59 protein-coding genes (1 of these 59 running past the window's edge) are annotated in these 57,671 nt (G+C 40.5%); 12 read left to right on the forward strand and 47 right to left on the reverse strand.

The annotated features are described in order from the left end of the window. The 10 genes from IR173_RS15440 to IR173_RS15485 form a co-directional block, all read right to left on the reverse strand. A partial coding sequence (locus IR173_RS15440) for an Rpn family recombination-promoting nuclease/putative transposase (RefSeq protein ID WP_237040472.1) occupies positions 1–148 on the reverse strand: 148 nt, incomplete at its 3' end. 171 nt (positions 149–319) lie between these two features. Next, on the reverse strand, positions 320–1,327 hold the full coding sequence (locus IR173_RS15445; protein WP_237040413.1) for an ATP-grasp domain-containing protein: 1,008 nt from the start codon (positions 1,325–1,327) through the stop codon (positions 320–322). A 5-nt stretch (positions 1,328–1,332) separates the two neighbouring features. After that, the gene (locus tag IR173_RS15450; protein WP_237040414.1) at positions 1,333–2,523 is read right to left on the reverse strand and encodes a type III PLP-dependent enzyme domain-containing protein; all 1,191 of its coding nucleotides are present in this window, start codon (positions 2,521–2,523) and stop codon (positions 1,333–1,335) included. Between the two features lie 7 nt (positions 2,524–2,530). Beyond that, positions 2,531–3,196: a sugar-transfer associated ATP-grasp domain-containing protein gene (locus IR173_RS15455; RefSeq protein WP_237040415.1), complete on the reverse strand. Its 666-nt coding sequence runs from the start codon at positions 3,194–3,196 to the stop codon at positions 2,531–2,533. Beyond that, a complete protein-coding gene (locus IR173_RS15460) occupies positions 3,171–3,653 on the reverse strand; it encodes a hypothetical protein (protein WP_237040416.1) in 483 nt (160 codons plus the stop codon). Before IR173_RS15460 ends, IR173_RS15455 begins: the two co-directional genes overlap by 26 nt. Further along, positions 3,644–4,615: a sugar-transfer associated ATP-grasp domain-containing protein gene (locus IR173_RS15465; protein WP_237040417.1), complete on the reverse strand. Its 972-nt coding sequence runs from the start codon at positions 4,613–4,615 to the stop codon at positions 3,644–3,646. The genes IR173_RS15460 and IR173_RS15465 overlap by 10 nt, the downstream gene beginning before the upstream one ends. A 12-nt stretch (positions 4,616–4,627) precedes the next feature. Continuing rightward, complete coding sequence (locus IR173_RS15470; protein WP_237040418.1) at positions 4,628–5,245, reverse strand: sugar transferase; 618 nt, start codon at positions 5,243–5,245, stop codon at positions 4,628–4,630. 5 nt (positions 5,246–5,250) lie between these two features. Then, positions 5,251–6,267 (reverse strand): NAD-dependent epimerase/dehydratase family protein, encoded by a 1,017-nt coding sequence (locus IR173_RS15475; RefSeq protein ID WP_005940557.1) that lies wholly within the window; start codon positions 6,265–6,267, stop codon positions 5,251–5,253. 114 nt (positions 6,268–6,381) lie between these two features. Beyond that, positions 6,382–6,546 carry a hypothetical protein gene (locus IR173_RS15480; RefSeq protein WP_237040419.1) on the reverse strand — a complete coding sequence of 55 codons (165 nt, stop codon included), beginning with the start codon at positions 6,544–6,546 and terminating at the stop codon, positions 6,382–6,384. Continuing rightward, positions 6,543–6,695 carry a hypothetical protein gene (locus IR173_RS15485; protein ID WP_237040420.1) on the reverse strand — a complete coding sequence of 51 codons (153 nt, stop codon included), beginning with the start codon at positions 6,693–6,695 and terminating at the stop codon, positions 6,543–6,545. The genes IR173_RS15480 and IR173_RS15485 overlap by 4 nt, the downstream gene beginning before the upstream one ends. A gap of 123 nt (positions 6,696–6,818) precedes the next feature. Between IR173_RS15485 and IR173_RS15490 the strand changes: the two genes are divergently transcribed. Continuing rightward, the gene (locus IR173_RS15490) at positions 6,819–7,886 is read left to right on the forward strand and encodes a hypothetical protein (RefSeq protein WP_237040421.1); all 1,068 of its coding nucleotides are present in this window, start codon (positions 6,819–6,821) and stop codon (positions 7,884–7,886) included. A 57-nt stretch (positions 7,887–7,943) separates the two neighbouring features. Then, the gene (locus IR173_RS15495) at positions 7,944–9,866 is read left to right on the forward strand and encodes a bifunctional DNA primase/helicase (RefSeq protein WP_237040422.1); all 1,923 of its coding nucleotides are present in this window, start codon (positions 7,944–7,946) and stop codon (positions 9,864–9,866) included. A 240-nt stretch (positions 9,867–10,106) separates the two neighbouring features. On the opposite strand, the gene IR173_RS15500 is transcribed toward IR173_RS15495, so the two are convergent. Further along, positions 10,107–10,346 (reverse strand): DUF4248 domain-containing protein, encoded by a 240-nt coding sequence (locus IR173_RS15500; protein WP_177794600.1) that lies wholly within the window; start codon positions 10,344–10,346, stop codon positions 10,107–10,109. Positions 10,347–10,556: 210 nt separating this feature from the next. On the opposite strand from IR173_RS15500, the gene IR173_RS15505 reads away from it, so the two are divergent. The 3 genes from IR173_RS15505 (at position 10,557) to IR173_RS15515 (ending at position 11,681) form a co-directional block, all read left to right on the forward strand. Next, entirely contained in the window at positions 10,557–11,030 is a 474-nt protein-coding gene (locus IR173_RS15505) for an HU family DNA-binding protein (protein ID WP_237040423.1), read from the forward strand. Between the two features lie 71 nt (positions 11,031–11,101). Then, positions 11,102–11,206, forward strand: a complete 105-nt coding sequence (locus tag IR173_RS15510) for a smalltalk protein (protein WP_177794604.1) — start codon at positions 11,102–11,104, stop codon at positions 11,204–11,206. Between the two features lie 19 nt (positions 11,207–11,225). Beyond that, positions 11,226–11,681 carry an N-acetylmuramoyl-L-alanine amidase gene (locus IR173_RS15515; protein WP_237040424.1) on the forward strand — a complete coding sequence of 152 codons (456 nt, stop codon included), beginning with the start codon at positions 11,226–11,228 and terminating at the stop codon, positions 11,679–11,681. An 85-nt stretch (positions 11,682–11,766) separates the two neighbouring features. Here IR173_RS15515 and IR173_RS15520 read toward each other — a convergent pair whose 3' ends face one another. From IR173_RS15520 to IR173_RS15635, 24 genes are all read right to left on the reverse strand, one after another. After that, a complete protein-coding gene (locus IR173_RS15520; RefSeq protein WP_237040425.1) occupies positions 11,767–12,066 on the reverse strand; it encodes a Txe/YoeB family addiction module toxin in 300 nt (99 codons plus the stop codon). After that, positions 12,035–12,289: a prevent-host-death protein gene (locus tag IR173_RS15525; RefSeq protein WP_237040426.1), complete on the reverse strand. Its 255-nt coding sequence runs from the start codon at positions 12,287–12,289 to the stop codon at positions 12,035–12,037. Before IR173_RS15525 ends, IR173_RS15520 begins: the two co-directional genes overlap by 32 nt. A 396-nt stretch (positions 12,290–12,685) precedes the next feature. Then, positions 12,686–12,961 (reverse strand): HEPN domain-containing protein, encoded by a 276-nt coding sequence (locus tag IR173_RS15530; RefSeq protein WP_317207947.1) that lies wholly within the window; start codon positions 12,959–12,961, stop codon positions 12,686–12,688. 107 nt (positions 12,962–13,068) lie between these two features. Then, complete coding sequence (locus IR173_RS15535) at positions 13,069–13,389, reverse strand: nucleotidyltransferase domain-containing protein (protein WP_237040428.1); 321 nt, start codon at positions 13,387–13,389, stop codon at positions 13,069–13,071. Positions 13,390–13,597: 208 nt separating this feature from the next. Beyond that, positions 13,598–13,855: a HepT-like ribonuclease domain-containing protein gene (locus IR173_RS15540; RefSeq protein ID WP_237040429.1), complete on the reverse strand. Its 258-nt coding sequence runs from the start codon at positions 13,853–13,855 to the stop codon at positions 13,598–13,600. 113 nt (positions 13,856–13,968) lie between these two features. Then, positions 13,969–14,262 (reverse strand): nucleotidyltransferase family protein, encoded by a 294-nt coding sequence (locus IR173_RS15545; protein WP_237040430.1) that lies wholly within the window; start codon positions 14,260–14,262, stop codon positions 13,969–13,971. A 117-nt stretch (positions 14,263–14,379) separates the two neighbouring features. Then, the gene (locus IR173_RS15550) at positions 14,380–15,510 is read right to left on the reverse strand and encodes a glycosyltransferase family 4 protein (protein WP_237040431.1); all 1,131 of its coding nucleotides are present in this window, start codon (positions 15,508–15,510) and stop codon (positions 14,380–14,382) included. Next, positions 15,492–16,097: a hypothetical protein gene (locus IR173_RS15555; protein WP_237040432.1), complete on the reverse strand. Its 606-nt coding sequence runs from the start codon at positions 16,095–16,097 to the stop codon at positions 15,492–15,494. Before IR173_RS15555 ends, IR173_RS15550 begins: the two co-directional genes overlap by 19 nt. A gap of 221 nt (positions 16,098–16,318) precedes the next feature. Further along, positions 16,319–17,245 (reverse strand): glycosyltransferase family 2 protein, encoded by a 927-nt coding sequence (locus IR173_RS15560; protein WP_237040433.1) that lies wholly within the window; start codon positions 17,243–17,245, stop codon positions 16,319–16,321. Next, positions 17,233–18,150, reverse strand: a complete 918-nt coding sequence (locus IR173_RS15565; RefSeq protein WP_237040434.1) for a hypothetical protein — start codon at positions 18,148–18,150, stop codon at positions 17,233–17,235. The genes IR173_RS15560 and IR173_RS15565 overlap by 13 nt, the downstream gene beginning before the upstream one ends. After that, on the reverse strand, positions 18,147–19,316 hold the full coding sequence (locus IR173_RS15570; RefSeq protein ID WP_237040435.1) for an O-antigen ligase family protein: 1,170 nt from the start codon (positions 19,314–19,316) through the stop codon (positions 18,147–18,149). Before IR173_RS15570 ends, IR173_RS15565 begins: the two co-directional genes overlap by 4 nt. Beyond that, the gene (locus tag IR173_RS15575) at positions 19,313–19,852 is read right to left on the reverse strand and encodes an acyltransferase (protein WP_237040436.1); all 540 of its coding nucleotides are present in this window, start codon (positions 19,850–19,852) and stop codon (positions 19,313–19,315) included. The genes IR173_RS15570 and IR173_RS15575 overlap by 4 nt, the downstream gene beginning before the upstream one ends. After that, positions 19,839–20,951, reverse strand: coding sequence for a polysaccharide pyruvyl transferase family protein (locus IR173_RS15580; protein ID WP_237040437.1), 1,113 nt, complete (start codon positions 20,949–20,951; stop codon positions 19,839–19,841). The genes IR173_RS15575 and IR173_RS15580 overlap by 14 nt, the downstream gene beginning before the upstream one ends. An 8-nt stretch (positions 20,952–20,959) precedes the next feature. Next, on the reverse strand, positions 20,960–22,135 hold the full coding sequence (locus IR173_RS15585) for a Coenzyme F420 hydrogenase/dehydrogenase, beta subunit C-terminal domain (protein ID WP_237040438.1): 1,176 nt from the start codon (positions 22,133–22,135) through the stop codon (positions 20,960–20,962). A 199-nt stretch (positions 22,136–22,334) separates the two neighbouring features. Beyond that, complete coding sequence (locus tag IR173_RS15590; protein WP_237040439.1) at positions 22,335–23,873, reverse strand: oligosaccharide flippase family protein; 1,539 nt, start codon at positions 23,871–23,873, stop codon at positions 22,335–22,337. 24 nt (positions 23,874–23,897) lie between these two features. Continuing rightward, positions 23,898–25,160, reverse strand: coding sequence for a nucleotide sugar dehydrogenase (locus tag IR173_RS15595; RefSeq protein WP_237040440.1), 1,263 nt, complete (start codon positions 25,158–25,160; stop codon positions 23,898–23,900). A 294-nt stretch (positions 25,161–25,454) separates the two neighbouring features. Continuing rightward, positions 25,455–26,096, reverse strand: a complete 642-nt coding sequence (locus IR173_RS15600; RefSeq protein WP_237040473.1) for a tyrosine-protein phosphatase — start codon at positions 26,094–26,096, stop codon at positions 25,455–25,457. A 63-nt stretch (positions 26,097–26,159) separates the two neighbouring features. Further along, positions 26,160–28,535 (reverse strand): GumC family protein, encoded by a 2,376-nt coding sequence (locus IR173_RS15605; protein WP_237040441.1) that lies wholly within the window; start codon positions 28,533–28,535, stop codon positions 26,160–26,162. A gap of 20 nt (positions 28,536–28,555) precedes the next feature. After that, positions 28,556–29,350: a polysaccharide biosynthesis/export family protein gene (locus IR173_RS15610; RefSeq protein ID WP_237040442.1), complete on the reverse strand. Its 795-nt coding sequence runs from the start codon at positions 29,348–29,350 to the stop codon at positions 28,556–28,558. Between the two features lie 95 nt (positions 29,351–29,445). Next, entirely contained in the window at positions 29,446–29,976 is a 531-nt protein-coding gene (locus IR173_RS15615) for a UpxY family transcription antiterminator (protein WP_237040443.1), read from the reverse strand. A gap of 369 nt (positions 29,977–30,345) precedes the next feature. Next, positions 30,346–31,254 (reverse strand): tyrosine-type recombinase/integrase, encoded by a 909-nt coding sequence (locus IR173_RS15620; RefSeq protein ID WP_262914313.1) that lies wholly within the window; start codon positions 31,252–31,254, stop codon positions 30,346–30,348. A 156-nt stretch (positions 31,255–31,410) separates the two neighbouring features. Next, positions 31,411–32,109 (reverse strand): response regulator transcription factor RprY, encoded by a 699-nt coding sequence (rprY, locus tag IR173_RS15625; protein WP_005940641.1) that lies wholly within the window; start codon positions 32,107–32,109, stop codon positions 31,411–31,413. Between the two features lies 1 nt (position 32,110). Next, positions 32,111–33,676: a sensor histidine kinase gene (locus tag IR173_RS15630; RefSeq protein WP_237040445.1), complete on the reverse strand. Its 1,566-nt coding sequence runs from the start codon at positions 33,674–33,676 to the stop codon at positions 32,111–32,113. A gap of 264 nt (positions 33,677–33,940) precedes the next feature. Then, positions 33,941–36,100 (reverse strand): elongation factor G, encoded by a 2,160-nt coding sequence (locus tag IR173_RS15635; RefSeq protein WP_237040446.1) that lies wholly within the window; start codon positions 36,098–36,100, stop codon positions 33,941–33,943. Between the two features lie 279 nt (positions 36,101–36,379). Here IR173_RS15635 and hemW point away from each other — a divergent pair, with 279 nt between their 5' ends. The 6 genes from hemW to IR173_RS15665 all read left to right on the forward strand — a co-directional run bounded on the left by hemW (position 36,380) and on the right by IR173_RS15665 (position 43,235). Beyond that, the gene (gene hemW / locus IR173_RS15640) at positions 36,380–37,516 is read left to right on the forward strand and encodes a radical SAM family heme chaperone HemW (RefSeq protein WP_237040447.1); all 1,137 of its coding nucleotides are present in this window, start codon (positions 36,380–36,382) and stop codon (positions 37,514–37,516) included. A 47-nt stretch (positions 37,517–37,563) separates the two neighbouring features. Then, a complete protein-coding gene (locus IR173_RS15645; RefSeq protein WP_237040448.1) occupies positions 37,564–38,115 on the forward strand; it encodes an RNA polymerase sigma-70 factor in 552 nt (183 codons plus the stop codon). 70 nt (positions 38,116–38,185) lie between these two features. Further along, entirely contained in the window at positions 38,186–38,590 is a 405-nt protein-coding gene (locus IR173_RS15650) for a hypothetical protein (RefSeq protein ID WP_237040449.1), read from the forward strand. A 26-nt stretch (positions 38,591–38,616) separates the two neighbouring features. Beyond that, positions 38,617–39,513, forward strand: coding sequence for a FecR family protein (locus IR173_RS15655; RefSeq protein WP_237040450.1), 897 nt, complete (start codon positions 38,617–38,619; stop codon positions 39,511–39,513). Further along, the gene (locus IR173_RS15660) at positions 39,510–42,197 is read left to right on the forward strand and encodes a TonB-dependent receptor (RefSeq protein ID WP_237040451.1); all 2,688 of its coding nucleotides are present in this window, start codon (positions 39,510–39,512) and stop codon (positions 42,195–42,197) included. Before IR173_RS15655 ends, IR173_RS15660 begins: the two co-directional genes overlap by 4 nt. 6 nt (positions 42,198–42,203) lie before the next feature. Further along, positions 42,204–43,235, forward strand: a complete 1,032-nt coding sequence (locus tag IR173_RS15665; protein ID WP_237040452.1) for a DUF4249 domain-containing protein — start codon at positions 42,204–42,206, stop codon at positions 43,233–43,235. Between the two features lie 86 nt (positions 43,236–43,321). Here IR173_RS15665 and glmM read toward each other — a convergent pair whose 3' ends face one another. The 7 genes from glmM to IR173_RS15700 form a co-directional block, all read right to left on the reverse strand. Then, on the reverse strand, positions 43,322–44,710 hold the full coding sequence (gene glmM / locus IR173_RS15670) for a phosphoglucosamine mutase (protein ID WP_237040453.1): 1,389 nt from the start codon (positions 44,708–44,710) through the stop codon (positions 43,322–43,324). Continuing rightward, positions 44,707–45,339, reverse strand: coding sequence for a DUF4827 domain-containing protein (locus IR173_RS15675; protein WP_237040454.1), 633 nt, complete (start codon positions 45,337–45,339; stop codon positions 44,707–44,709). Before IR173_RS15675 ends, glmM begins: the two co-directional genes overlap by 4 nt. Positions 45,340–45,422: 83 nt before the next feature. After that, the gene (locus IR173_RS15680) at positions 45,423–46,463 is read right to left on the reverse strand and encodes a DHH family phosphoesterase (protein WP_237040455.1); all 1,041 of its coding nucleotides are present in this window, start codon (positions 46,461–46,463) and stop codon (positions 45,423–45,425) included. Between the two features lie 49 nt (positions 46,464–46,512). Next, positions 46,513–48,447, reverse strand: coding sequence for a ComEC/Rec2 family competence protein (locus IR173_RS15685; RefSeq protein WP_237040456.1), 1,935 nt, complete (start codon positions 48,445–48,447; stop codon positions 46,513–46,515). Positions 48,448–48,583: 136 nt separating this feature from the next. Next, the gene (rpe, locus tag IR173_RS15690; protein ID WP_237040457.1) at positions 48,584–49,237 is read right to left on the reverse strand and encodes a ribulose-phosphate 3-epimerase; all 654 of its coding nucleotides are present in this window, start codon (positions 49,235–49,237) and stop codon (positions 48,584–48,586) included. A gap of 312 nt (positions 49,238–49,549) precedes the next feature. Further along, positions 49,550–50,818 carry an outer membrane beta-barrel protein gene (locus IR173_RS15695; protein ID WP_237040458.1) on the reverse strand — a complete coding sequence of 423 codons (1,269 nt, stop codon included), beginning with the start codon at positions 50,816–50,818 and terminating at the stop codon, positions 49,550–49,552. Positions 50,819–50,820: 2 nt separating this feature from the next. Then, entirely contained in the window at positions 50,821–51,363 is a 543-nt protein-coding gene (locus IR173_RS15700; protein ID WP_237040459.1) for an RNA polymerase sigma factor, read from the reverse strand. A 158-nt stretch (positions 51,364–51,521) separates the two neighbouring features. On the opposite strand from IR173_RS15700, the gene IR173_RS15705 reads away from it, so the two are divergent. Beyond that, positions 51,522–52,268 (forward strand): NigD1/NigD2 family lipoprotein, encoded by a 747-nt coding sequence (locus tag IR173_RS15705; RefSeq protein WP_237040460.1) that lies wholly within the window; start codon positions 51,522–51,524, stop codon positions 52,266–52,268. Positions 52,269–52,396: 128 nt separating this feature from the next. Here the strand turns inward: IR173_RS15705 and fmt are convergent, their stop codons facing one another. The 5 genes from fmt to IR173_RS15730 form a co-directional block, all read right to left on the reverse strand. After that, positions 52,397–53,371, reverse strand: a complete 975-nt coding sequence (gene fmt, locus IR173_RS15710) for a methionyl-tRNA formyltransferase (RefSeq protein ID WP_237040461.1) — start codon at positions 53,369–53,371, stop codon at positions 52,397–52,399. A gap of 11 nt (positions 53,372–53,382) precedes the next feature. Further along, positions 53,383–55,182, reverse strand: a complete 1,800-nt coding sequence (locus IR173_RS15715; RefSeq protein WP_237040462.1) for a chloride channel protein — start codon at positions 55,180–55,182, stop codon at positions 53,383–53,385. A gap of 6 nt (positions 55,183–55,188) precedes the next feature. Further along, the gene (locus tag IR173_RS15720) at positions 55,189–55,764 is read right to left on the reverse strand and encodes an L-threonylcarbamoyladenylate synthase (RefSeq protein ID WP_237040463.1); all 576 of its coding nucleotides are present in this window, start codon (positions 55,762–55,764) and stop codon (positions 55,189–55,191) included. 148 nt (positions 55,765–55,912) lie between these two features. Further along, on the reverse strand, positions 55,913–57,076 hold the full coding sequence (gene nagA / locus IR173_RS15725; RefSeq protein ID WP_237040464.1) for an N-acetylglucosamine-6-phosphate deacetylase: 1,164 nt from the start codon (positions 57,074–57,076) through the stop codon (positions 55,913–55,915). A 108-nt stretch (positions 57,077–57,184) separates the two neighbouring features. After that, on the reverse strand, positions 57,185–57,671 hold the 3' portion of the coding sequence (locus IR173_RS15730) for a hypothetical protein (protein WP_237040465.1). The gene runs 68 nt beyond the window's last position; 487 of the gene's 555 nt are visible here — the last part of the coding sequence; the start codon falls outside the window, past its right edge — the gene reads right to left on this strand; its stop codon occupies positions 57,185–57,187.

Here is a 57,671-nt window from a genome sequence, read left to right on the forward strand (position 1 = left end):
TAACATCCGTTATCTCGTGCTCCAAATGAAGCAAAGAGTTAAGAAAATCTATCAGCAGGTCTTTGTTCATTGGGGTGCCGAAAAGGAGTTTGAATCCGAAATCGGTATAGGGGTTGACATATCTTTCGGGAAATTCATCTGTAAGCATGGACATTGAAGTTTGATTATAATTGCAAAGATAACAAATTAAACGACTATATTCTCATCGTGAAGAACGTTTTTTTTATCACTACATCAATCTTCATATCCGAAACAAGTTGCCCCGGTGCCATGTCCGTCTTCGCTCATGTGGGGAAGACAGAGACAAAAGGAATAGACATTATAGCATAGAAAAATCATCATTAACCAAATCGGATTTCTTTCGTATCACCACATCATCGTACATCAACATCAGTACATCTTCATCATACTGCCCTATCTGCGAGTTATTCTCTATCCCATTCATGTTGTTCCAAATAAGAGGGAAGAAATCGACACCCGCCCCATACGCATGCAGATAGGCACCGCCGAAACGCGGATTCACTTCTGACAAATAATACTGACCATCCTTAATAAAAAAGTCCATATCAAGCGGTCCACCAAACTTGAACACCGAGGTTATTTCTTCAATAAAAGTAAACAACGCTGGATCTTTGTAGGAAATTGTCTTACTAGCTCCACCGATGCGGGTTTCAATCTTACGTTTAGAAAAAGCAGCGACAGCTTTATGACTGATAGCGTCTACATAAACATCCGCATCGCAATCTCCCCCAGTCATCAATTCCTGAATAATGTAATCATGTTCGCCAGAGAACCAATCTGCCTCAGCTTGCTCCATTGTATTCACTTTATGAGCCCCCACACTGCCACTACCGCACATGGGTTTCATAAACACAGGAAAAGAGATTTTACCCTCATCCACCCCCTTCTTAAACTCATCAAAATCATGATAAGTCAGTGGAGTGGGAATACCTTTCTCTGTGAGATATTTAAACATTTCATACTTGTCAAAACAGCAACGGGCGGTAATCTCGTCAGCAGGACAAAGAGGCAACACACCCTCCTTCAGAAACCTCTCACGATTTGCGGAAAGAATCTCAATCTCGGGATCAATGAGCGTGGTTATAGCCTTTACATTAGCTTTTTTACAGATATTGATTATTGTATCAACATACTCGGGAGCATTGATGCGCGGAACAACATATTCGTTTGTCGCAAAATAAAGTGCGGGAGCTGTTGCATTATTATCGGTTGCATTGATGTCACATTTTGAGCCGATTGATTCTTGTGCATTACGAAGCAAGCGGCCACGCCGACCTGCACTACAAAACAAAATACTAGGTTTCATTGAATTCATATATTTGATTTTTGCATATATTCTTTTGCCGTCCATTTATCACGAACCAACTTCACGCCATCGGAAGAAAGTGAATATACCCTTGGGAAATAGTTAATGAACATCGGTGTCAACGTTAAGGTATAGGCACCCACATTTTTATATTCGATGATATCGCCTACACACAACTCCGGTTGGTTTTCCAATCGGAACAATTGATCATACTCCAAGCAGGTCGCACCCGCCACTATTTGTAACGGCACAACTTCCGCCTCCTCTTTTCCCCTGTATATTTCTGTCATATACCGTTCTTTTCGAAAAAAAGGATCCACATCATTACGGCTACCATCTGTTGTAAGTAGAATGCAACCGGGCAAATGCTTCGTATCAATTACCCTCGAATAATAGCTGAAAGCAGCAGCAGTCAGCGCATTACCCGGTTCTACGATAATAGTCAGTTTCTCCAATCCTTGTTTCTGTAGAGATTCATAGATAGCTTCTGCGTACTCATCGAAGGTGGGAGCATTGTGAAAAATACCATAATAGCCACCACCTACATCGAGATAATCAAGCTCCAATTGATACTTCTTGATTACACTTGCAGCATAAGCAACAATGTTTTGATAAAATCGGACGCTTCTACTATGACTGGTTCGATGAATATGCAATCCTGCCAATCTTACCTGAGGAATACTTCTTATTGCTTCAAGAGCATTAGAGAACTCTTCCGTTACATCATTAAAACCGAAACGACTAAAATCATTCTCACCTTCAGCATCTTCAGGAGAAATATCCGAAATATTCACACTAAGCCGGATACCAACCTTATAATGTCCATCAGCTGGCAGTTCCTTCAACCAAGCTATTTCGCGATGAGTTTCAACATTAACCACCGCACCGTTCATTACAGCTTCAAGAAATCGGGATTTCGATTTCATCGGTCCATTAAAGATAATCTCTTTCATCCCATAGCCGCACGCCAAAGCAAGTTCCAATTCATCATCTGAAACGACCTCAGCAAAGCAACCGAAATTCTTTGCCTTCGCTACAGCATACGGCAGAGAATTTGTCTTTACTGAATAACCTACAGTACAATGTGAAAAACGTCTTCTCAATGATTTATAAAACTCGCTAATTCCCCTATTCAATTCTTGCTCATCCAACAAAAAACAAGGGGTTTGTACTACATTTTTCAATAACTGATTCATTTTATATTTAAGTCCAATGACCAACAAAGTCAGTCCATTCTAACCTGTCTTTATGAGAAACTACATACTCAATCACCTCTTCGGTGCGATTATCATATATAGGAGAGTTATTACATAATTGCTCCAGAATTATACCTGGCCACCCAAGATTAACTTCAATAAAAACCGGCTTATCATTCTCATCTAAAGCAAAATCCCAAGCAGCATGTCCCATCATAGGAAGATATCTTTTATGACTCCATAAAGCAAGCTCCACAAGGTTTCCCACTTCTGATATTTTCACCTTAGAGTAGGCTTCACCAAAAGCGGTCTTCTTGAATCTATTTAATTTTGAATCAAAAGCCAATCCCGTAAACTGACCTTCAGCATCCAATCCACAGCAAATGCCACCCGCACCACCATTATCAACAATAGTCCCCTCACGTCCATGACGGAATATTATATTTACTACACTAACTTTATCATTAAGGCACAATGTATTAATGCGGAATGTGTTTAAAGAACTTTTGTTAAATTGTGACGTTTTGGCACTCTGACGAACTACACTCTGACAAATCCAAAAATTTCCCATCGATTGACACTTAGCTGCCAATTCCTGTTCATTTAATGAATCCAAATCCAAAAGTTGCACACCATTACCACTACAACTATCTGCTGATGGTTTTATAATCACTTGTTTTACCCCCCTGAAAAACATTTACATTATTTAAATTTCTGTAATCAAACATCTTATTTTCTCCAAACACTACACCATTTATACAGTTCATCACAGTCTGAGGCTTAGGTAAATCAGTAAACAGCAACGGATACATATTTTTATTTTGCAAACAATACACAAAACGTATTGGATTCAGCACCCGGAGCATATATTTAACATACAAATCATCTGGAACAAAAGCCGGATTAAACCTCAAATGAGTTTTATAGAATGACCAACTCCTATAATCTTTTTTTGCACTGATACAACTCCAAAGATCGTCTACCTCATTACACTCCTGCTTTGTTAATGGTACACATTTCGTAATTTGCAGTTTAGGAACAAGTTCTAAATTTATAGCTTGTTTTGCCATCCGTGAAGAGAGCAACTCTAATAAAAAATTCTCCAATCTTTCTCTCATAACTATATCCATTCTTTAGTCTTTGCATACCAACCATGCGTACCGAAAAACTCCATAAGCTCATAGTCCGGATTATGATTCCCTTCTATCAATTCAATACCGTCATCGGTTATTGCAATATCCCAACCTATAAAACGACATTGAGGAAGCATCTTTGCAGCATTTGTAATATCCACGATTACTTTATCCCAATTAGGTATTTGATAACCATAGACAATCTTATTCGTTCCAGGGTGTATTTTGTGTTTTATATGATCCTTTGAGAAACTAGGAGTAATCAGAACACCTAGTTCCAAATCAACCTCATAGCAACACCCTCCTGCACAATAGTTATCAACAATAGCATCACCAATCCCTGCACGTAATATCGATTTAAAACAATGGACATTTCCACTTTTGTCAAGTATAGTGTGCATTCTTATAGTGTTAACCGAACGACCACCCATATTCATATCTTTATGCTGTTTAATGCATTGCTCAACCATTATATTCTCTTTGGAAAGTTCTTCATAAACTTTCTTTCTCTCGTCCTCATCCTTCGGCAACTGCACCCCATGAACACCCTTCCCTTCGCACAAATCCAAAGGCTTTACTATAACAAAACTATGCTTATCAGCGAACTTACAAAAAGTGGTAAAGTCTGTTTCCGGCATATACATCCATTCACGCTGTACGTATGGAGCAAAGTGTATATTAAAATCTCTTTTATTTTCCAACAAATGAACATAATCAGGATGGTTTAGCCTTTTAAAGACTTTTACAAATCGTCGATATGTCATAGATTCTTTTCTATCAATAGATGATTGTCTATAAAAGTCACCATACACATATTGACGGATTAAGCAACCATGTCTTGCTGCGCACCAAAGATAATCAAACCATATTGAGAAATACCCCCCCCTATTAACTTTTGCTAACTCTTTTATTCTTCTATTACACTTGGACAAATAATTGAATACCTGTTTTGTTCTCATTGTTAGTATTATTTAGTTATCACCATTAAATTCTTCCATTGTTACTGTTGCAGTTTTCTCAGATGTATTGATATCCTCTTTCAAAAGCACTTTCTTAATAGTAGTAAAGATTACCACCAAATCTGTTTTCAGACTTATATGATCCACATACCACACATCCAACTCAAACTTCTCTGTCCATGACAAATTATTACGTCCGTGGCACTGCGCCCAACCGGAAATGCCGGGACGGACATCGTGACGACGCATCTGCTCTTTACTGTAAAGAGGGAGATATTTTACCAACAACGGACGTGGACCAATCAATGCCATGTCGCCTTTCAGCACATTAAACAGTTGTGGAAGTTCATCGATAGAAGTATTACGTACAAACCGACCAAATTTCGTGATACGCTGCACATCCGGAAGAAGTCTGCCCGATGCATCCTTGCGCTCGTTCATCGTCTTGAATTTTATAATTTTAAATATCTTTCCATGCAAACCGGGACGTTCCTGTAAGAAAAATGCTCCGGCTCCCTCATTGAAAACATAAAGAAGAATGGTGATTACCAACAAGACAGGACTAATGGCCAAAAGAACCATCAATGCTATCGAAAAATCTATAATACGTTTTAAAAAATGCGCATACATCTCATCTATTTTTTACAGTTCTTGGGATAATCGGTCTTTACACCCCACAACTGAGCCATAGGCTCCTCTTCCATTTCTTTCTTAAAGTCGCGAAGTTGGTCAATATAGCTGAACTCTGGCTTATAATCAAGTTCGCTGAACGTTTTGCTCACATCGAAAGCATTCTCCAAAGGGTCGGATTTCTCAGGGCAATAAATCATCTGGGAAGGTTTGTCTTTGGGAGAAAATACCTCGATGATACCCTTTATCTGTTCCTCAAGCGATACCTGCCATCCATTACCCACATTGTACATACCGCCTTCAAGCGGAGATGACACACACTTTTCTACCACCCGTACAAAGTCTTTGATATAAACCATCTCTTTGGCCTTTTTGCAGTTTCCCCACACTTCAATCGGAAGACTTTTTGAAGCCCTGTCCATAAGCATACGATAGGGCATTAGATGAAACTGGAAATCACGATAGTGGTAAGCGTTGGGATGATACTGATAGATGGTGAAAAAACGCAATATGAAACGGCTGAATCCATACTCGGCATGATAATGCTCGATGAGATCCACCGCTGCATTTTTAGCAATGGTATATACACTATGGTCACCGGTAAGCGGAAAATGACGAGGAGCATCCACCGGTATCACAGAACCATTATTATGATATTTGCACATATCCGAAGGTGTTTGCGGAAAAATGATTTTCTTACAACCACACGAACGCATATATTCGAGTACATTGAGCGTTCCAATGGTGATTGATTTCACTAATCCGGCTGCATCGAAAGAATAACGAGAAGGTAATTCTCCCGCGAAATGAGCCACACAATCAATGTGTTCTGAAGGCAATTGCTTAAACTCTTCCGGATTCATTATATCCACCGAATAATATTTCATACCTTTTGAAGCGAAAAAGCCATTATCATTCTTACGATGCCCCACAGCAATTACGTCATATCCTACAGCTTTCAGGTGGAGCGCAACATAAGCACCCAAGTTACCAGTCGCTCCAAAAACTATTACTGTTTTCATTCTTTAATATGTTATTTATTATTTTTATACCACACAAGGTGACTAAAACCAATATCGAACAAATGACAGCCGGCACACAGCACAATGACAAAATCAAACCAACGCTTTAAATACTTACGATACATGGTCTTTCTTATTTTTATCTACCGTTTTCAACTCCCATTCATTCTCCATGACCACATTCCACCATTCACGCTTCACCGCTTCCATCTGAATTTCCACACCGCAATCACGGCAGTTGAGAATCAGAAAATGAATAATAACAGCATAAAAACTCAAATCATCTGTTTGCCTTTAAGAGTTTTGTAGTAACAAGAGGGACTCATGCGAACCTCCTTACAAACCTCTAAATTACGTAATCCGGCAGCTTTAACAAGCACCTTGATGCTCGCCGCCAACTTCTCTGTGTCGAACTGTCTGTTCTTCATCTTACTTTCTTTTATTAATTGTTAATTATATACAACAAGCGTTCTTTTACTTCTCCCTAGCGGGAAGTAACGCCAATTTATTCTTTGCTAACTTCGCTAGAATTAATTCAAACAATATCTCTTATGGCTATAAAAGCATTGAAACAAAACATTTCCATCTGTGAAATACAGAAGATGATTCACCAATGGAAGGTATGGGGAATCAGCGACTCTGCCTGTCTGAAACTGCTGGATTTATATCTGGGTATGCCCAACTTCATGAACGAAGAGGGAATGTACCCCATCAACAACCTCTATCAGATTTGTCTGGCCCTAAAAACCATACATACCTCGGACATATTGGAATACATCAAAAAATGCAAATCATTCGAACTGGTATGGAATGAAAACCGAACCGAAATTCTTGCATTCTTCACTCCCTTATGGCATCACCAATTGCCGAAGTCTATTTCTGCTCCGGTTTCTCCCGCAGTTTCTCCGGCGGTTTCTCTGGCGGTTTCTCCCGCAGAAACAAATTCAAAAACGAATAATAATATATTATATAATATAAATAATAATATATCTCCTTCGGAGAATTCTTTGGAAAATCCTTCGGAAAATCCTTCGGAGAATCTTTCAGAGATTCCTTCGGAAAATCCTGACGGAACGCCTTACGGCGATGAAGCTCCAAAAGCTTCTTCATCCGCCAAAGAATTCTTCCACAGAATCAACGCCAATCCCGAAGAGAAGCAGGCGATACTGGTACCGATTATCGACCGCATCGCCACCGACCGCAACTACACCCGCCGGCGGGCACTGGATACACTGGTCATTCTGGTGAACGAATTCCTCATTCCCCACTTCGACGCCCAGTCCACGTTCGCAAAAACATCGCACAACGGACGCATCATCTGGTTGCAGAACCTTATCAAGACCCGGCATGGGGAGAAACTGATACAGCAGGCCACGCAGAAACTGGGTGAAACGCTGCTGAAAAACCTGGAGGAACACCGCAAAAAACTCCGCGAATTCCGCCCCGTCTCGCCATTCGAATGGAAAGATGCCGACAAGGACATCCGATACTATGACGACCCCATAGACGGGAAAGTAGAGATTCCTGCGGATGCACCGCCACGACCCTGCGATACCGCCATCTGGAACATCCTGTCCAAAGAATGGGTGGACACCGGCGGTCAGTGCTCCGAACCGTGAGTCCGTTCCCCGCTTACCATGAACTTTTATTTTTTAATTTATAATTTTTAATTTGATATGAAGCCTTATTATTCCCTTTCAGATTTCCCCGACCGCAAAAGTGCGGGAAAGAACTTTGTTGCCGTATGTCCCAAATGCGGAACACCCCACCTGTCCATCTCCAAAGCAAAAGGTGTGTACCACTGCTTCTATGCAGGATGCGACTTCAACGGCATACTGACTGATTATTGTCGTTCCGACCGTCCCATGTTTTCCGGATATACTCCGGGAAGCGCCGGACATGCTCCGACACACCGCAACAACAGAAACAATCCCGCCCGCAGCGACACCTCGACCGTGCAGGGCGAAGTGCCCATGCTGCCCTCGGACTACAAGTCCCTGACCGACGAAGTGATGCAGAAAATCAAGCCTCTCACCGACTCGCCCGACTGTACCGACCCCGACCAGCTTGCCGCACGCCGCTACCTCCAAGACCAGGGCATCTCCCTCTCCACCGCCATGGCAGCCCATATAGGCTGTCTGCGCCATTACTGCATCACCAAGGACAGTGAGAACAAGACCGAGCAGGCCTCTGCCGTGTATCCCTGCATCGCCTACGTGAACTATGTGGACGGCCACCCTGTCAACGCCAAATACCGCTCGTGCAGCCCTTCGCCCTCAGCCAGGCAGGAAGAGGGAAAACCCACTGTCTACAGCAAGTTCTGGGCCCAAGACTCGCCCACTACACCTTGCGCCCCCTACAACATCGAGTGCCTCAACCCCCTGTTGGTGGAGGAGGAAACCATTCCGCGAGTCATCGTGGTGGAAGGCGAAAAGGACACACTGGTATTGGCGGAAGCCGGATACCGTTATGTCATCAGCGTACCCTCAGGAGCCGCAAGCGACTTAGGCAAATCCTTCGAAGCGTTTCTCCCATGGCTGGAACAGGTGGAAAACATCGTTGTCTGCGGTGACACCGACCTGCCCGGCCGCACACTGACCAAACGGCTGACGGACTACTTCAACGCCCGCTGCCTCTTTGTCACCCTGCCCGGCGGATGCAAGGACATAGGCGACGTGATGCTGCAATACGGCATCGAAGTGGTGCGCAGCGTCGTCGACGGAGCAAGCGCGCGCCACACCACCGATATCATCACCGTAGCCGAGCGGAAGGATGAAGTCATCCGCGTGCTTCACGGCGAATACGACCACGGTTACAGTGTGGGATACGGCCCGCTGACCGACCGTATCTTCCATCCCACCGACATCGGCGGGCTCATCATCGTAACCGGAATGCCCAACAGCGGCAAGACTGATTTTCTGAACGACCTGACCTGCCGCATCATGCAGCAGACCGACCGGTTTGTATGCTATCTCTCCTTTGAGATTCCCGACAAGAACAAACACATCGCCCGGCTGGTGGGACTGATGCTGGGCAAGGCCAACACCACTGCCTACACCGACGAACAACTGACACCCTATCTTGACTTTCTGGACACCCACATGATTCATCTGGACATGCACGAAGTGCCGCCCACCCCCGAAAACATACTGAACCGTGCCGACCGGGTGCGCCGCACACGTCCGTTGAAATATCTGGTGGTAGACCCTTATCTTTTCATCGAGACACAAAGCGGCAACGGCGAGACCGAAACGCAAAGCATCAAGGCCATGCTCACCAAGTTCCAGACCTGGGGACGCGTAAACCACATCTGGGTGGTCATCGTGGCCCATCCGCGCGGACTGAAGACCGTGAACGGCCGAAACGAACTGGAGGCCATCAATATGTACACCATATCGGGCAGTGCAAACTGGGCGAACCTGGCGGATTTCATCCTCACCGTTTCACGTGTGTCAGACCCCGACCGCGCCTTTACGCGCATCGACATGCTGAAGGTACGCGACCAGGAGCTCTGCCGCACAGGAACCGTGTATTACACCCGCCACCCCTGCGGACGATATGAGGAGCATGAAAGCGAAGAGGAGTGCAATGCGGAGTGAAAATGCCACCGCAGGCAGCCTCACACACGGACGTAAGCATCGCCTCACGCGGACGTACGTGTGAGGCTACACGTATATATGTGTGGGGCTACGCGGACGTACGTGTCAGCCCATGCATATATACGTATTTAACGCCCTTTCCGACGTCTTTCCAAGAGTGCTTCCAAAGTCTCTTCTAAGATTTTTTCTTACTTTCGTTTTCCGACCTCTCCTCTTCCAAGAGTGTTTCCAAAGTCTCTTCTAAGGTCTTCCCAAGTACCGGAAAATCAGTTCCACCTGCACCGAGTTGAACATCCGCTGCCGGTCGGCATAGCCCGAATCCGCCAAAGCACGGTAAAGCACCTTGTGGTGGTGTATCCATGAGGCCAGACGGTTCAGCGCAGCCACCGGAGTGATATCGGGAGCGTATGCCACCGCCAAGTCTCGTTTGTAATAGGGCTTCACCGGCCATCCTTCCATCTCTTCTTCTCTCTGATTCATATCATTTTTCCATTTGATTAATAGAACAAATGTAATGAAAATCAACCACATAGCCAACTATATCAAGTGCTTTAATTCATCTTTATTCATAACCTGTCACACTGTGTCACAGGGCTTCACCGGCATTCATGCCGCTTCACTTTTCCCTTCTTCCGCAATGCTATCTTTGTAATGTTCAATTAATATTAACCATTTAAAAACAGTAACATTATGGCATTGAATTACAGTGTGGCACTCCGCCCCAATCCCCAGGAAAGGGAAGCATCACCGATGGCTTACGCCACAGCACAGATGAACGGTGAACTTTCGTTGAAACAGCTCAGCAGACGTGTGTCCTCACAGACCACCGTGAGCCGCGCCGATGTAGTGGCAGTCCTGACCGCTACCGTAGACAACCTGCTGGAAGCCTTGAAGGAAGGCAAGCAGGTAGACTTCGGCGACTTAGGCAAGTTCCGCCTTCAAATCACCAGTCGCGGAGCAGACACTCTGGAGAAGTTTACCGCCTCATGTATCACCGGTGTCAACATCCAGTACATCCCCGGAGAAGACCTGAAGACCATTTTCGGCTCATTGGAATTCCAACCCGTTGCCAGCCGTTCCGCACAGGCAGCCGCACTGCGCGCGGAGAAAGAAGGAAAAGTGGTGGAAGACCTGCTCAAGTCCAAGCAAGAACCGGCAGTCTAGCTCGTAGGGGCGGACCCGTGTGTCCGCCCGAATACACAAAAAAATGTATAACTTTTAAAAACATTACACCCATGGAAAAACAAAAAGGAAAATCAACCTGGAGTATCATACTCAAAGTAATTATTGCAGTAGCCACCGCCATAGGCGGTGTGCTAGGCATCCAAAGTTGTATCTAATTTTCAATTCTTAATAAGAATGACTTACGACAACATCAGTTCACAGTATCAGAACTACCGGCGCATAGCCTTGATAGTGGTCCACTGTTCCGCCACGCGTGCCGACCGCAGCTTCCCGGTAGAAGCCCTCCGCCGCTGCCATGTGCAGCAGCGCGGGTTTGCCGATATCGGCTATCATTTCTACATCACCCGCGACGGCATCACCCATGTCTGCCGCCCCACAGACCACATCGGCGCCCACGCCCGCTTCTTCAACGAGCACAGCATCGGAGTGTGTTACGAAGGCGGTCTGGACGAACAGGGACACCCTGCCGACACACGGACTGTGGAACAGAAAATAGCATTGATAGCACTGTTGCGGCAACTGCGGCTGGATTATCCCGAGGCACGCATCGTGGGACACAATGAACTCTCTACGAATGTTCATAAAGCGTGCCCCTGTTTCAAAGCAAGCCGGGAATATAAGGATTTATAAAATCGTTTCTATTAGTGAAGGGCTTCCGGTGTATGCCGGAAGCCTTTATTTTTTATAAGCTTATGAATAGGCTGCCATCCATTTCTTACTTGTAGTGCCCATACACCGATAATACGAGGACTGTCACTACCTCATCTTTAACACGATAGACAAGCCTATGCTCATCGTTTATTCTCCGCGACCAGGTTTCCTCCTTATAGTGTTTTAGGAGCTCAATCTGTCCGGTGCCCGTTGTGGGATGCTGCTTTAGTTCCCCCAGCAGTTTCTCCAATTTCTTGAGCAGGGGTTTGTTCCCGCTCTTCTTATGCCTTTGGATATCATCCAACGCATCTTGGGTAAACTCCAGCTCATACTCAATCATAAAGCAACTTTTTAAGGTCATCATCTGATGATACTCTTAATACTTTGCCTTCTTTTGCCTGCCGGATAGAACGGTCTATCTTTTCGTAGAACTCTTCCTCAGTCATACAGACATCACTATCCGTGACAGGAACAAGTTTGTACGAACGGTCTTTCCCTCTCTGGACAATCACCTGCTCACCATTATCAACCGAATCGAAATACTTCTTCTGGTTGTCTCTAAATTCTCTACTGCTTATAACCAACATAGCATTATGTATTTTAATTTAAAACAAAGATAGTGAATAATACAATCGCGTACAAATTTGGTACATATCATTATTGATATTTAAGAGAATGGTGCGCACGCCCTTGTTTCAAGGCAAGCCGGGAATATGAGGATTTATAAAATCGTTTCTATTAGTGGAGGGGAGTGTGTCAAAACTAAGCCAGCCTATCCAATCGTCAACTGTAGGGGCAGGGTTTGCCTGCCCGAAGACACAAAGTAAACTGTTTTCGGGCGAGCGAACCTCGCCCCTACGAACGAAACGACAGCATTATCCACGTTTTGACACAACCCCTTTTTATTTTTTATAAGCAAGTTCTGTTCCCGGTGCCATCATTCATAATAATAGCTACGCAGTGAAACAGTTATGGCAAATCAATCAATGATCCACTTTATCTATGAAAACTTTCGTCGGTTCCATCATAGAGTCCACATCTTCTTTTGTAAAATCAAACAAATCATTATAATCACCCTTAGACCGCCAATTCAATAATTTGGCATAAACTCTGAAAGTAGCTATGTCAACTATCCCCTGACGGACAAAAGCCTCAGAAAATTGTCCGATAACACCGGAATGGCTTTTTGCAGGAATATGTTTATATAACAACAAAGCTGATGCTGAATAAAAACAAGCATAATATAAACGATTTATCACAGAATTCCATTGGGATGCATCCTACAGCACCTTTGCGGCCTGATACACCTCTTGCGCTTTTTCCAAACGATAACGGACATAAGCCGTCATATTTTCTCCTGCATCATTCATAATAAAACAGCCTCCGACTGCACACTCTGATAAAAAGGAGTAACTGCATGGCGGGTATGCCAATCTTTCACACCATAAGCAAACAATTGAATAGCTTGTCCGGTACTTACCATCAAATTACAAATGTTATCCATAAAACGTTCTTCCTCTTTGAAAGACAATTTATCTTTAGCAGAAAGTACCAAAACATCCCAATCCGAATCCTCATGAGCCTCTCCACGAACACGCGAACCATAGAGCCAAACTTGTGCGGTAGGCTCCACTTCATGCACATTCTGTTTTATTAAATCCAACATAACTTGAAAATCCACTTTCATATCCGTATCCTCCTTTTGCCTATTGTTCTCTAATACAAAAAGAATGAATAAGAAACTGAAGGCAAAATTTTTTCATCTTTTTCTGCAAGCTATTAAAGTTTTTAATTCTCTGTAAGTTCTGTCATTACTATTTGTCGGTCATAACGGGAAACAATCAACGGACGAGCATTTCTTGCCATGCGTTCCACTTCTGCGGGTTCGTAAATATTTAGACTATCTTTAAATCATCCATCATCCGCGTTATCACTCGATGTAATTGCGGAATGTCTTCTTGGCAAATACGATAAATTTCGTCAGCATCTACATCGAAATAATGATGTACAATTATATCACGTATACCCATCACGTGTTTCCATGGGATTTCCGGATATTGAATCAATAGTTCCCTATTAGTTACTTTATCCAGATTCTTTATACTTTCACCTATCGCAGTCAGTTTCATACAGATACTGTCTAATTTCATCATGCCACTTTCACTCATTAGAAAATCATCAGAGCATGATATTCCGGAAAAGCGAAGACATATTTTATTTTAAAGATTCCTGTATTAGCTCCAGCGTATGGAAAGCAATCAACGTATCATACATAAATACCCTCCTTTTGTATTTTTTCACGTAAAAAAGAATCCATCTTATCGCGCAACCGCACTATGTCTACTTTGCAATCAAGCAATTCTTCTAATTCTTGCTTTATACCTGCCAAAGCAAAAAATCCGTGGAGCTTTCCTTCTACATAAATATCAACATCACTTGTGGGTGTATGTTCATTGCGAGCTACCGAGCCAAAAATTCCCATACGCAAAATGCCATATTTTGATGCATTTTGCTGCATATAGCTATGCAATAAGGTAATGTATTCCGGTAATGTTTTCATTATAGCTTTATTCTTTGCAACAAAGAAACGAATTCCTTTTCAGATTTCCTATCACAACAACATTTTTTTAATCAAAAGAGCTTCACTGTCAGCATCTAAATAACTGTCTCTATTTTTTCAGAAGCAAGTATCGTAAAAATCATATAAACATTTGTGCACAAACCCCTGCTCATACCTGGAAGCAATCCACTTACGGGCATTCTTTGCAAGGGCATTGCGATAACCGGCATCAAGCATACGCTTCATGGCATCATAAAGAGCATTCGCATCTTTTGACGGAACAATCGTACCATTTACACCTTCTATAATTATCTCGTTAGCACCATTAATGTCAGTCACAATCTGAGGCAAGCCCATTGCTCCGGCTTCTATGACTACATTCGGAAATCCCTCCCGATAAGATGCAAGTACAGCCACATCCGATGCCGCAAACCAAGGACGCACATCACCCTGAGAACCTACACTTTCAATGGCATCATTATTTTTAATGAGAGAGAGCGTTTCAGGCTTAAGGGGATCGAGATGTGCTTCATAACTCCCAACAAGAACCAGACGTGTATTACTGTTTTCCCTGTTCAACCTCACAAAAGCCTCTACCAATTCATTTATGCCCTTATCCCCTACAAGACGTCCCACTGCAATAAAAGTACAAACACCCTCTTTACGCAATCGTCCGACCTGTTCCATAACTTCCTGCGTCTTGTCAAAACGTTCCAAATCTATTCCGCGACAGTTTCCGTAGCCCAATACTTTCATGGGTTTCCTTGTAATTCCATTACTTAAAAGGTCCTTCTTCACTCCTTCTCCTTCAGGAATAATATGTGTGGCACAGGCACAAGTAAGCCGGTCTGTCATCATAAGAATTTTCTTTTTCACCCCGGCAGCCGTGGGGAATACCAATCCGGTAAAGGTATGCACACGTACAGGTACACCCGCCATCCACGCAGCCATCATACAGAGCAAACCGGCTTTGGGAGTCATGGAATGCACCATCTGTGGTTTTTCCCTACGGAATGTATGCCATAACCGCCACAAAGACTTTATATCTTTAACCGGTGAAATATGGCGTTCCATATTCACTTCTATACACTTTATATCGGGATGGGACTTATGTACTTTTTCCCATTCGGGACCGGAAGATGACAATAAAATTACTTCATACTTTTTTTGCAAATCAGAAAGCATACCTGAGACAAAACCTAAAGACTGAGGTACTGTGCAGGCACGAATTATTTTTTGTTTTGGCATTTTTCTAATTCCACTTTATTTATTTGTAAGTCATCAGCATTCAACAAACACACAGTATGACCGCCCTTAGATTCATCAAACACATAGCCATCGTATTTCTTCTCAGCCAACAACGACTTAAAAACAGAACCATTTTCAAAATCTGTGAGTACTTGACCCAAATAAGCAAATGGAAGCAAAGGAGCACCTATATAATCATTAATAGCAGCTTTAAGCGAGAACACCAAATTCGTGTATCGGCGACTCTCTTCATCATCTGTAGCCTGACGCATACCGTCCAACGCAACCAAATACTCCCCATACATTTGTTTTACACCATCCAGCCGCTTACGATTTCTGCCTTCGTGTATCACAAATCCACAATCAAAGACAGGAATGCCTTCATCCAACAAGATATCTATTATATCCACGGATTGCGTCACATACAGTGCCAAATTTAATAATAGTAAATTACGTTTTACTTTTACTTCCGTCAACCAATACCCATCTTTCCCATTCCTATCAATAGATACCTTAGCAGTATTCCTTGCCACTTCTTCATTTGAGAAAAAGAAGAAAAGTCCGGCTTGATTTTTTCGTTCACCCATTCTTTCTTCCGAATACTCAGGATTCACGAATGTCGTTGTCAGTTCGGCGGGTGGTTTTATTATATCGTAGCGATAAAGAAAGTTTCCTTGTTCTATATAAGACAAATTAGTCATGGTTAATAGAAGGTTGATAGTAATTGTTAAGATTTAAATGAAAATAGCCATTTATCATTTTGTTGGACTAAACAGTTATAAGAAACATAATTATTTAAAATAAGCTGTTAGCGAATCCTATAGCCAATACCAATCTTTCTAATCTTACGATAGACAAGATGACAAGAGTATATAAAAGCATTATAAGCATCAACACGATTAATAGCTATCATCTTAAAAGCAGACTTTAAATCATAGCGAGAAAATAGATAATTTCTAAATATCTGAAGATTAAGCATAAGGTATATTTCTTTTTGCTCTGTTTTAGAAAATGCATCTATATATTTTTTAAAGTTCTCAATAAACTTAGCTGTTAATTCTTCATAAGTCACACCAAGTGTTCTTTTTTTAGGGAAAGCATATATACACAATTCTATACCGGGAACATAGGCTATTTTATATTGAGAGGCAATGCGAGCAAAATATTCCACATCCTGATTCCTTTTGAATGACTCGTCCCATAAGCCAATATCCTCAATAACAGACCTACGAACCATCATATTAGAACCTGCAGCCAACCAAACATTTCTTTTTAATTGTTCTTTGAGAATGTTTCCTTGTATTGTTTCTACAGAAGTATAGAGCAATTGATTTCCCAATTTACACTCATAATTGGTGTAACAAGCTCCCCAACTATTATCCAAAGACTGCAATGCAGAAATTTGCTTTTCAACCTTCCTAGGATAAAATTCATCATCATCGTCAAGAAACATGATAAAATCTCCTTTTGATGCCCCTATCCCTGTGTTACGAGCTGCAGAACCGTTTTTATTTTGCTTATGTTGTATGTATTGGACACTTCTATTACCCATAAATTGTTTCATTACATTTTGAGTTTCTTCTCTTTCTTTAGAATCGGGGGAATTGTCATCCACTACAATAATCTCACAGTTTTGATAAGTTTGATTGAGTACACTATTTATGGCACGTAGTAAAGTGTCAGCATGTTTATATGTTGGTATAATTACTGAAACTAATTTTTTCATTTTTTCCATATAATCAATCCTTTTTTTTGATAATAAGAAATTATGTTATTCAATTGGATATCATTCGCATTTTCTATATTAGAATCGGCCAATCTTTCATCATTCTCAAAGCTCATAGGTATGAATGTATAATTTAAATCTATGACACTTATTTTAGTGCCATTTAGTCTAACCATAGCATTTAAGAAAACATCATCAGCGATGGGACATAAAGATATTGCCAATTCAAGATTCATTATATCTTTATAAAAACAATGAGGAGGAAATAATGTACCTCCACCAGAACCAAAAAAGATCAAATTTTCATCTACTCCCTGAAAATGAATTTTGTTCCATTTCAAATATTTGTTTAATTGGCCATCAGCACTTATTACTATTTGCCTAGCATATTTGCAATATACTTTAGTAGGATCATTCAAATAATAGGAATATAGTATTTTTAAGAACTTTGAAGGATAAACTATATCATCATCAATCGTGACTAATATATCATTAGGATATTCTTGAATTGAATAGAAATATTTTTTGTGTGATCTTATATCGCCCTCAACAAAACGTATATCAAGCCCCTTACTAATAAGGTATCTAAGGCTTTTTGGAATTTGTCTATCTGGAAATTGTTCAAGTGAAAGCCATAATATTAATTTATCAGGCTTTAATGTTTGTCTTAAAATAGACTCAACAACAATCCAAACTCTATCGATTCGTTTTGGAAAAGAAGTGAATGATATAATTATCTTAGGATTTGAACATTTTGATTCATTTAAAGATGGAGTTAACGTTATTCTTAAATATAAAGGATAAATATTGTTAACCAAACACCTTATAAGGAATCGAATCACACGACATATAAAATTAAACTCACATTTACTAAATCTGATTTGGGCATAAAGCCACTCTAATATATCAATCATATTTTATTTTGATTTCTTAAAGCTTCCGATATTCCTATAAATGCGAATAAAGGCAAAGATGTATTTATAAACACAAAATTTCCACCTACTAAGGAATAGAGTAAAAAAATAAATGAAGCTGATGAATAGGCAAAAGCATTATCCGATTTAATTTTAGCAGATTCACAAGTAACTTTAAAAAGTCGCCACATAAATATCGCTAAAGATATTAGTCCAACCATTCCATAATTATAAAATACTTCAGCCCAATCATTATGTAATGCAGCCAAATTATGATACTTATTATGCACTCCTTCGAATCCACAGCCAAATAGAAAGTTTTGTGGTACGAATATATCATGAATATCTTCCCTGAAAAATCTGCTAAGAATATCTGTCCTTCCAGAACCTCCATCTGAAGATATCTCTGCCATTCTGAGTAATAGCATATCAAACCGCTTAACAATTTCACTTGTATCCATAAATGAAAAAAAAGCACTGACAAAAGCCAATACTAATACCATAGTCTTAATACCATTTTGCTTAAAATTTATATTAAAATAAAGGTATAGTAATGCAATTACTCCAATAGAAATAATAGCGCTACGTTTAATTGACAATACACAAATCAAGATTGCCATTAACAAAAAAATAAGTTTTAATAGTTTATGTTTTGATAAAAATAAAATAGGTAATGGCATTAAAACTTGATAAAAAGCATTATTTTGATGCTGTGTGAAAGCCATCATCTTGCTCATCATTTCTGACCTAAAATACCTATATATACCAACACAAAAAAATAGCATAAACATAGCTATAACGACTTGTCCTGTCTTAGAACCAATATGTATAAATTTATAAAATACAAGAGATACTAAAAAAGGTAATATCGAATATGAAATATATTCAATATAATTATAATTAGGAGAGATAAAATAAAGATAGTGCCAAGATGATATTAAAGCACAGAACAACATTACTAATAATGGCTTAATCAAGTATGATGAGCCAACTATATAATTATTGAATATTATTATTATAGAAAATAAGACCAAAAAAGGTGCATACGAATAATGCGCCCCTGTTCCTTTTCCAAAAGACACTATAAAAAAGAAAATAAAAAGGATATATATACTCCAATATCTTATTTTACAAGCATCTTTTAAAAATAATAACACTTTGTTCATTTTCTCATTTTTATTAATTTAGCCGGATTTCCTCCAACTACAGAATACTCAGGAAAATCTTTGCTCAACAAAGCACATGCGCCTATGATACAGCCTTTACTAATATGTCTCCCAGGAGTCATTGTTACATTTCTACCTATCCAACAATCATCTTCAATCGTTGTCCTCGCATACGATTTAATATACCCTTGCAAATACATTGGAATATCTGTTCTATTAAAAGAATGGTTCTGGGATAATATGTAGACATTAGGTCCCATCATTACATATTTACCAATTATAATATTACTAGGAACAACACAATTAACTCCTATACCTGAATAATCACCTATCTCAATAGATAAGCCATTTCCAAAATTAGCTTTTCTTTCTATAGTAATATTCTTTCCACATTTATAAAATATGCATCTACATAATAGCACTCTAATTTTATTTGACATTCTTCCAAAAGGCTTACTATAGGAACTTGGCAAATAATAAGCTACTGAATAGTAGAGCATTAAACAAACAATTTGCTTTAAACTACTTTTTTTCATTTGATAATGATTTTATTATAAAGTCTAAAGACTCCTTTCTTTTTTGTTTCAAAATTATATCAACAGAAGCATAGTCTATATCATCAAAACAAGTTGATTTTTCATAAAAATCATCAAAACTATATACTAATCTACTCTCTAATTTGAATTGAGATAAAACAGTTTTAAATCGTTCAATTCCTCTTTTAGGATTTGCATAAATAATAAATGGTTTTCTTAAAACAATAGATAAAACCATTCCATGAAAAGAATCTGTTATTACAAATTTTGAATAATAGAAACTTGCCAACCAATTTTCAATAGAAGGAATAAATCCATTTTCTAATTTAGGATTTGCAGTTAATATTTTTAGCCCTAACTTAGACGCGACTGTTCCAATAAGTTTTGTTTTATCTTCAGTTTTATCGAGAATATAAGTAACAAGTCCGTCTTTTTTAGTTACATTAATATTCTTAATCAATTGAAAGTAATCTTGATTTTCTAAAAGAAAAACAGGATCCAATACTAAAGTAGGAGTTACACCTAAATATTTTTCACAAATAGCTATGGATATATTTTCTCTTACTGAAATAGCATCAAACTTTTTAATTAATTTGGCACATAAATCTTGCTGAAATCCATCTTTCATCCAATCCAATCTTCCAGAAGCAGCATAAAATATTCGCTTAACATTTAAATCTCCTGTAAAATTAAGAAATGTATGTGGAAAGTAAGATTTAAGCCACACTTGATCACTACCAACAATATATGCGTCAAATTTGTAAAACAAAGATTTACTTAATTTCTGACTGGAAGATATATATTCGGTGGTAGATATATGTTCTGCAATAAAAGACTGTAAATATTTTGTCTGATACAGAAATTCCTTCCTAGACAAATTAACGTTAAAAGCAGTTGGAATATTTTTCATTCCTCCGATATAATGCTGCATATTCCGCTTTATAAATGATATAAGCCTATAAATATAGGATTTATCATTATGCCAATCTATCGTAAGCACTTCATGACCCATTCTCTTTAAAACTGTCTGAAGAGCATAATTTTGAAGTATTCCTCCATAATTTGTCCTTAAAGGATGAGTTAATATACCTATTTTCATATTTATTATTATAGCAATTTGCGAACCATCTGTTTTAATCGAAGAATACCAACTTCAAAGATAGAAGGTTTCAGTATTAATAAAAACATCGGTATTGCATGTATACCAATTATTTTATATTTCATCCAAAATACTGCTTGTTCTTTCAACTTAGTTGTAGATTTGTAATAGCACACGTTCCTTTTTTTAAATAAATTTGTTTGGTCTACTTTTTTATATCTGATATTTAATTGCCCCATTAACTGAATAGCTTCCTTTGTATGTGCAATAACAATACTTATCCCTTTATTATCATCCAGCTCTGGACATTCTTTTTCTACACCCCAAAAATCCCCTAATGTAAAATCACTATTAGATTTTCCTTTTTTGGCAGGACATACAAAACATGATGGTCTTATAAAAAGATTTTTAAGAAAGCCTTGCATATAAATATTGTCTTTAGCAAACTCCTTACATAGTGTACTTTCAATATTATCGTATTCTGACCAAATATTAATCTGATATTGTCTCCATCCATTTTCTTTATCCCTAAAATTAGAGTGCAAATGTAATTTTGAAATATCACAAAAACCTTTTTCAAGCGATAGAAAACGAAGATAATCGTTCCAAACCATAGGGCTTGGAACTCCATGACATACTATATCCAATGTGTACAAGTTAATATAGCTAGCTTTTAAAAATAATTTTAATCCAGAAATTTGGCAAGGTGTACCAGAAAAAAGGACTAATCTTCCATTATCTAAAAATGTCTTAGCTTCAATAAATGTATTTCCAATAAAAGACTGCACATATTTACTTCCTCTAAGTTGATAAATATCATTTTTTGACTCAACACTAGTATGAATGACTGTCCCATGATTATCACACTTGGCACCAAATACTACTCCCCCCCTCTCTATAATAAATTCAGCCAATGAAGTAAAAAAACCTCCAGAGGAACTTTGTCTTCTGATTTCGTCATCATTATGAATTGCTGCATAAGCATTTTTTATGATCCTAGGTTCGTTTTGATTCAAAATTGGGCAAACTTTTTCACACAATCCACAACCAATACACAAAGAATTATTAACTTTAGGATATAAAAAACCCTCTTCATCTTTATACATAAGAATACATTGTTGAGGACAACGCTGAGCACAAGCACTACAACCGCAACACTTTGATTTATCTTTTATAACTATCATTTTATTCAGAATTCCAAATGGATATTGACAAAACTTAGGAAGAACTCTTTTTCCAACATATATCAAAAAATATGTAATTAGTAATCTAATTATAAACGAGAAAATATATTGTAATTATAAATTCTAATTAAACAACAATGCATCATTACCAACACCATTACAATTAATCCGCACAAGAAATCAAAAGATTAAACTACTTTTACAAACTATATTTAACTCCAATCTTAGAAAGTATGATATTGATAGGTGAGCGAAACAAACTTCGCTCATAATCATTCATAGAAAATTTCCAAAATAATGGAAGATATACTATAGAGAATAAAACCACTCCCATTATTAATGTTATAATATCGAACTGCACTCCAAAATAAAATATTACAACAGTACCAATAAAACCGAATATAACAGGAACAACAGACATCTTCAATATGTCATTCCAAAATTTCAAAATATCCAAATGAATTATTCTTTGGTAATAAATATTCATTGCTATGATTTGTCCTGCGATTAAAGCTAAAGCCGTACCTATAGCACATCCTATTCCTCCATATAGCCTTGCTAAAGGTATTGAAATTCCTAAACTAACAATGGCTATAATTATATATAGAATAGAACGAAATTTCATCTGATTTTTTGCTTGAAGAATAATTATACCTAAATTTTGTATTAATGGTATTATTAATGGAACAAAAAGACATAAAGTTATCCAATATGCATTAGCATAATCAGAACCAGCCCATAGAAGAATAAAAGAATGACCAAATACAATAAATACTACCAATATAAATACCATGATAATATATTGCACACGACCGCTTTTTATGAATAAATTAGAAATCTCTTTTTCATTGTTTCCTTTAACCACCATTGTCGTTATTTTGGGTAAGAATACGCTAGAAATTGCTGTAGAAAACATCATATACATATGCTCCAATTGAATTGCCACAGCATAAACAGCAACTTCTGCCGCACCTTTAAATATTCCCAATATTAATTGTCCTGTGCTCCAATAAATTCTATCCATGATACAATTCAAAAAGATCCAAAAAGAGTAAGCACCAACCTCTTTTAAAAAATTCCATTTAAATCGTGCGAATTTAATCTTAATATGAAGACGATTCTTGCAATACCAAGCATCTGCAATCAATGAGAATACATTAAAAAGAGTGATAACAACTACCATTGTTATAGCCTTATATCCTACAGCTAACAATATTACCATTACTAATGGATTAAGTATTATACGCGCTAAATTGACAACACGGTTAAAAATAAATTTTTCATAAGCTGTAATGATTGATTTCCAAATACTCATAGGAAAAGTAAAAGCCATATTGAAAATCATCAACAACATCATAATTTTTACTTTATATAGGTCATCTGAGGGCATTGTTGCATCAAATAGCAATCCTATATTCTCATAAAGCAATGCACCACCTACTATAGATATTAACCCTATAACACTGTAAAGAATCAAGAACATACCAAACATCTCATACTGTTCTTCTTCTTTACCTTCTGCTTTATATTTAGCAGTATAGCGGACTATAGCATTACCAAATCCAAAATCCAAAACGGTTAAATAAGACACAACAGAAGCCACCAACGAGTAGAGCCCATACTCATTCTGACCCAATGTACGCAACATATATGGTGTATACAAAAGACCTATCACTATATTTAGTCCTATAGCCACATATGAGAGTACGGCTCCAACTTTTAATTGACTAACAGCCATTACAAGCTATTTTATATAAATTAATTACAATCTTTCATCTATAATATTCCTATCTACACATCCCTTAACATCATATATTACATGACTATCATTAACCAATGCCAATAAATCGAGTCCTTCAAATTCTTTGTGGGCTACTGCTAATACAATGGTATCAAACTTATCTATAGGAAATTTATTTATGATTTCAATTCCATACTCACGCTTAACTGTATTCTTATCGGCCCAAGGGTCATAAACAGTGATATTATTTGTATATTCTTGGAGCGTAGTATAAATATCTACAACTTTCGTATTACGAATGTCTGGACAATTCTCTTTAAAGGTGATACCAAGAATTAGTACTTTGGCATCCTTTACCAATACCCCTTTCTTATTCATACATTTTACTACTTGATTGGCAACATATGCACCCATACCATCATTCAAACGCCGTGCAGAAAACATAATTCGAGGAAGTACACCATACACTTGTGCTTTTTGTATGAGATAGTAAGGGTCTACACTAATACAATGTCCGCCAACTAGACCGGGATTTAATTTAATAAAATTCCATTTTGACGCGGCAGCTTCTATTACATCGTGCGTATCAATACCCATTGCATTGAAAATTTTCGCTAATTCATTCATGAAAGCAATATTCACATCACGCTGGGAATTTTCAATGATTTTGGAAGCTTCTGCTACTTTAATGGATGGTGCTTTATGCGTACCGTTTACCAAAACAGAATTATAAACACTATCTATTATATCAGCAATTTCCGGAGTCGATCCAGAAGTCACTTTTTTAATTTTTTCGACTGTATGTTCTTTGTCACCCGGATTAATACGTTCAGGAGAATATCCAGCAAAGAAGTCCTCATTATACTTCAAACCCGAAACTCGCTCTATCACAGGTAAACATTCTTCCTCAGTAACGCCTGGGTAAACAGTTGATTCATATACAACAATATCACCTTTTGATATTACCTTACCAACAGTTTCACTTGCTCCCCATAAAGGAGACAAATCAGGACGATTATTATCATCTACCGGTGTAGGAACAGCAACAACGTAAAAATTACAATCTTTAATCTCTTCTAAATTAGCTGTACACTTGAATCCGTTAGCAATCGCCAATTGAAGAAGTTCATCAGAAACTTCAAGAGTCGCATCGTGCCCTGCCATCAAAGCATCTACACGTTTTTGATTCATGTCAAATCCAATTGTTTGGAACTTTGTGGAAAAAAGACGGGCTAAGGGAAGTCCTACGTATCCAAGACCGATTACACAAATTTTAGCTTTCATATTTATTAATTAATGATTTAATACAATTCATTGACCATCGCTAAATTATCGAAAGTTACTACCTCATAACTGTAAGATTCACGAAATGGATTTGAAAACGACTCTAAGATTGCACCAATACTATACGATATAAATATCAAAAATAGTGAGCAACATTTCCCAATTCTCATCGCCACCCAATAACATCTCCTCGTAGAGTACAGGGACACTATAAAAAAGCACAATCAGTACTGATGCATTCGATCACAAAGTGTCTTAAAAAAAACAGAAAACAATTAAATTTTATATATTCTATTATATTGAAACACTAATATCGTGTGTACACTTTGCATGAATTGCAAACTCCCAGTACCGCATCGAATGTATATCACAACCAATAACGTCATACATCTTTATTCTGTACAATACTTTTGCTTTCTTCTGAATATTTTTGCCATACATACCACTCAAGGCAGGGAGATTAAGTTGAAAGAGTATATTGCTTTCTCTCAACACTTTGTAATCCTTCATGGTCATATACTCATACCGTTCGGGATGAGCAAGTAATGGATAATATCCTTTTTGCTGAATACGTTTCAAGATGCCGTATAAGTCTATTGGAGGATTAAAATACGAAGTTTCTACCAAAAGATAAAGTTTTCCATCTTTCTCTATGGGTAACAAGTCATCGTTTTCCAACCGTTCCTCAAAAAGGTTGTCAAGCATATTTTCTGCGGCAAGGTAAAGCCTGATGTTGCCTTGATAAACGGCTTGTACTTCTGCAAACTTCTTCTTCAAGTCTGCTGTTTTATTCGGTATATCTTCCATAATATGCGGCGTGAACCACACTTCGGCTATACCTTGCTTCTCCATCTCCTTTAATATCTCCAATGTTTCAGACAATGTTTTCACACCATCATCCACACCGGGTAACAGATGGGAATGGCAATCGGTCATTCCACGCAGAATACCGCTATCCGCTACACTTACTTTACGTTTGAAGAAATGAAACACTTTTATTTATTCATTGGAATAGTTACCATACCCGTAATGATAGCCGTAACGATAGCCATAGCGATGATAACCGTATCTGCCTCCGTAAGCGACAGTAGTACCATTAAGGAGCAAAGCCATATTGTTCAATTTATGGTCTGCATAGTAACTGTCTATCACAGGAAGCATCTCACGCTCCATCAGTCCGGAACGGACAACAAAGAGAGTCATATCCGCCCACTTAGCAATAATGCTGGTATCGGCAACAATCTCTACCGGAGGACAGTCGATGAAAACAAGGTCGTACTCCTTACGCAAGCTTGCAATAAGGGTTTCCATCTTGGGACTGAAAAGTAACTCCGATGGATTGGGAGGTATGGTACCCACCGGAATAACGTCTAAGTTGGCATGGACAACATTATTTACCACAATTTCTTTCCAACCGGATACCAGACCACCCAAATAATTGGAAACCCCGGTCTTCGGTTTGTTAACGTAAGTACTTAAACTGGCACGACGCATATCCAAGTCAATGACCGCCACCTTCTTGTCCTTTATGGCAAAGCTGACAGCAAGGTTCATGGTGATGAATGTCTTTCCGCTACCCGGATTCATGGAGGAAACCATGATAACCTTATTTCCTTGCGCCATAAACTCAAGATTGGTGCGAACCACACGGAAAGCCTCGTTTATCATATCCCTATTCTTTTCCTTGACTACTATGGCATATTCATTTGCCTTCGTTTTCTTACCCGCTTTCTTTTTGTTACCGTCAGCCATGGGAATTTCTCCTACAAACGGAACATTCATGTTTTCCAAATCTTTGCGGCCGCGCACGCGGGTATTCATATTCTCCATCATAAAGATTACCACTGCAGGAATGAGCAATCCCAATACAAATGCCACCATAAGAATATTCATTTTCTTGGGAGCTGTCGGGAATGCACTACCGCGTGGAGCAGTAATCACTCTTGTATTGTAAGCTGTGAAAGCCTGTGAAAGTTCATTTTCCTCACGTTTCTGAAGCAGATAGAGGTAAAGTTCTTCCTTTACTTTCTGCTGACGCTCTACGCTCAACAGGTATTTCGCCTGGTTCGGATTGGAAGCCAATTGTTGTGTGGTAGCCAATTCCTCTTGCTTGATACTCCGGATTTGAGTATTCAGTGACACGATATGGTTGTCCACAGACTGGAGGATGGTTTGCTGCATACTCTTCAGGGAACTTGTCAAGTCCTTTACCAACGGGTTCTTCTCGCTACTGTTAGCTATCAGCCGATTACGGTCGAGTACCATTTGATTGTATTCACTAATCTGGTTCTCGATATTGACACTTCCGATACCGGAATTGGAAGGCAACGGCTGGTTCATCCGTTTGTTGTTTAATTCCCTGCGGATATATTGGGCGGTAGAAAGCTGGTTATTGAGGGAAAGCAGTTCCTTCTTGTTCTCTGCGGACTGGGTGAGGTAGAGGTTGGAGGCAGCTTGCACATCCGGCAACAGGTGCTCGGACTTGTAAGAAGAAATATTTTCATCCACATGCCCCAATTCGTTCTCAATCACGCCCAAACGGTCACCGATAAACTGGGAAGTGGATACGGCAATCTGGTTCTTGTCTTGAATCCATTTCTCATTATAGACCTCAATCAACATATTCAATATATCTTCCGCCTTTTGTATGGAAGCGTCATCAATACTGAGATTGATGATGGTAGCATCTTCGTTGCCCAATTCGGCACGGAGGTTCTTGGTATAATAATCTGTAATACCGGTTATGTCACCATGATTGTATGTAATGGTGGAACCGACATATTCTTCGTTCGGATTTTGGCTGACCGACAAATACATGCTTCCAACAGGTGTATGAATGGAATCATTGAATACCCCCGAAACACTTCCGTCCACATCTTCTCCTTCCATAGTAAAGTTGGAAAGTGTAAACTTCTCATTGTCGTTCATTTCAATTTGAAAACCGACAACGGCATTTTTGTCTTGCAACACCACTGATATAGGAGAAGCCTTGTAGAGCTCTACCCGCTTCAAGCCTTTACGGACCGTATAAGTCTCGTTTAGTCCTAAACGTTTCACCACTTCGGTCATCAGCGTAGGCGAAGATATGGTAAGCAACTCATTGTTGATATTGGTGTTGCTCTTGAACATACCCAGATCGGCAAAGTCATTACTCAGTGCATTACTAGCCGAACTGCCCTTGCTGTTATCTTTTACCAAAATAGATGCCGAACGGGTATAAATATTAGGGGAACTAAATATATAAAGAAGCGCCACCGAAAGTGTGACAACCAACGATAAAGCGAACCAATGCCATTTAGGAAGGAACATTCCCCACAGGTCTTGGATGCGAATAAAATCGTCAGCAGGCTTATTATTCATCTTTCTATTTTCCATTCTGTCTTTATGTCTAACAATTATTTGAAAAGCAGTACCCCTAATGAAGAAAGGAAAGAACCAACACTGATCCAAAGAGATACAGACTTCACGCTATTTTCATTAATAGTACTCTGTCCGGCACGAACTTTGTTGGGCTGCACATAAACTACATCATTCTGCTTCAAGTAATAAACCGGAGAATTGAACATGTCCTTGGATCGAATATCCACCCAATGTGTGACCCGCTTGCCGTCTTCCTCACGAATCACAAAGATGGCATCCCGCTTGCCATGGATAGTCAAGTCGCCCGCCACACTGACAGCCTCAAGCAGGGTAATCTGATCCTTGGTGATGGCGTACTTGCCGGGAGTCTTTACCTCGCCCAGTACTGAGAAGTAAAGGTTCATAAACTCCACGGTCACAACAGGGTCGTTTACCAGATTTTCCTCCATTAGCCGTTTCTTGATTAGTTTGGCTATCTGACTTTTGGTCATACCTGCAATATGAAGTGTTCCCAATACCGGAAAATCAATATCCCCATTGTCATCAAGCGTATAACCGGAAACTTCTCCGGTGGTATTGCCACCTTTCAAATCATTATATCCTGCCCGATATTGAATTTTTGTCAGATTGAACAACGCTGCCAATTGCGGGTCCTTACTCGACACGATGATGGAAATCTGGTCTTTGGGCTGCACAGTAATATCCCGTGCTCCGTTGATAACCTCCGGCTGATTCACCTTAATGTCTTGAAAGTAGAGAATCTCCTTGGATGTATTGCAAGACACCAGCAATATCGCCATTAGAAGCATACTTAAAAAATGTTTTTTCATAAATTATATTTTCTGTACAGTTAGTTTTGTGTATATCACTTTATTCTCTTCAAAATTATAGTTCTATAATTTAATGATAATAATATAAGAAGGGGTTATATTTTTTCCAGATAGGCTCCCGGAATATAGGTAGTAGCTAAAGAAAACGCTCCTTCCAAGCGTATCACAACCCGCTTATGCCCTTTAATACGAATCAATTCACCTTCTATGCCGGCAAAATCTCCCTTTATGACACGCACACGATCGCCTTGGCGAAGGTTTTCATTGATTACCTGAACCGCATCTTCCGAGAAGTCGAGCAGAAACATGAAATCCTGCATCTGCTTGTCGGGAACTACTAAAAGTTGTCGGGTTTCCAGATTCAGAAGATAACTCATGGATAAGCCGTATTCATTGACCAATGAAAGGCAAGTGGCATAATCTGAACGGATAAATACAAAATTGGGAAGTACGGGTTTTTCCACTTTGACTTTCTTCCCTCTTCTTTCTATCATAACAGTACGATAAGGAATGTAATGCTCTATTTTTAATCGCTCCAATAATTGCTTTATTGTCTTTGCTGTAGAATATTTTGTTTTTGCTGCAAACCACTTGATGGACTGCGCTGTTTTCTTGTCTGTCGTCATAGTTAAGCACGCTTCGCGTCATCGCCTCTTTTGAAGGCAATTTTATAAAAGATTCAATAAAATGAATTATGCTTTTTGTTCCACCTCTTACACAGAGGTAACACATCAGCTAGAGAACGTATACCCCGGATTTTAAACAGAAAAAGAAGAATATAATACTAAAAACATTAGATTTCATAGAAAGGAAGGTTCGATTATCAAGTCATAAAAAACTTGACATAAAAAAGTGCAAAGAAAAGGTAAAGAGAAGAAAATGAAAAAAAATCATTCATAAATTCTATTACCTAAAAAAATAAATATTAACTTTGTGCCGAATTAATGACTTTCATTGCTCCACCTCTGTGTAAGAGGTTATGCAAAATAAAAAAACTACTTAATTGATGACAGCACCTTGCGGTTAGCTTCATCCATTATCACTTGATTCAAAGAAGCCAAATAAATACGTGTCGTTTTTTCTGAAGTATGTCCCATTCCTTCACTTATTACAGATAGTGAAACACCATTTTCACGAGCAATGGAAGCCCAAGTGTGGCGCGGTACATAAGTAGTGAGATGTAGATGGGGAATATTCAACAGCTTCTCTATTTTTTTAAGTTGAGCATTCTGATAGCGTAACGCATTGTAATATTGTTCTTGTAAGTCTCGAGAAATATTAGAATGAAGAATAGGCAATACATAATCTGACCCCTCAGTGAGGGAACTATATTTCTCTATAATTTCTTCCATACAAGGTTCAAGACCTATAATCAGCTGCTGACCTGTCTTTTTACGATGATAAGTGATAAGGCCATCTTTGATATCCTTTTTACACAAATGGGCCATATCTACAAAAGCCATACCACGTGTATAGAAACTGAACATGAACAAATCACGAGCTAATTCCAACTTTTTCTTACCACTTAAATCCAACTCTTTCAACAGACGTAGTGCTTCTATACTTAAAGCACGTTTCTGCGTCTTATCAATTCCAGTGTACACACCCTCAAACGAATGTTGTTGAACAGCCAAGTTCTTGCTTACAGCCTTATTATACACAGCACGCAATACACGCATATAAAACGAGGAGGTATTCGACACCACACCACGCTGTTTCAGCCAAGATTGATAACTCTTAATCTGCTCGGAAGTTATCTCTTCTATACTGAGGTCTTCTCCCTTACGGAAGTTAAAGAAACTATTAAAAGTACATGAGTAAGAAACGGCGGTCTTAAACTGACCGTTGTTTTGCAGAAGTTCTTCCTGCTCTTTCATAAAAGAAAAAAATGAATTGCTACACATAAATTATTTATTAAAATAGACAATGCCAACATGACATTGCGAGGTTAAATGTATAACAACGGTCGCGGTTAAAAAAGGATTCGTTTATTTAAATTCTTAACAATAAAAAAAAGTCCGAAACGTTCGCTTCGGACTTTTCTATATGCTTGACCTCATTTATTCAACTTCCGGTGTAATCAGTTTATAACCCTTACCGTGAATGTTGATGATTTCGATAGAGTCGTCTTCTTTTAAATGTTTACGCAATTTAGTGATATATACGTCCATGCTTCGGGCATTGAAGTAATTGTCATCAATCCAAATAGTTTTCAATGCAAAGTCACGCTGCAGAATTTCATTGGCATGCGCACACAGCAATCCCAACAATTCTGACTCCTTAGTGGTAAGTTTGGTGTTCTTGCCATCAATAGACAGAATTTGTTTCTGAGTATCGAAAGTAAAGCGACCAATCTTATAAATATTACTTTCCTTATTTCTCTTGCCACGCACACGACGCAGGATAGCCTCGATACGGAAAGTCAATTCTTCCATACTGAACGGCTTGGTGATATAATCATCAGCACCGATTTTAAACCCTTCCAAGATATCTTCTTTCAGCGTCTTTGCTGTCAAGAAGATAATAGGAATTTCAGCATTTGCAGCACGAATTTCCTGTGCCAGCGTGAAACCGTCCTTTTTAGGCATCATCACATCCAGTACACACAAATCATATTTGTTCTTCAGGAAAGCCTTGTAGCCGGCATCACCATCCGGACAAAGTTCAGCCGAGTAGCCTTTTGCCTGCAAATATTCTCTCAAAAGCATGCCAAGATTCTCATCATCTTCGCATAACAAGATACGCAATTTCTCGTCCATATTATTCATTTTTTAATAAAGGTAATACAATAATAAATTTAGTTCCTACATTCAGTTCACTGTCAGCACGTATAACGCCTTTATGATCCTGAATTATTTTCTTCACGTAAGCCAAGCCCAAACCGAATCCTTTCACATCGTGCAGGTTACCGGTGTGTACCCGATAGAACTTATCAAATATCTTTTTCAGGTTTTCCTTCTTGATACCGATACCATTGTCCTGTATCGAGATATAAAGTTTACCTGACTCGTTCCATGTCCGTATGTTCAGCAGCAGTTCTCCTTCCGGTTTCTTATACTTCACTGCATTGTCCAGCAAGTTAAAGATAACATTCGTAAAGTGCATTTCGTCCACAAATATATCAGGATTCTCTGCATCTAAACTGGAAGTGATTTTCCCATTATACTTTTCCACTTTCAATGTAAAAGTATTAACGACTCCCGCTATCAGTTCATTTGCATTCACTTCCTTCATCTTAAGCGTTGCCTTCTGCCTTTCGAACATTGACATCTGCAATACTTTCTCTACCTGAAAACGCAAACGTTTCGTCTCGTCATTGATAACCCCCGAAATATGCTGGAACATAGCCGGAGACTTACCCACTGCAGGGTCTTTCAACATCTGTGCCGCCAACGAGATGGTAGAGATAGGTGTCTTAAACTCATGCGTCATATTGTTGATGAAGTCATTCTTTATCTCTGTCAGCTTCTTCTGGCGGAAGATGATATAGATGGTAAAGATGAATGTCACAAGCAATACAAACGTAAAAATGAGCGACGGTATCATAAATTTAACAGAACTGAATATGTAACTGTTCAATTCAGGGAAGTGAACATTTACCATTCCCATTCGTGCAGGCGGATCATTCTGGAATATTACCTTGCGGTAAGTGTTCTCGCTACCCTCGTTCGTATAGTCGGGACAATGATAAGCCTCCGTTCCCTCACGATCCGTTACTGTAAAATGATACGGAATATCAATACCGTTATTCAGTAATTCCGTCTTTATAAACAAATCCAACTGCTTAAAGTTAATACGCTCTTTAAGCGGTTTATCACTGGCTGTACGCAAAATAGTATAAACCACTTCGTCTAACAATGCCCGCTGGTATACATATCGCTCCTTGATAATCTCCTGCAACGCTCTGGCTGTTTGCGGGATATTTTTACCGGTAGAGATAATAGCCTTCGGAACATTGGCCGGGCGGTTTGTACTAATCTTCATCTTGAGTTCGAAAGTAGAATAACCGTCCAACCCATCCGAAGAGACAGCATAATGCTGTGTGTGTGCAACCACTTCGCCTTCATCCTTTCCTTCTTGTGCAGCCTGCTGCCGGGATAATTGAGCAGCTCTTTCGGTAGCAATAACATCGTCTTCCAAATATTTCTTTGTTTCTACCAGCTCAATATTTCTGCACGCCTGGTCCAAACTGCGCCGAACCGATTCATCAAATTGCTCTCTGCGCATTTTCACCATTTCTTCAATATAGCTTACCTGCAAGTAAAGCAAACTCAGAAATGAGAGACCCATTACAATTCCTAATATCCAAATAGTAGACTTTTTCATGCCAGCAAAATTAAAAGCGTTAAACCTTATTACATAATGGATTAACCAAATTTAAACGGCAATTCTCTATAATTAACCGAAAAAGTCATTTAAACTAATAATCTGACTACTATAACAAATTTAACGCCACTTGGTTTGCAAAAATAATAAAAAATTAAGTTCAAAACCAAATAATAAACCTAAAAGTTTAAGGTTACTTAAATAAAAAGGAACGCTTTTTTAACGAAAAGCGTTCCTTTTAGATGCTATTTTTTACAGTTTACATTATTCGTCCTTATTTTCATTCGCCTCAAATTCTTTCATTAATTTATCTTGAACGTCACCCGGAACGAGTTCGTAGCTGGCAAACTTCATAATGAATGAAGCACGGCCACCGGTCAATGAGCTCAAAGAAGTGGAGTAAGAGGACATTTCTTTCAAAGGCACTTTAGCAACTAATTTCTCATAACCGTTTTCGCTGCTCATGCCCATAATCATACCACGACGACCCTGCAAGTCACTCATCACATCGCCCATCTTGTCACTTGGAACAAATACTTCAACATCATAAATAGGTTCCAGAATCTTCGGACCGGCATTCTTAAACGCTTCACTGAAGGCATTACGTCCGGCAAGCATAAAGGAGATTTCATTGGAATCTACCGGGTGCATCTTGCCATCATAAACAATCACGCGGACGTCACGGGCATAAGAACCGGTCAACGGTCCTTGCTCCATACGGCTCATGATACCTTTCAAAATAGCCGGCATGAAACGTGCATCAATAGCACCTCCCACTACACTGTTAATGAACACTAATTTACCGCCCCATTCCAATGGAACTTCTTCAGTACCCTTTACGTTTATCTTGAATTCCTGTCCGTTAAACTTATAAGTATCGGGAACCGGCATACCTTCATAATAAGGTTCTACGATAAGATGAACTTCACCAAACTGTCCGGCACCACCTGATTGTTTCTTATGGCGGTAATCGGCACGGGCTGCTTTGGTAATTGTTTCACGATAAGGAATCTTCGGCTCTTCAAATTTAATCTGCAACTTCTCGTTGTTTTCCAAACGCCATTTCAATGTACGCAGATGGAACTCACCCTGTCCGTGAACGATGGTCTGTTTTAATTCTTTAGACTGTTCGATTTCCCAAGTGGGATCTTCTTCACGCATACGGTTCAGTACAACCATCATCTTTTCCACATCCGCCTCGTTCAGCGGTTTGATAGCGCGAGAATATTTAGCATTAGGATATTTGATGAAATTGAAACGGTTGTCGCAATCTTTACCGTTCAGCGTATTGCCGGTTTTTACGTCTTTCAACTTCACTGTACAGCCGATATCACCGGCACGCAATTCTTCAACAGGAATACGGTTTGAACCGGCGCATACAAAGAGCTGTGCCATACGTTCCTTTGAGCCACGATCCGCATTTGTCAAATCATCACCTTCATGTACGGTTCCACTCATTACCTTGAAATATTGAACTCCGCCAATATGCGGCTCAACAGCTGTTTTAAAGAAATAAAGTGAAGTAGGACCTTCAGCATTCGGTTCTACCACCTCACCTCTGGTATTGTGTACTTTCGGCATTTCATCTACAAACGGAACTACATTTCCCAAGAATTCCATCAAGCGGCGAACACCCATGTCTTTACCTGCACATACACAGAACACGGGGAACATGCCACGTGCAGCCAATCCCTTACGGATACCTTCACGCATTTCGTCTTCGGTCAATGACTCCGATTCAAAGAATTTCTCCATCAAAGTTTCATCGTGTTCGGCAGCGGCCTCAACCAATGCTTTGTGCAGTTCCATCGCCTTTTCTTTTTCCGAATCCGGAATTTCTTCAATGGTAGGTGCACCACCTTCAGGACCCCATGAATATTTCTTCATCAACAGCACGTCAATTAACTCATGGAAATTAGGCCCGGTCTCAATCGGATATTGTACGGGAACTACTTTAGATCCATAGATGGCTTGCAATTGTTCCAATACATTGTCATAGTCACACTTTTCATTATCGAGCTGGTTTACCAGGAAGATGACAGGTTTACCTAATTTTTCAGTGTAGCGGAAATGGTTTTGTGTACCTACTTCGGGACCGTATTGTCCGTTCAACAAAAGGATAGCAGTGTCTGTTACATTCAACGCAGTAAGGGCGGCACCTACAAAGTCATCACTGCCCGGGCAGTCAATTATATTAAGTTTTTTTCCGTTCCATTCTACATGATAAACGGTAGAGAACACTGAATAACCATATTCTTGCTCTACCGGAAAATAATCACTAACCGTATTTTTGGCAGTAATTCTGCCACGACGTTTTATAATACCACTCTCAAAGAGCAATGACTCTGTGAGGGTGGTTTTACCTGATCCATCATTGCCAAGGAGTGCAATGTTTTTAATTTCGTTAGTCTGATATACTTTCATGATATCTAAGATTTAATTATTAACAAACGGATATGTGTCTCATATCTCCTTAAAAGTGGAGCGCAAATTAGGAAATAAAGACAAAAAAAGCAACCTCAAGGCAGGTGTTACTAAACTATGTTTTACGGCAGGATTATCAAATTTCCAAACGTTATGCCCTCTTATTCTTAACCTTAATCCTATCTACTCTTCCGATAATCCCTCAAATAAATATAAATATCTGTTCGATACCGCGAAAAGCAATGATAGTTTTCGTAGTTTTGCGCATTATTTTAATATATGGCCGGACTCTATTTACATATTCCCTTTTGCAAACGACGTTGCATCTACTGCGATTTCTTTTCCACTACCCAAAGTGAAAAGAAAACAACTTATGTATCTTCTTTATGCCGTGAGCTGGAGATGCGCAAAGATTATGTTTCGGGAGAATCAATAGAAACCATCTATTTCGGTGGAGGAACTCCTTCCCAGCTGTCACAAGAGGATTTCATCAGAATATTCTCTCTTATATATAAGGTGTATAATGTGGAGCCCGATGCCGAAATCACACTTGAAGCAAATCCGGATGACCTGACGCCGGAATATATCACTATGCTCCGCAGCCTGCCTTTCAACCGTCTGAGCATGGGAATCCAAACGTTCAATGAGAACACATTGAAACTATTACAGCGCCGCCACACTGCCGCACAAGCCATCCACGCTTTTAACGACTGCCGCCGAGCAGGATTTCATAACATCAGTATCGATTTGATGTACGGACTTCCCGGTGAAACACTCGATTCGTGGCAGAAAGACTTAGTTCAGGCGATAAACCTGCATCCCGAACACATCTCCGCCTATCATCTGATATACGAAGAAAATACTGTTTTATGGAAACTTCGCGAACAACATAAAGTAGCCGAAGCTGATGAGGACTTGAGCGTTGCCTTGTTCAGCACTCTTATCGACAGCCTGAGTGCTGCCGGATATGAGCATTATGAAATATCCAACTTCTGTCTGCCCGGACTGCATTCCCGACACAATTCCAGTTATTGGACCGGAAAGAAATACTTGGGTTGCGGACCGTCGGCACATTCCTACAACGGCATTTCGCGTCAATGGAATATTGCTTCACTGGACGAATACACTAAAGGCATAGAGGACGGAACTCCGGCGTTCGAGATTGAGGAGCTCGATTTATACACCCGCTATAACGACTTTGTAATTACCAGTATCCGTACCGAATGGGGGATGCCGCTCTCCAAACTCCGCAGAGAATACGGTGAGAAATTATATGCCTATTGTCTGCGTATGGCACAGCCCCACTTGAAACAGGGAACACTGGAGATAGTCAACGATACACTAAAACTGACACGAGCGGGTATTTTCATTTCAGACGGCATAATGAGTGATATGCTCCATGTAGAAGATTTTTAGTAAATTTGTCATCGATTTAACAACCAACAGACACACCCTACACAGCAATGGAGGAAACTGAATTACTAAAGAAAATACAAAAGCATGACTCCGAACAAGCTTTCCGGTCTTTATACAATCTGTATTACGACCGCTTTTTCCGTATTGCTTTCTACTATCTGCAACGTGACGAATGGGCACAAGAAGTGGTATTGGATGTTTTCACCGGTCTATGGAACAATCGGAAACGACAAGTGATTCCCGATGACTTCAATAAATACAGCTATGCACTGATACGTAACGCCGCCCTTAATTATCTGGAAAAGGAGCAACGCCGCGAAGCCATGCCATTGGACAATATCCCCGAAAGAATATCCTCCTCCCCTTCCCCCGAAGAACGGATTATTAATGAAGAATTATTCGCTCTGTACGAAAATTCACTGAATGAACTGCCCGACCGTTGCCGAGAAGTTTTTATCAAAGTACGTGAAGAGAAACAAAGCTATGCTGCTGTTGCAGAGGAACTTAACATTAGTCCTAAGACAGTAGACGCCCAACTGCAGAAAGCCGTTACCCGACTAAAAGAAAAAATAAATAATTATTTTAGGAATAAAGAGTAGGGAGATTTACCGATATGCCTGTCTTTACTTATAGAGAAAACTAATAAACTAAAACTAAAAAGTAAAAGACATGAGAACAAGTACACGTATGGCCCTCCCCTTCTTCTATGCATTATTAGTAGGGGCGTGCAGCAACAATGACAGTTATCCGAAAGAGTACATCGGATTTGAACGCGCTATGACCGACCACACTTTTGACGCCAACAACCAGGAGGAAACAATCACAATCAAGATTGTTGCCGGCGAAAAGCAAGACGAAGACCAAAAACTAAAACTAAATTCATCACAACCACAAGTATTAAAAATTACAGAACCTAATCCGATTATTGCCAAAGGCAAAAAGTCTGTAAAAGTAGATGTTATACTTTATCCGCAGAAGATTGCCAAGGGCCAGCGTATGCTTACTCTCACTTGCAAACCTGAAAGAAAAGATACAAAAGTTTCGGAAATGTCCATTCATCTGCGAAAGAAGTAGTATCTTTACCGGGCAAATGAGATAACATGAATTCACCGAAATCCGATAAAGAGCTGAACGAATGGCTGGAGCATCTGGCTTCATCTACTCATTCACCGCAGGGAAAATTCTCGGCGGAAGAGGGTTATGACATCTTGCAAAAACGCCTTAAACCGGCATCCCACAAACGCAAAGTATTTACCATTCGATACATTGCGGCGGCGGCCGTCCTCGTTCTCCTCTTAGGATTCGGTTGGATGTTCTATTCTTATCAGCATCCTTCTCCCCTGTTGATGGCATCGACCGGAGCCGAAACCCAAGTGCTAGAACTGCCCGACGGTTCAACTGTGACTCTAAACCGACATTCGCAATTGAGTTATCCCGAAACTTTCGGTAAGGAGCGTATCGTGGAACTGAATGGGGAAGCTTACTTTGAGGTCAGCAAGAATCCGGAAAAGCCTTTCCGGGTAAAGACTTCCGGGGTAACAGTCAGCGTATTGGGAACACATTTCAATGTCAATGCCTATGCCGCCGATTCTTTAGTTGAAACAACTCTGCTGGAAGGAAGTGTTGCCGTAAGCGACAATGCCAATGGCAGCCAAGTGATATTAAAACCTAATGAAACGGCCATTTATCATAAACAGGCCGGAACGCTCACCACACAACCGGACGAGGATGCAGGTAATGAAATAAGCTGGAGAGACGGTGTCTTGTCCTTCAATGATATTTCGATGGAAGACATTGTCCGCCAATTATCTCATCACTTCAATGTAAAGATTGAGATTATAGGGGAACAATTGCGTACATACAAGTTGAATGCCCGTTTTAAGCACAACGAAACGCTGAAAGAAATTCTGGACATGCTCGCCGTAATCGGTGACTTTACGTATCAAACTACACAAGCCAACGTAATAGAAGTAAAACAGAAAACTAAAACTAAATGATTTTTGTATTTTACCGAAAGCATAGCATCAGGAAACTAATCTTGATGTTATCACTTTGCTTTTCAATTCCCATCGCTAAGGCACAGACACCGGATATGCCTGTCAGTCTTCATCTGAAACAAGCTGACCTGAAAGAGTTCATTGCCCGAATAGAGGAAGCAACAGGATATTCTTTTATCTATGGTGAAGAGGTGGTATTGAAACATCCTATAACTATCAGCCAAAAGAAAGTACCTTTACAAACCGTACTGACCAAGGCATTTATGGGGCAGGATATCAAATTTGAGTTTGTGGCACATCATATCCTATTAAAGAAGGAGAAACCGCAAACTGTCAAACGCCATGTTACATTAAATGGTTACATGCTGGACGCCACTTCTAAAGAAACACTGATTGGCGCCAACATCTATAGCAAACAAAACGGACTGGGAACCATTACCAACCCGTTTGGTTATTTCAGTATAACATTACCCGAAGGAAACACAAAACTAAACTTTTCATATATCGGCTACACGACGCAGGAAATGAATCTGAACTTATGCAATGACACACTGATTACCATCCAAATGTACAATGATAACCAGTTGGATGAGGTCATTGTCTTATCCGAGAAGCCGGAAACAGGTATCCGGAGCAGTCGCATGGGAGCCAGCAACATTCCAATTGCACATATCAAGAACACACCCGCCTTACTTAGTGAGGCGGATGTGCTTAAAACCATCCAACTACTGCCCGGAGTACAAGGTGGTGTCACCGGTACCAGCGGCTTGTATGTGCGTGGAGGAGGGCCCGACCAAAATCTGTATTTATTAGATGGAGCGCCCCTATACAATGTAGACCATACTCTAGGCTTCCTGTCGGTCTTTACACCCGAAGCCGTCAAGAAGGTAGATTTATACAAAGGCAGCTTTCCGGCCCGTTTCGGCGGCCGCCTCTCATCAGTAGTGGATGTACGCACCAACGATGGAGACATGCAGCACTATCATGGAAGCTTCAGTATCGGATTGCTTACGTCGCGTCTGCATTTTGAGGGACCGATATGGAAAGACCGCACCTCTTTTCTGATTTCAGCACGTCGCAGCTATCTGGATTGGTTGATTAAGCCATTCTTGGACAAAGACAGTAAAGGAGGATATTTCCTTTACGACATCAATGCCAAACTCAATCACCGCTTCAACGACCGCAACCGACTTTTTCTGTCCTTCTACAACGGTCAGGACAATATAAACTTCAAGAACAAATACACCGTCAACGGAAACGAGCAACTATGGAATGAAAAGGAAAAACAGGTCATTAACTGGGGCAGCACTCTAGCTACATTGCGCCTGAACCACATTTGCAATGAACGATTGTTCAACAATACCACGCTGTCTTACAACCATTTCCGATTTCATATCAAAAACGATGCATCATACAAAGATGAAACCTTTAAGAGCCGTTACCAATCAGGTATTGATGACATAGGAATGATTTCGGATTTTGATTTCCATCCCTCCCCTTCCCATTTTATCAAGTTTGGAGGCAAATATCTGTATCACCTGTTCCGACCGGAAGTGCAGCATGTGCTGACACGTCACCAAGATAACCAAGAGCTTGCCAACATTGGAGAAGGGCCTATCCGTTCTCATGAAATATCGTTCTACGCCGAAGACGACTTTAAACTGAACGACCGATGGAAAGCGAACATAGGTGCTCACCTCTCTTTATTTCATGTACAGCACCACACCTATTCCTCTCTGGAGCCCCGACTCTCATTAAGTTATAACGCACGTCCCGATTTGACATTCAAAGCGGCATATACCCACATGACACAATACGTTCACCTCCTGACCTCATCAGCCATTGCAATGCCCACAGATTTGTGGGTACCTGTCACCAAAGACCTTCATCCGATGCTGGCACGTCAGTTTTCGGTAGGTGCCTACTACACCGGAATCCGTGGATGGGAATTTTCTGTAGAAGGCTATTACAAAGCCATGAAAAATATACTGGAATACAAAGACGGCAATGCATTGGGAGGCAACTCTACCAATTGGGAAGATAAAGTGGAAATGGGAAGAGGACGCAACTTCGGAATAGAATTCATGGTAGAAAAGAAAAGCGGCCGTACCAACGGATGGATTAACTACACCCTGGCCAAAGCTGACCGGAAATTCAGTGAGCATGGTATCAATGGCGGACGCCGTTTCCCCTACAAATATGACCGGAGACACTCAGTTAATATCACCCTCAACCATCAATTTACCAAAGGCATATCCATGAGTGCCTCATGGACGTTTGCATCAGGCAATACAGCTACCCTCCCAATGGAAAAAGGTACTGTGATATTGCCGGACGGACATATCTGGTGGGAGAATTATTACTATTATATGGGATACTCAGGCATTCAGAATCCTATAAACAATAATCAGAATATATCACCTACCGAATATTGCAGCTCACGAAACAACTATCGTTTGCCTGCCAGCCACCAACTGAATATAGGAGTCAACTTCCGAAAGAAGACCAAGCATGGCGAGCGCATTTGGAATGTAAGTCTGTTTAATGCATATAATGCCATGAACCCTAACCACATGTATATCGAATATAAAGAACCCAGTCCCGGAGAACAGGCAGTCCCCATACTCAAGAAACTGACACTGCTTCCCTGCCTTCCTTCTTTTTCGTATACCTATAAATTCTAAAGAATAATGAAACAGTTATCTTTACTTCTCGTATTGACAGCATTACTGACAGCCTGCACCACCGAGATAGGGCCTGTCACTACCAATGAGCCGAAAAAACTCATTATCAATGCAATTCTCAGCACTGACAAAGTGGAGAATGCCATTTATCTGAATTCAACCGACCGTGTAAATCCTGAAATAGTAAAAAACGGAATCATCAGATTATACATCAACGGAGAACTGTCCGAAACGATAGATGAATGTAAGTATAATCCTTTATATAATGACAGAGACAGCTATTCCGACTATTACTATCCGGTGCACAGCCGTTTTCAAAGTGGCGACAACGTACGTTTGGAGGTCGAAACCAAAGACGGTCATTTCAGAGCGGAAGCAGAAACCAATGTTTATGAAAATTTGAAAATAGCCGGTTTGGATACCACTCATATAACGACATCCGGCATATATTCATGGATTGGTACAGCTATACGCCTCAAAGTAAAACTGGAGGCTCCCATGTCCGAAAAGAAACAACCCCATTACTACCGCGTCCATTTAAAAGAAGATTGCACGTACCGGCTCACCAATAAGGAAACCCTGAAGGACTCCATTGCACAATCCAACTACTGGAATTCTCCAGCTTATTACTATGATATCGCTTTGATGGATGGCAAGCCGGGAGATTTGAACAATAATGACTTTGACATCACTATCCTGCCTACTACCAGGAATGACTACAGAGTATTTAGTGACATATACTTCAACGACAGGAAATATACAATGGATTTAAGTATCTTCCCCGGTGCCTGGTTTGACGGCCTAGTCTATCATATCCGTCATGCCACCGTTCGTGAGACACTCCATTTTTATGCCATTTCCCAAGAAGAATATCTGTATCTGCGTGCATTGTCCGCCCACAACGAACATGACAGCAGTGACCCTTTCGAAAATCCTGTTATCTTCCCCAGCAACGTAAAAGGAGGCATCGGCATCTTTGCCATCGAAAACCCGACCGAATACCCTTTTGACGCTTTCGATAAAGATATCGCGGAGTAATTCTCATAAAAGACATTTGCCATATCGGACGGTGATTTTGTTCACCTTCCTGATATGGCAAATGCATATAGGGACTATATTATCTCTTATTTAGCCAAGCTATAAACAACGTCCATAATCTTTTGTCCGATTTCATCAGCAGCCTCCATAGTAGATGCCTCCGAATAAACACGGATAATCGGTTCGGTGTTACTCTTGCGCAAGTGCACCCATTTATCGGGGAAGTCAATCTTCACACCGTCAATGTCATTGATTTCTTCGTCTTTATACAGTTCTTTCACCTTCGCCAAAATTGCATCCACATCTGTCTCAGGAGTCAGGTCGATACGGTTCTTCGCAATAAAGTAAGGAGGATAAGAAGCACGCAGTTCGCTCACTTTCTTTCCTTCGTGTGCCAGATGGCTCAAGAACAATGCAATACCTACCAATGCATCACGTCCGCAATGGCTTTCCGGATAGATAACTCCACCATTACCTTCACCACCGATTACTGCATTTGTGGCTTTCATCTTCGCTACCACATTTACTTCACCTACGGCAGAAGCATTATATTCGCAACCATATTTGCGGGTTACATCACGCAAAGCACGAGTAGAGCTCAAATTGGAAACTGTATTTCCCGGAGTATGTTTCAATACATAATCGGCAACGGTTACCAATGTATATTCCTCACCATACATTTTTCCGTCTTCACAAATCATAGCCAGACGGTCAACGTCAGGGTCAACAACAAAAGCCACATCACAACCGCCTTTTGCCATCAGCCCCATGATATCTCCCAAGTTCTTTTCAAGAGGCTCGGGATTATGCTGGAAGTTCCCCGTCGGTTCACAATATAGTTTCTCTACATGTTTCACACCAAGACGTTCCAATAATTCGGGAAGAATAATTCCTCCTACAGAGTTTACGCAGTCAATAGCTACATGGAAATCAGCCTTGCGGATAGCCTCCACGTCAACCAACTTCAATGCCAACACACTGTCAATATGCTTTTGATTGTAAGTATTGTCTTCACGATAGCTTCCTAAATGGTCTACATCGGCAAAATCAAATTCTTCAGCCTCAGCAATACGAAGGACTTCATTTCCTTCTTCCTTATTCAGGAACTCACCTTTTTCATTCAGTAGTTTCAGGGCATTCCATTGTTTGGGATTATGGCTCGCAGTCAGAATAATACCTCCACACGCACCTTCCATAGTGACAGCCAATTCGGTTGTCGGAGTAGAAGCCAAACCGATGTTTACCACATCGAAGCCCATTCCCATCAAGGTTCCGCATACCACGTTCTTTACCATCTCACCGGAGATGCGGGCATCGCGTCCTACTACAATTTTATTACTCTTTACAGTCGTTGTTTGACGTATCAGCGTTGCATAAGCTGATGTGAATTTTACAATATCCAGCGGGTTCAAACCTTCCCCCGCATGGCCACCGATAGTGCCACGGATACCTGAGATTGATTTAATTAGTGTCATCGTCCTAATTGATAAGTTATTTCATAGTAACAAGGATAAACGTAAGCAGAAGCGTTCTTTTGTCCCTCGCTATGGGGAACAATCAATCTTACTTTTGCGCGGCCGGATATTTCGCGACCGGCCCTGATATAATTAAACGGAACCAGCCAACCACTGGGAACAAACGTGCTGCTATATACAGAGGCCATTTGTCCTGTAGTGAAAGAGGCCGAAAAATTCTTTCCCGACTTAGTCAACATAAATTCATCGGGGTGTGGTGCAAGATTACCAATGGTATTCAAAGATAAAGTGTCGCCTGTTCCATCTGCCGTTATCTGCTCTTCTACATAACGGGCCAGCACTTCATAACGTCCGTCTTTCAGAACATCCCCATTTCCTTTTTCCACAATTTGCATATACACACCATTGTCTGAGAAAAGAACGAACTCATTGTCCTTAACATTCGTAGTTGAGTCTTGTTCCTGAAACTGCTCAAAGCTGATTACCTTGATATCTTCCTTCTCAATAAACCGCTTAATAGCTTCTCTTTCCTCTTCCTTCATCTCAGCATAGGTCTTTCCGTTGTTACAAGACTGGAAAACCAATCCTAAAAGAAACACTGATGTGAACAGTATACTTAATTTCTTCATTCTTATTCTGTTATAATTTCGGGCAAAAGTAATAAATCACCCGCAAACTTTTATATTGTTTTTAGGCAATTATACTAAAATAACTATTTTTTTGCCAACAATAGCTCTTCATACTTCAATAAAGCCTGTTTAAACAAGTCTATGGCTTCTTCCATCGTGCCATAAAACTCACCTCCCGAAGCATTCAAATGCCCGCCTCCGTTGAAAAAATCAGCGGCTACCTTATTACAGGGGAAGGTACCGACCGAACGCAAAGAAACTTTAATCATATTTTTCTCCGTATCTTCGCGCAAGAAAGCAGAAAAACGCACATTCTTAATAGAAAGGGGAATATTCACAAAACCTTCTGTATCTCCCTTCACATATTGAAATTTGCCTTGTTCCTCTTTCGTCAGCCAAATCAATGCCGAATTAAATTCGGGAAAGACCTGCATCTTATCATAAAGCACATACCCCATCAGGCGCAAGCGTCCTTCGGAATACGTATTATATACTTTGCGGTAAATCTCATCCTTGTCTATACCTTTCGAAAGAAGTTCACCGATGATGAAATAAATTTCCCGGCTATTCGAATTATAAGTGAAACCGCCCGTATCTGTCATCATTCCTGTATAAATACATTCAGCCCCTTCTTTGGTAATATCTTCAAAATACCCCAAACGGCAAATCAAACGGAATACTAGTTCGGAAGTAGAGGAAATGTCGGGATGAGAAATGACAATCCGACAAAAATCGCCGGGATAAAGGTGATGATCTACCATCATCTTGCGCCCTTTTGAAGCAGCGACAGCATCCGCCATTGCATCAATACGCGACAGGACATTGAAGTCTAAGCAGCAGATAACATCTGCCTCAGCTATCAACTTATCGGCAAACTCTTTATATTTATCGTAACGGATGACATCTTTTGCCCCGGGCATCCAACGCAGGAAATCGGGGAAAGCATTGGGCACAATCACATTCACAGTCTTCTCTTGCGACTCAAGGAAATGGCATAGCCCCAGTGAAGAACCCATCGCATCTCCATCGGGAGATATATGAGTGACAATTACTATTTTTTCAGCTCTCTCAAACCATTTCTCTACATGGTCAATATTAGCTTGTGAAATTACTTTTGATAACATATATACTTCTTTTCTTTTGAAATGGCAAAAATACAAATTTATTCTTTATTCACAGAAGAATCCGGAAAGAACCTTTCTCTGAAATATCAATATAATCCAAACCCAAGGTCTTACACTCCTCTTTATAGGCTTTTGATTTATAATCGCTGAGTGAGGCATCCAAGACTATCTTCTTTATTCGGAACAGTTTTTGCAATGGAGCAATCTTTCCTTTATATCCTTTACACAGATACATATAATCAATATTCAACAGATTTGTGGCGGACTTGTTGTGCCAATACCCATCAGTCACCATACAAATATTCATGCCTTTCCAATGGACAATCCCTTCATGACTCCATACCCTCTTGTCTTCATAGTCGGACAACAGCAGACGGGGTGTCGGCATTTTCTCGCGTCTCCAATAGGTTTCGCCGATGTTTTCCATATAAACATAGGTGCTGTCCTTCCGGTTTGAATATAAATAAGAGGAATTGTCCGCCTCTATAAAATGGACGGCAGCACAATTATACAGATTATAGAACACTATGGAAGGAGTGGTTGTATGAGGCAAATGAATATAGAACAATAGTGCCAGAATCACATTTATTCCTGCAAATACCCTGATCAACGCTCTTCTGCACCTGTTAGCCCAATAGTACAGGCCCAGTATGAAGAGCCCGTAGAACAAGCATACTTCCAACGAAGACAAATACAGCGAATCAATAAAGGCCGAAGGCAATCGGCTGATAGTCCATGTACCCCAATTCAAACATTTAATAACTTCTTCCAGCACAAACAGAATGTAATGATGAAGTCCTGCGACCGGTGCAAAGACAAAAGCCAGCAATGCCAAATAAATAATAATAGGAATCAATGGTGCAACCAGCAGATTAGCCAATAAAAAGTAAAGAGAGAAACCGGAAAAATAGTACATCACCAATGGGGCCGTACCTAATTGTGCCGCCACAGACACTACTGCTATTCCCCAGACATATCTCAAGACACGGTTGCGGATAAACCACAGCCGGTGCAATTCTGTATAACATACCGAAATAGCCAAGACCGCCATAAAAGAGAGTTGAAAACTCACATCAAACAAATAGAAGGGAGAATATAGCAGCATAGAGAATGCAGCTATTGCCAATATATCCAGAGGTTGTCCCCTTCTCCGTCCCAGCGCTCTGAGCTCGACCAACATACACATGATAACGGCACGCACCACCGAGGGCATCAGCCCTGCCACAAAAGCAAAACTCCATAACAACAGCGTGACAACTATCCATCTCAGAATACGCATTGTCTGATTACGGCAAAACGGCCGCAATACACACCCTAACAGAAACCAAAGTATCCCGACATGAAGTCCTGACAATGCCAACACATGGCTGATACCCGCCACCGAATAAGACTCCCGTAACTCATCACTCAACTCTTCCTTATATCCCACCGTCAATGCAGAAAGCACGGCAAACTCCTCTCCTTTGAATCCCCATTTCCGATAATACCCTACAATTTTATCTCTGCAAGCCAAAGCCTGTTGCTTGACGCTGAGCACACGCGGTCGGTCCATGATATGCCAATATCCGGCATACACATACGCCGTACCGCTAATCTGTTTCCGCAACAAATAAGAGGCATAATCAAACTCATACGGATTACCTGCGTTATGCGGAGGATGGATTTCACTATAGAACAGGATATGCTCCCCACTTTGCAAGGCTTGCGACAAACTGTCCCTATAAACATATAGCAATATCTGCTTATGCTCCGTCTTCACCTTACATACCATCGTTTTCTCCTTAGCCACCGGAGGTTCTAAAACGACACCTTGATACATTTTCTTTTCCGGCACCCACTCACAATTTACTTGATTCCACTGTATCTGTGTCACCATACTTCCCAAAACCAGCAGAAACAGACCGACCGTTCCTCCAAAAAGCCACCGATAGCGGTAAGCGCTTGTCTTCAGCATCCACAGAAGAGCGGCAAAAAGCACAGCCATCACCCCAAAGTGCATGGACAGTAAATTCAAAGACCGAAAGTAAGTGTCGGATAAAAAAATTCCGACTACCAATGGAATGGTCAGCCGGAATATAGAACAAGGCTTCAAAGCCGAAGATAATCGCACCGCCGGATAATCAAAGATTCTTCAACTTATGAATCATTTCTCCCATATCAGGAGCTTTGAATACCGCATTTCCCGCCACGAGGACATCCGCTCCGGCTTCCACCAGCAGCTTACCGGTTTCCAGATTCACTCCTCCATCTACTTCTATCAAAGCCTGCGAACCGGTACGGGCTATGAGCTCGCGCAGTTCTCTCACTTTATCCAATGTATGTGTAATGAACTTCTGACCTCCGAATCCCGGATTTACACTCATCAGCAAAACCATATCCACATCACAGATTATGTCCGCCAACATAGCAACAGGAGTAGAAGGATTAAGTGTTACAGCCGCTTTCATGCCTGCATCTTTTATCTGCTGCACCACTCTGTGCAAATGTATGCATGCTTCATAATGTACATTCATCATCATGGTGCCCAAGTCTTTCACTTCTTTTATGAACTTCTCAGGGTTGACAATCATCAAATGCACATCCAACGGTTTTTCCGTCAGTTCTGCTACATATTTCAATACGGGAAACCCAAAAGAAATATTAGGTACAAACACGCCGTCCATCACGTCAATATGCAACCAATCAGCTTCACTGCGATTGATTTGCTGTATGTCTGCCTGCAGATTAGCAAAATTGGCAGACAGTAAAGAAGGGGATATTAGAGGTTTAGCCATAATTCACTGTTCTTATTTCTTAGCATATATGTTGCAAAGGTACGACAAAAAAATGTGTTTACTTACGAATATCCGGTAAAATTGCAAATATTACATGAAGCCTGTTTAAATTTTCCTCAATCATAATCTTACAGTTGGCCACTTGACCGGTAAGGCACACTTCACACATATATACGTGCAGGCTTATGCGTACGTACGTGTAGACCGATGCGTATATACGTGTAGGCTGATGCATACGTACGTGTAGACCGATGCGTACGTATGTGTAGAAAATGCGTACGCGCACCCTTATTCTGCCGGCTAGCAGTGAAATTATTTATTCAGAGTAAACCGCACTCCCAATTGAATATTAAAATTAAAAGGATGCTCTTTACGAATGGTCTGCCAATTACTGCCGTCATCAAAATAATAAACCACACCGGGCTCAGCATAAATGCCCACCTTATCTGTAATCTTAAACTGTGCTCCGGCAGCAGCCGACAACGACCATTGCAATGGTTTCACATGAATATTTTCGTTTGTTGCGTCTTTGTCCTGCTTATTCACAATACCCACCTTGTGCATCGTGCCCGCAACACACTTTTCAACCATTCCCCCGGCCGAAGCATAGACCTCAAAGCGTTTACTGCTCCACAAACGGCGGTCTACCTTTAAAGGAATTCCGACATAATGCAAGCGTTGCTCTTCTTCAAAATAAGAATCTTGAGAACCGGAACGTAAGTCAGTGGAAAGCAGAGTATACGTCACCCCTGTCTCAATGCCCCATTTCTCATCCAACTCAAAACGAAGAGACGCACCGAATGTGACAGGCATATGGTGCTCCACCTTTGTACTATTATCGGCATTCAGATTAGCAAAATAAACAGGCTCGGTCACCTCACCTCTGGCTTCCAAAGAAGCATAAGGTGAATTTTTCTTCGGTCCTTTATTCAATGGTGCCAGACTTCCGTATCCCGAATAATTCATATTGGAAGAAAAAGGAACGTTACCGGTGGAAATGCCGACCGACCACTTCCTGTCTCTTGTCTTCCGGGATGCAGCGTAGGCATAATAATTATTGCGTCCGGCAGATTTTGCAATCGGTTTCTGCTTGGGCTTCTCTCCTACTGCCTGTTTCGTTTCTTTCTCTTCTTTTTCCGTTGTCTCGGTTTGTTTCTCTTCTACCGCTTTTTCAGTCACCGCCTCATTATTATTAAATGCAGATACAGCTTTCTGCATAACAGCCTCCACACGGCCCGCTTTGTTTTGTGCCAATGCCACTGAGGGAACGATATGTGTCACTGAGGGACGGACAGGAATTACCTCCTCCATATCCGCCGAAGGAGGGAGAGACGCAACCTCAACAGATTTTCTTTCTATATATTCTGCCGAAGGAGAATGCCAAAACCATACGGTCACTGACGATATGACCACCAGCACGGCAATTGCTGCTACTGCCTGCCAGCGACGCCACAACGGAATAATCTTCGGAGTACCATTAAGCTCCTTCTCCAACTGATTCCAAAGATCAGCAGGAGCCGGTTCGGAATAGTCCTCCATCCGATGGCGTAAATTTTTTATCCATTTATCTTTCTCTTCCATTCCTATATCCTCTTTCTATAATCATTAATCTTCTTTATAAGTAAACTTTTGGCACGATACAATTGCGATGAAGAGGTATGCTCCGTTATTCCCAACATCTGAGCTATCTCTTTGTGTCCTTTCTCTTCAAATACGTATAGATTAAAAACGGTTCGGTAGCCTTCCGGCAATTCTTTTATAAACTGCATTAATACAGACTGGGGAATCTGTTCCATTGTATCATCGTCCCCATCCACCACGTCAGGCAACTCTTCCACTACAACTTCCTGATTGGCCGAAGACTTTTTGCGTAAATAGCCCAAAGCTTCATTTACCATCACACGTGCAAGCCATGCTTTGAGTGACCCTTCTCCTTTGTAGGTAAACTTGTCGAAAGAACGAAAGATATTCAAGAAACCATCATGCAAAACATCTTGTGCCGTCTCTCTGTCACCAATATAACGAACACAGATAGCCATCAATTGTCCGGCATAACGCTCATACAACTGCTTGCGAGCAAGGTTATCTCCCTTACCGCATCGTTTGACCAACTCTGTTTCATTCATTGTTTGTGACACTATTTTATTCTATAAATGATGAGACTGCAAAAATACTGCATTAATGAAGCATATTTTTTTGCTTAAGCAGATTTAACACTTCTAGAAGCAGTAAACACGCAGTCTGTACATTTATGCCATAGAAACACTCAAAAAGGAATAATGAAATGAAGCATATAAAGAATATAGCAGTCCTACTCTTTCTGTCGATTGTAGTCTGCATGACACAAGCATGCAGTCAAGACGAAGACATAGATGATATACAAAACTGTATAGATAATTATAATGCAGACATGGCCATCATTGTCAATCCCATTACCTTGTCGGGGAGTACTTTGATTGATACCGACTTGAACGGATATACTTATATAGCCAACCCGCAAATCTTGTCTGACAATAAGATGAACCAAAAAGGGCAACGCATATTTTATACATACTCTACCATACCTCAGAGTATAGGTGCCGACAACATTCCTTATATTACTATTATTCAAGTAAATAAAGTGCTGACCAAAGAACCTGTTCTCTTAGAAGAAAATAATACGAAAGATTATGGTGCAGACCCGATTGACATTAGCGGGCAAAGCATAAGCAAAGCGCATCTCAACTTACGTTACACCATTTTAAACGGAGGTAACCAACTCATAGCACACACCATCAACTTGGTCATTGCCAAAGATGCCCGGCCTGACGCACAGGGATATTTGAGTGCCGAGCTGCGCCATGATGCGGCCGGTGACCTGCAAATCAATGCCAACAGTGGTTATGTTTCATTCACATTAGAGAATATGCCGGGATTTAAAGAAGGTACATTGAAGGGATTTAAGATAAAAACAAGAACTATTAAGAATGGAACAGATATCGTAGAAGTAACGATGAACAACAATAAGAAAAGTCTGAATTTTAATATCTAAACCATAACCTCAACCCAAAAACTAAACGACCGTTATAATATAATGCCTTATTTATTATAACGAAAGGCGCAGCCGGCAAATGCCATCCTGCGCCTTTTTATTTTCCATCCGCGTTTTGCTGATAAATCTTACTCTACACGGTTGTCATTAGCTGTCCTGTAACCTCTTAAGAAATCCGCAACGTGCATACGCTTCTTTCCTGCCAGCTGTAAAGACAATATATTGATGAAACCATCTTTCACCGCTATTTGGAAATCAGTCTTTAAATCTGTACGAATCTCCCCTATCTGCATATCATGCTGACAAAAGATTTTCTCAGCCTCATAAATCTTCATCACCTGCTTGCCGGCCCCGCCCATATACAGTTCTGTCCATGCAGCCGGATAGGGAGATAAACCGCGAATAAAATCATAGATTTCTTTCACGCCTTTACTCCAGTCTACTCGACACGTTTCCTTAAAGATTTTAGGAGCCGGGCGCAATTCCGCTTCCGCCTGCATCAGTTCTTCTTGCGGGATAGCCTTCACCGTACCGGCAAGAATAGCATCTACCGTTTCAAGCACCAACTCCCCTCCCAACATCATCAGTTTGTCATGCACAATTCCCACATTATCCGTATCGGCAATAGGCACACGCACCTGCTGTATGATTTCGCCGGTATCAATTTCATGCTTCAAAAAGAAAGTGGTTATGCCCGTCTCAGTATCTCCATTGATGACTGCCCAATTGATGGGAGCCGCCCCTCTGTACTGCGGCAATAAAGAAGCGTGAAGATTAAACGTTCCCAAACGAGGCATATTCCAAACAACTTCGGGCAACATTCGGAATGCCACCACAATCTGTAAGTCAGCCTGCAATGAGCGCAGTTCTTCGACGAAAGATTCCTCTTTCAACTTTTCCGGTTGAAGCACGCGCAATCCCTGCGAAACTGCATATTGCTTTACAGGACTAGGCTGCAACACGCTTCCGTGACGCCCCATCGGTTTGTCGGGCATCGTTATCACACCCACTACATTGTAACCTCCTTCAACCAAGCGTTTGAGACTCTCTACCGCAAAGTCGGGAGTACCCATATATACAATTTTCAAATCTTTCTTTTCCATACTTATAACTATTAATCTGCAGAAAAATCCACCAAAACCTGACGGTATGAGTTGAATATCTTCGACTTAGAAACAAATCCCTTATATTTGCCGGCCTCGTCTATCACAGGAAGATTCCAAGCCTTCGTATCATCAAACTTCCTCATAACTTCTTCCATCGAATCATTGACATAGATTCTGGCGGCAGGTGATACCATAAACTTTTCTACCTTGAAACGATGATATAACTCCTGACGGAACATAATGTTTCTGATATCGTCCAATGCCACGATGCCCAGCAACTCTCCATTCACATCCACAACAGGAAATAAATTACGTTTTGCCTGCGAAATGACCTTTACCATTTCACCCAAATCCATATCGGGGCGGACTTTCTCAAAGTCTGTTTCCACTACGCTTTCGATATTCATCAACGTCAATACAGCCTTATCCTTATGATGAGTCAGCAACTCCCCTTTTTTAGCCAGACGCATGGAATAAATACTATGCGGTTCAAACACCATAATAGTAAGATAAGAACTGACAGACACCATCATCAAAGGTAAAAACAAATCGTAGCCTCCGGTCAGCTCTGCAATCAGGAAAATACCCGTCAAGGGTGCATGCATCACCCCCGACATCAATCCTGCCATCCCCAACAATGCAAAATTCTTTTCCGGAATATACGGACCCAAATGAAATTCATTACAGAAATGGGCAAAGATAAATCCGGTGATACATCCCAAAAACAAGCTGGGGGCAAAAATACCGCCACAACCGCCACCGCCATTAGTAGCACTAGATGCAAAGACTTTGAACAGAATTATCAATGCCAGATAAATCAGCAACAGACCGCCATATCCATAAAAGATTGAGTTATTCATCACCGTATCCCAATCCTGATTGGATACCCCGTTGAGCAATAAGTTAATCGTATCGTATCCTTCACCATAAAGAGGCGGAAAAAGGAAAATCAGGATACTTAGCATGATACCGCCGATAGCCAGTTTCACATACGGACTATTATAACGACGGAATACATTTTCCACCGAATTCATGGCACGGGTAAAATACAGGGAAACCAATCCACAAGCAATACCCAACAAGATGGCCGATGGGATACGCTCCATTAGAAACGGCTCATCCATGTGGAATTTAAACATAGCTTCCGAACCGGTAAGGATATAAGAAACCGTAGCGGCCGTCACACACGACACCAACAACGGCAACAGAGAAGCCATCGTCAAGTCTATCATCAAAACCTCCAAGGTGAATACCAATCCGGCAATAGGAGCTTTGAAAATACCGGCCACTGCTCCTGCAGCACCACATCCCACCAAAAGCATCAGCGTCTTATGTTCCATCTTAAAGACACTGCCCAAATTGGAACCGATGGCAGAACCGGTCAGCACGATAGGTGCCTCAGCCCCCACCGACCCACCAAAACCGATGGTAATGGCACTTGCAATCATGGATGACCATGTATTATGCCGCTTGATACGGCTCTGACGCCGCGAAATGGCATAAAGAATCTTTGTCACACCATGGCTGATATCATCTTTCACAATATAACGAATGAATAAGCCGGTCAAAAAGATACCCACCACAGGATACACCAAATACAACCAGTTCACCCCTGTCGAGTCAAAATTCTCTGTCAGGAACTCCTTAATCCATTCCACCAGAAATTTCAGGAACCAGGCTGCCAGCGCAGTAAAGATACCAACCAAAAAGCTCAGTATCAGAATGAAATGTTTTTCCTTTATCCTTTGTTCGCGCCACAAAATAAAGCGCTGCAATAAACTCTTCTTATCTTCTATTATAGCATCCATTCTTTCTTATTCTCTTATAATCTTCACTTCTCCTCCTTTACCCAGCTTAATAATACTGGAAGGTCTCGGATGTCCGACTTCATCTTGTCTATAACCGACAATATAGTCTACCGCCTGTTTTACTTCCTCACTTATCTCACTGAAATTGGCAGGTGAAGGCTGGCCGCTAATGTTTGCCGAAGTAGAGACTATTGCTTTACGAAAGCGGAAACAGAGCTCCTTAGAGAATTCTTCACTTGTCACACGAATACCGACACTACCATCTTCCGCCAACAGGTTTTCGGCCAAATTACGAGCACCGTCATAGATAATAGTCAGCGGTTTGGTAGCATAATCCATCAAGTCCCATGCAACTGCAGGCACATCCCGTACATAGAAATCAACTTTCACCGAACTGTCTACCAGTACCAACATCGCCTTACTGTCTGCACGTCTCTTTATGTCATATACACGCTTCACAGCTTCTGCATTAGTTGCATCGCAACCTATTCCCCAGATGGTATCAGTAGGATAAAGAATTACCCCGCCTTTCTGCATAACCTCACAGGCTTTCTTCACATCTTGTCTAATCGCTTCGTCCATATCGATTTTATTGTTTGGGTTTTCAATTCTACGAATTGCAAATGTAGCAATTTTCCCATTGATAACGACTACTAAAACTAAAAAAAGATGCCTAAACAATTACTTCGAACTGTTTAAACATCTTCCCCAAACTATTTAAAGAGTATATTTAGAACAATGTATTCGTTACTTCTATCAGATTACCCATTGCCCATGCAGCACGGATATTCAAGTCATGGTCTAAAATCAACAAATCGGCATCCTTATCTTTTTGCAATGACCCTTTTCTGTCATCTACTCCCATAATGCGTGCCGGAGTTTCCGAAACCATATTAATGGCATCGCCCAAAGGAATGCCGGCTTTAACCATCGTACGTACCAATACATCCATTGTAGCAATACTTCCTGCCAGTGAAGAACGGTCTGCCATCTTGCATACGCCATCCTCGATAATTACATTCGAATCAGTGATTTCAACTCCCTCGGCAGCGGCATAAGCCAGCGCATCAGTCACCAGACAAGTATGGTTCACCCCTTTCAGTTTATAAGCCAACCGCAAAATAGTAGAAGGCAAATGAATACCGTCAGCAATAAGTTCGATGGTCATTCCATCTGTCAGATAGACACTCTCCACCGTTCCTTCATATTTATATTCACGGCGTTTATGAAATCCCGGCATTGCATTATAAAAATGGGCCGCATGAGTATATCCGGCTTCATAAGCAGCTTTGATACCGTCATATTCAGCCTCGGTATGGGAAACAGCAGCCACTATCCCTTTAGATTTCAGATAGCCGGCAAACTCCAAAGCTCCCGGCAGTTCGGGAGATGAATCCCAGCGCTTGATACAATTGGTTTCATCCAACAATGAGGTATATTCTTCTTTATCCGGATTTTTCACCTTACCGGCAAACTGCTCACCTGCCATCTTAGGATTCAGGTAAGGCCCCTCCACATGAAGTCCCAATACCGGACTGTCTTTTTCTTCCATCAGCTTTTCGCATACACTTACGGCTTTACGAATCTCTGAAAAAGGAGAAGATGACAATGTAGGGAAAATGCTGGTGGCACCGTGTCTCTGATGTGCTTTGACTGCTGTGCGGAATGCCTCTTCCGTACACTCTGTAAAGTCGTGACCACCGCCTCCATGAGCATGCATACATACAAATCCGGGGACAATATACATGCCTTTGGCATCAATCAGATTAGCACCAATCAGTGCTAAATCGCAGTTAGTAACTTCAAGTATTTTATTATCCCGCATCAACACCGAACCTTCGTCCAGCCAACCCTGTGGGGTAAATATCTTACCATTGATAATTTGAGTTAACATGATATGTAAGTATTAGAATGTTTATTGACCTGCAAAGTAAGACATTTTATTTTATTCCTCTTTATAAAATTGGGATTTCTTTCTACTTTTTCCAATCGGCCATACAAACTATTCCATGACATTGGCCATTATCTTCATATATTTTTCTTTCACTTCCACATCATTTATAGGATTGCCCATCGTTATCACTTGGTCTGCCTCATCTAACAGAAAAGTCTGCGTATGCAGTTCTTTTGAAAATTGATTGAGATGGTTAAACAAATCTGTTTCATCCACACAGACAGGGTAAATAAAATGATTACGCTTTGCTATGTTGCACAGATTATCCCTATCTTTTGTATTAAAGTAAAAGACAAAAAACACATCATTTCCCGTCAAAGAGTCAACTTCATGGATAAACGTTTTCCAACGGTCGAAATGAAATTCATTCTCCTTACAGCCCAAGGAGTCTACATAGGTTACAATCTTATATTCAGAATGGGGAAAAGTAAAATGCACGGTATCACGTCCCTGAATAGTAAAAGTCGAATAGGAAGGAAAAGCCAATGCTTTCCCTTCCCACTCTTTAACCAAACGTGTATTCTTCTCCTTTTCT

Source organism: Phocaeicola faecalis (genome assembly GCF_021730445.1).
GTDB lineage: Bacteria > Bacteroidota > Bacteroidia > Bacteroidales > Bacteroidaceae > Phocaeicola > Phocaeicola faecalis.

Excerpts from the sequence above, each read along its gene's own strand:
- IR173_RS15445 (WP_237040413.1), bottom strand. The coding sequence starts at position 1,327 with ATGAAACCTAGTATTTTGTTTTGTAGTGCAGGTCGGCGTGGCCGCTTG.
- IR173_RS15450 (WP_237040414.1), bottom strand. The coding sequence starts at position 2,523 with ATGAATCAGTTATTGAAAAATGTAGTACAAACCCCTTGTTTTTTGTTG.
- IR173_RS15460 (WP_237040416.1), bottom strand. The coding sequence starts at position 3,653 with ATGGATATAGTTATGAGAGAAAGATTGGAGAATTTTTTATTAGAGTTG.
- IR173_RS15465 (WP_237040417.1), bottom strand. The coding sequence starts at position 4,615 with ATGAGAACAAAACAGGTATTCAATTATTTGTCCAAGTGTAATAGAAGA.
- IR173_RS15470 (WP_237040418.1), bottom strand. The coding sequence starts at position 5,245 with ATGTATGCGCATTTTTTAAAACGTATTATAGATTTTTCGATAGCATTG.
- IR173_RS15475 (WP_005940557.1), bottom strand. The coding sequence starts at position 6,267 with ATGAAAACAGTAATAGTTTTTGGAGCGACTGGTAACTTGGGTGCTTAT.
- IR173_RS15485 (WP_237040420.1), bottom strand. The coding sequence starts at position 6,695 with ATGAAGAACAGACAGTTCGACACAGAGAAGTTGGCGGCGAGCATCAAG.
- IR173_RS15490 (WP_237040421.1), top strand. The coding sequence starts at position 6,819 with ATGGCTATAAAAGCATTGAAACAAAACATTTCCATCTGTGAAATACAG.
- IR173_RS15495 (WP_237040422.1), top strand. The coding sequence starts at position 7,944 with ATGAAGCCTTATTATTCCCTTTCAGATTTCCCCGACCGCAAAAGTGCG.
- IR173_RS15500 (WP_177794600.1), bottom strand. The coding sequence starts at position 10,346 with ATGAATCAGAGAGAAGAAGAGATGGAAGGATGGCCGGTGAAGCCCTAT.
- IR173_RS15505 (WP_237040423.1), top strand. The coding sequence starts at position 10,557 with ATGGCATTGAATTACAGTGTGGCACTCCGCCCCAATCCCCAGGAAAGG.
- IR173_RS15510 (WP_177794604.1), top strand. The coding sequence starts at position 11,102 with ATGGAAAAACAAAAAGGAAAATCAACCTGGAGTATCATACTCAAAGTA.
- IR173_RS15515 (WP_237040424.1), top strand. The coding sequence starts at position 11,226 with ATGACTTACGACAACATCAGTTCACAGTATCAGAACTACCGGCGCATA.
- IR173_RS15520 (WP_237040425.1), bottom strand. The coding sequence starts at position 12,066 with ATGATGACCTTAAAAAGTTGCTTTATGATTGAGTATGAGCTGGAGTTT.
- IR173_RS15525 (WP_237040426.1), bottom strand. The coding sequence starts at position 12,289 with ATGTTGGTTATAAGCAGTAGAGAATTTAGAGACAACCAGAAGAAGTAT.
- IR173_RS15535 (WP_237040428.1), bottom strand. The coding sequence starts at position 13,389 with ATGAAAGTGGATTTTCAAGTTATGTTGGATTTAATAAAACAGAATGTG.
- IR173_RS15540 (WP_237040429.1), bottom strand. The coding sequence starts at position 13,855 with ATGATGAAATTAGACAGTATCTGTATGAAACTGACTGCGATAGGTGAA.
- IR173_RS15545 (WP_237040430.1), bottom strand. The coding sequence starts at position 14,262 with ATGAAAACATTACCGGAATACATTACCTTATTGCATAGCTATATGCAG.
- IR173_RS15550 (WP_237040431.1), bottom strand. The coding sequence starts at position 15,510 with ATGCCAAAACAAAAAATAATTCGTGCCTGCACAGTACCTCAGTCTTTA.
- IR173_RS15555 (WP_237040432.1), bottom strand. The coding sequence starts at position 16,097 with ATGGGTGAACGAAAAAATCAAGCCGGACTTTTCTTCTTTTTCTCAAAT.
- IR173_RS15560 (WP_237040433.1), bottom strand. The coding sequence starts at position 17,245 with ATGGAAAAAATGAAAAAATTAGTTTCAGTAATTATACCAACATATAAA.
- IR173_RS15565 (WP_237040434.1), bottom strand. The coding sequence starts at position 18,150 with ATGATTGATATATTAGAGTGGCTTTATGCCCAAATCAGATTTAGTAAA.
- IR173_RS15570 (WP_237040435.1), bottom strand. The coding sequence starts at position 19,316 with ATGAACAAAGTGTTATTATTTTTAAAAGATGCTTGTAAAATAAGATAT.
- IR173_RS15575 (WP_237040436.1), bottom strand. The coding sequence starts at position 19,852 with ATGAAAAAAAGTAGTTTAAAGCAAATTGTTTGTTTAATGCTCTACTAT.
- IR173_RS15580 (WP_237040437.1), bottom strand. The coding sequence starts at position 20,951 with ATGAAAATAGGTATATTAACTCATCCTTTAAGGACAAATTATGGAGGA.
- IR173_RS15585 (WP_237040438.1), bottom strand. The coding sequence starts at position 22,135 with ATGATAGTTATAAAAGATAAATCAAAGTGTTGCGGTTGTAGTGCTTGT.
- IR173_RS15590 (WP_237040439.1), bottom strand. The coding sequence starts at position 23,873 with ATGGCTGTTAGTCAATTAAAAGTTGGAGCCGTACTCTCATATGTGGCT.
- IR173_RS15595 (WP_237040440.1), bottom strand. The coding sequence starts at position 25,160 with ATGAAAGCTAAAATTTGTGTAATCGGTCTTGGATACGTAGGACTTCCC.
- IR173_RS15600 (WP_237040473.1), bottom strand. The coding sequence starts at position 26,096 with ATGACCGATTGCCATTCCCATCTGTTACCCGGTGTGGATGATGGTGTG.
- IR173_RS15605 (WP_237040441.1), bottom strand. The coding sequence starts at position 28,535 with ATGGAAAATAGAAAGATGAATAATAAGCCTGCTGACGATTTTATTCGC.
- IR173_RS15610 (WP_237040442.1), bottom strand. The coding sequence starts at position 29,350 with ATGAAAAAACATTTTTTAAGTATGCTTCTAATGGCGATATTGCTGGTG.
- IR173_RS15615 (WP_237040443.1), bottom strand. The coding sequence starts at position 29,976 with ATGACGACAGACAAGAAAACAGCGCAGTCCATCAAGTGGTTTGCAGCA.
- IR173_RS15620 (WP_262914313.1), bottom strand. The coding sequence starts at position 31,254 with ATGTGTAGCAATTCATTTTTTTCTTTTATGAAAGAGCAGGAAGAACTT.
- rprY (WP_005940641.1), bottom strand. The coding sequence starts at position 32,109 with ATGGACGAGAAATTGCGTATCTTGTTATGCGAAGATGATGAGAATCTT.
- IR173_RS15630 (WP_237040445.1), bottom strand. The coding sequence starts at position 33,676 with ATGAAAAAGTCTACTATTTGGATATTAGGAATTGTAATGGGTCTCTCA.
- IR173_RS15635 (WP_237040446.1), bottom strand. The coding sequence starts at position 36,100 with ATGAAAGTATATCAGACTAACGAAATTAAAAACATTGCACTCCTTGGC.
- hemW (WP_237040447.1), top strand. The coding sequence starts at position 36,380 with ATGGCCGGACTCTATTTACATATTCCCTTTTGCAAACGACGTTGCATC.
- IR173_RS15645 (WP_237040448.1), top strand. The coding sequence starts at position 37,564 with ATGGAGGAAACTGAATTACTAAAGAAAATACAAAAGCATGACTCCGAA.
- IR173_RS15650 (WP_237040449.1), top strand. The coding sequence starts at position 38,186 with ATGAGAACAAGTACACGTATGGCCCTCCCCTTCTTCTATGCATTATTA.
- IR173_RS15655 (WP_237040450.1), top strand. The coding sequence starts at position 38,617 with ATGAATTCACCGAAATCCGATAAAGAGCTGAACGAATGGCTGGAGCAT.
- IR173_RS15660 (WP_237040451.1), top strand. The coding sequence starts at position 39,510 with ATGATTTTTGTATTTTACCGAAAGCATAGCATCAGGAAACTAATCTTG.
- IR173_RS15665 (WP_237040452.1), top strand. The coding sequence starts at position 42,204 with ATGAAACAGTTATCTTTACTTCTCGTATTGACAGCATTACTGACAGCC.
- glmM (WP_237040453.1), bottom strand. The coding sequence starts at position 44,710 with ATGACACTAATTAAATCAATCTCAGGTATCCGTGGCACTATCGGTGGC.
- IR173_RS15675 (WP_237040454.1), bottom strand. The coding sequence starts at position 45,339 with ATGAAGAAATTAAGTATACTGTTCACATCAGTGTTTCTTTTAGGATTG.
- IR173_RS15680 (WP_237040455.1), bottom strand. The coding sequence starts at position 46,463 with ATGTTATCAAAAGTAATTTCACAAGCTAATATTGACCATGTAGAGAAA.
- IR173_RS15685 (WP_237040456.1), bottom strand. The coding sequence starts at position 48,447 with ATGGCTGTGCTTTTTGCCGCTCTTCTGTGGATGCTGAAGACAAGCGCT.
- rpe (WP_237040457.1), bottom strand. The coding sequence starts at position 49,237 with ATGGCTAAACCTCTAATATCCCCTTCTTTACTGTCTGCCAATTTTGCT.
- IR173_RS15695 (WP_237040458.1), bottom strand. The coding sequence starts at position 50,818 with ATGGAAGAGAAAGATAAATGGATAAAAAATTTACGCCATCGGATGGAG.
- IR173_RS15700 (WP_237040459.1), bottom strand. The coding sequence starts at position 51,363 with ATGAATGAAACAGAGTTGGTCAAACGATGCGGTAAGGGAGATAACCTT.
- IR173_RS15705 (WP_237040460.1), top strand. The coding sequence starts at position 51,522 with ATGAAGCATATAAAGAATATAGCAGTCCTACTCTTTCTGTCGATTGTA.
- fmt (WP_237040461.1), bottom strand. The coding sequence starts at position 53,371 with ATGGAAAAGAAAGATTTGAAAATTGTATATATGGGTACTCCCGACTTT.
- IR173_RS15715 (WP_237040462.1), bottom strand. The coding sequence starts at position 55,182 with ATGGATGCTATAATAGAAGATAAGAAGAGTTTATTGCAGCGCTTTATT.
- IR173_RS15720 (WP_237040463.1), bottom strand. The coding sequence starts at position 55,764 with ATGGACGAAGCGATTAGACAAGATGTGAAGAAAGCCTGTGAGGTTATG.
- nagA (WP_237040464.1), bottom strand. The coding sequence starts at position 57,076 with ATGTTAACTCAAATTATCAATGGTAAGATATTTACCCCACAGGGTTGG.